The sequence below is a fragment of the Clostridia bacterium genome, assembly GCA_016887505.1.
In the GTDB taxonomy this organism is placed as follows: Bacteria; Bacillota; TC1; order TC1; family UBA5767; genus UBA5767.
The window spans coordinates 1789730-1847400 of sequence record CP069393.1 but is presented as its reverse complement, the minus strand read 5'-3'; the positions used below and the strand labels follow the sequence as shown (position 1 = coordinate 1847400).

50 protein-coding genes and 2 tRNA genes (2 of these 52 running past the window's edge) are annotated in these 57671 nt (G+C 42.2%); 48 read left to right on the top strand and 4 right to left on the bottom strand.

The genetic code is table 11. The features are described 5' to 3' along the window. The 4 genes from JR334_08765 to JR334_08750 all read left to right on the top strand — a co-directional run. Positions 1 to 382: the 3' portion of a QueT transporter family protein gene (locus tag JR334_08765; protein QRN85056.1), read on the top strand. Its footprint begins 71 nt before the window's first position; the window shows 382 of its 453 coding nt (coding positions 72-453); its start codon lies beyond the left edge, outside the window; it ends in the stop codon at positions 380 to 382. Between the two features lie 18 nt (positions 383 to 400). Next, a complete protein-coding gene (locus JR334_08760) occupies positions 401 to 1684 on the top strand; it encodes an adenylosuccinate synthase (protein ID QRN85055.1) in 1284 nt (427 codons plus the stop codon). Positions 1685 to 1761: 77 nt separating this feature from the next. After that, positions 1762 to 1838 (top strand) — tRNA-Lys (locus JR334_08755). 4 nt (positions 1839 to 1842) lie between these two features. After that, positions 1843 to 1918, top strand: a tRNA-Phe gene (locus JR334_08750). 112 nt (positions 1919 to 2030) lie between these two features. Here JR334_08750 and JR334_08745 read toward each other — a convergent pair. Beyond that, positions 2031 to 2432 (bottom strand): hypothetical protein, encoded by a 402-nt coding sequence (locus tag JR334_08745; GenBank protein ID QRN85054.1) that lies wholly within the window; start codon positions 2430 to 2432, stop codon positions 2031 to 2033. A 169-nt stretch (positions 2433 to 2601) separates the two neighbouring features. Further along, on the bottom strand, positions 2602 to 4107 hold the full coding sequence (locus tag JR334_08740; protein QRN85053.1) for a PilN domain-containing protein: 1506 nt from the start codon (positions 4105 to 4107) through the stop codon (positions 2602 to 2604). 325 nt (positions 4108 to 4432) lie between these two features. Here JR334_08740 and scfA point away from each other — a divergent pair, with 325 nt between their 5' ends. From scfA to JR334_08715, 5 genes are all read left to right on the top strand, one after another. Further along, positions 4433 to 4576 (top strand): six-cysteine ranthipeptide SCIFF, encoded by a 144-nt coding sequence (scfA, locus tag JR334_08735; protein QRN86900.1) that lies wholly within the window; start codon positions 4433 to 4435, stop codon positions 4574 to 4576. 71 nt (positions 4577 to 4647) lie between these two features. Beyond that, positions 4648 to 6075 (top strand): thioether cross-link-forming SCIFF peptide maturase, encoded by a 1428-nt coding sequence (gene scfB / locus JR334_08730; protein QRN85052.1) that lies wholly within the window; start codon positions 4648 to 4650, stop codon positions 6073 to 6075. Between the two features lie 19 nt (positions 6076 to 6094). Further along, on the top strand, positions 6095 to 7660 hold the full coding sequence (locus tag JR334_08725; GenBank protein ID QRN85051.1) for a M23 family metallopeptidase: 1566 nt from the start codon (positions 6095 to 6097) through the stop codon (positions 7658 to 7660). Positions 7661 to 7748: 88 nt separating this feature from the next. After that, positions 7749 to 8675 carry a thioredoxin-disulfide reductase gene (gene trxB, locus JR334_08720; protein QRN85050.1) on the top strand — a complete coding sequence of 309 codons (927 nt, stop codon included), beginning with the start codon at positions 7749 to 7751 and terminating at the stop codon, positions 8673 to 8675. Between the two features lies 1 nt (position 8676). Continuing rightward, a complete protein-coding gene (locus JR334_08715; protein ID QRN85049.1) occupies positions 8677 to 9453 on the top strand; it encodes an MBL fold metallo-hydrolase in 777 nt (258 codons plus the stop codon). Positions 9454 to 9749: 296 nt separating this feature from the next. Here JR334_08715 and JR334_08710 read toward each other — a convergent pair whose 3' ends face one another. Further along, positions 9750 to 10421, bottom strand: coding sequence for a hypothetical protein (locus tag JR334_08710; protein ID QRN85048.1), 672 nt, complete (start codon positions 10419 to 10421; stop codon positions 9750 to 9752). A 132-nt stretch (positions 10422 to 10553) separates the two neighbouring features. Here JR334_08710 and JR334_08705 point away from each other — a divergent pair, with 132 nt between their 5' ends. The 7 genes from JR334_08705 to JR334_08675 all read left to right on the top strand — a co-directional run bounded on the left by JR334_08705 (position 10554) and on the right by JR334_08675 (position 17953). After that, positions 10554 to 11018: a CtsR family transcriptional regulator gene (locus JR334_08705; protein QRN85047.1), complete on the top strand. Its 465-nt coding sequence runs from the start codon at positions 10554 to 10556 to the stop codon at positions 11016 to 11018. A 10-nt stretch (positions 11019 to 11028) separates the two neighbouring features. Beyond that, on the top strand, positions 11029 to 11553 hold the full coding sequence (locus tag JR334_08700) for a UvrB/UvrC motif-containing protein (protein ID QRN85046.1): 525 nt from the start codon (positions 11029 to 11031) through the stop codon (positions 11551 to 11553). Then, positions 11537 to 12580, top strand: coding sequence for an ATP--guanido phosphotransferase (locus JR334_08695; GenBank protein QRN85045.1), 1044 nt, complete (start codon positions 11537 to 11539; stop codon positions 12578 to 12580). The genes JR334_08700 and JR334_08695 overlap by 17 nt, the downstream gene beginning before the upstream one ends. Before the next feature lie 15 nt (positions 12581 to 12595). Beyond that, positions 12596 to 15025, top strand: a complete 2430-nt coding sequence (locus JR334_08690) for an ATP-dependent Clp protease ATP-binding subunit (GenBank protein QRN86899.1) — start codon at positions 12596 to 12598, stop codon at positions 15023 to 15025. 90 nt (positions 15026 to 15115) lie between these two features. Continuing rightward, a complete protein-coding gene (gene greA, locus JR334_08685) occupies positions 15116 to 15589 on the top strand; it encodes a transcription elongation factor GreA (GenBank protein ID QRN85044.1) in 474 nt (157 codons plus the stop codon). Between the two features lie 10 nt (positions 15590 to 15599). Then, on the top strand, positions 15600 to 17090 hold the full coding sequence (lysS, locus tag JR334_08680) for a lysine--tRNA ligase (GenBank protein QRN85043.1): 1491 nt from the start codon (positions 15600 to 15602) through the stop codon (positions 17088 to 17090). A 143-nt stretch (positions 17091 to 17233) separates the two neighbouring features. Then, positions 17234 to 17953 (top strand): glucose 1-dehydrogenase, encoded by a 720-nt coding sequence (locus tag JR334_08675; protein QRN85042.1) that lies wholly within the window; start codon positions 17234 to 17236, stop codon positions 17951 to 17953. Here the strand turns inward: JR334_08675 and JR334_08670 are convergent. Further along, positions 17928 to 18512, bottom strand: coding sequence for a 1-acyl-sn-glycerol-3-phosphate acyltransferase (locus tag JR334_08670; protein ID QRN85041.1), 585 nt, complete (start codon positions 18510 to 18512; stop codon positions 17928 to 17930). The two genes, JR334_08675 and JR334_08670, sit on opposite strands and share 26 nt — an antisense overlap. Positions 18513 to 18572: 60 nt before the next feature. Between JR334_08670 and JR334_08665 the strand changes: the two genes are divergently transcribed. From JR334_08665 to JR334_08510, 32 genes are all read left to right on the top strand, one after another. Beyond that, positions 18573 to 19529 carry an aminopeptidase gene (locus JR334_08665; protein QRN85040.1) on the top strand — a complete coding sequence of 319 codons (957 nt, stop codon included), beginning with the start codon at positions 18573 to 18575 and terminating at the stop codon, positions 19527 to 19529. Positions 19530 to 19544: 15 nt separating this feature from the next. Continuing rightward, the gene (locus tag JR334_08660; GenBank protein ID QRN85039.1) at positions 19545 to 21014 is read left to right on the top strand and encodes a leucyl aminopeptidase; all 1470 of its coding nucleotides are present in this window, start codon (positions 19545 to 19547) and stop codon (positions 21012 to 21014) included. A 69-nt stretch (positions 21015 to 21083) separates the two neighbouring features. Further along, positions 21084 to 22448: an MATE family efflux transporter gene (locus JR334_08655; protein ID QRN85038.1), complete on the top strand. Its 1365-nt coding sequence runs from the start codon at positions 21084 to 21086 to the stop codon at positions 22446 to 22448. Between the two features lie 21 nt (positions 22449 to 22469). After that, positions 22470 to 23735 (top strand): DUF1576 domain-containing protein, encoded by a 1266-nt coding sequence (locus JR334_08650; GenBank protein QRN85037.1) that lies wholly within the window; start codon positions 22470 to 22472, stop codon positions 23733 to 23735. 1 nt (position 23736) lies between these two features. Then, entirely contained in the window at positions 23737 to 24087 is a 351-nt protein-coding gene (locus tag JR334_08645; GenBank protein QRN85036.1) for a hypothetical protein, read from the top strand. Between the two features lie 244 nt (positions 24088 to 24331). Continuing rightward, on the top strand, positions 24332 to 25372 hold the full coding sequence (locus JR334_08640) for an N-acetyl-gamma-glutamyl-phosphate reductase (protein ID QRN85035.1): 1041 nt from the start codon (positions 24332 to 24334) through the stop codon (positions 25370 to 25372). A gap of 15 nt (positions 25373 to 25387) precedes the next feature. Next, positions 25388 to 26632, top strand: coding sequence for a bifunctional glutamate N-acetyltransferase/amino-acid acetyltransferase ArgJ (argJ, locus tag JR334_08635; GenBank protein QRN85034.1), 1245 nt, complete (start codon positions 25388 to 25390; stop codon positions 26630 to 26632). Positions 26633 to 26742: 110 nt separating this feature from the next. Continuing rightward, the gene (gene argB / locus JR334_08630; protein QRN85033.1) at positions 26743 to 27630 is read left to right on the top strand and encodes an acetylglutamate kinase; all 888 of its coding nucleotides are present in this window, start codon (positions 26743 to 26745) and stop codon (positions 27628 to 27630) included. A gap of 9 nt (positions 27631 to 27639) precedes the next feature. Next, a complete protein-coding gene (locus JR334_08625) occupies positions 27640 to 28830 on the top strand; it encodes an aspartate aminotransferase family protein (GenBank protein ID QRN85032.1) in 1191 nt (396 codons plus the stop codon). Between the two features lie 16 nt (positions 28831 to 28846). Beyond that, complete coding sequence (argF, locus tag JR334_08620) at positions 28847 to 29797, top strand: ornithine carbamoyltransferase (protein QRN85031.1); 951 nt, start codon at positions 28847 to 28849, stop codon at positions 29795 to 29797. A gap of 89 nt (positions 29798 to 29886) precedes the next feature. Further along, positions 29887 to 31098: an argininosuccinate synthase gene (locus JR334_08615; protein QRN85030.1), complete on the top strand. Its 1212-nt coding sequence runs from the start codon at positions 29887 to 29889 to the stop codon at positions 31096 to 31098. A gap of 73 nt (positions 31099 to 31171) precedes the next feature. After that, positions 31172 to 32557 carry an argininosuccinate lyase gene (gene argH / locus JR334_08610; GenBank protein QRN85029.1) on the top strand — a complete coding sequence of 462 codons (1386 nt, stop codon included), beginning with the start codon at positions 31172 to 31174 and terminating at the stop codon, positions 32555 to 32557. 306 nt (positions 32558 to 32863) lie between these two features. After that, on the top strand, positions 32864 to 34147 hold the full coding sequence (gene murA / locus JR334_08605) for a UDP-N-acetylglucosamine 1-carboxyvinyltransferase (protein QRN85028.1): 1284 nt from the start codon (positions 32864 to 32866) through the stop codon (positions 34145 to 34147). A gap of 11 nt (positions 34148 to 34158) precedes the next feature. Then, positions 34159 to 35187 carry a rod shape-determining protein MreB gene (gene mreB, locus JR334_08600; GenBank protein QRN85027.1) on the top strand — a complete coding sequence of 343 codons (1029 nt, stop codon included), beginning with the start codon at positions 34159 to 34161 and terminating at the stop codon, positions 35185 to 35187. A 129-nt stretch (positions 35188 to 35316) separates the two neighbouring features. Next, positions 35317 to 36282, top strand: coding sequence for an LCP family protein (locus JR334_08595; GenBank protein ID QRN85026.1), 966 nt, complete (start codon positions 35317 to 35319; stop codon positions 36280 to 36282). 181 nt (positions 36283 to 36463) lie between these two features. Next, positions 36464 to 37201 (top strand): WecB/TagA/CpsF family glycosyltransferase, encoded by a 738-nt coding sequence (locus JR334_08590; protein QRN85025.1) that lies wholly within the window; start codon positions 36464 to 36466, stop codon positions 37199 to 37201. Between the two features lie 237 nt (positions 37202 to 37438). Beyond that, on the top strand, positions 37439 to 39967 hold the full coding sequence (locus JR334_08585; GenBank protein ID QRN85024.1) for an S-layer homology domain-containing protein: 2529 nt from the start codon (positions 37439 to 37441) through the stop codon (positions 39965 to 39967). Between the two features lie 322 nt (positions 39968 to 40289). Beyond that, the gene (locus JR334_08580) at positions 40290 to 42839 is read left to right on the top strand and encodes an S-layer homology domain-containing protein (GenBank protein QRN85023.1); all 2550 of its coding nucleotides are present in this window, start codon (positions 40290 to 40292) and stop codon (positions 42837 to 42839) included. Positions 42840 to 43094: 255 nt separating this feature from the next. Further along, positions 43095 to 44069, top strand: a complete 975-nt coding sequence (locus tag JR334_08575; protein QRN85022.1) for a hypothetical protein — start codon at positions 43095 to 43097, stop codon at positions 44067 to 44069. 3 nt (positions 44070 to 44072) lie between these two features. Next, complete coding sequence (locus JR334_08570; protein ID QRN85021.1) at positions 44073 to 44483, top strand: GtrA family protein; 411 nt, start codon at positions 44073 to 44075, stop codon at positions 44481 to 44483. After that, the gene (locus tag JR334_08565) at positions 44476 to 45216 is read left to right on the top strand and encodes a glycosyltransferase family 2 protein (protein QRN85020.1); all 741 of its coding nucleotides are present in this window, start codon (positions 44476 to 44478) and stop codon (positions 45214 to 45216) included. The genes JR334_08570 and JR334_08565 overlap by 8 nt, the downstream gene beginning before the upstream one ends. Then, on the top strand, positions 45201 to 46604 hold the full coding sequence (locus JR334_08560; GenBank protein QRN85019.1) for a glycosyltransferase family 39 protein: 1404 nt from the start codon (positions 45201 to 45203) through the stop codon (positions 46602 to 46604). The genes JR334_08565 and JR334_08560 overlap by 16 nt, the downstream gene beginning before the upstream one ends. Further along, positions 46601 to 48106: a PDZ domain-containing protein gene (locus JR334_08555; GenBank protein QRN85018.1), complete on the top strand. Its 1506-nt coding sequence runs from the start codon at positions 46601 to 46603 to the stop codon at positions 48104 to 48106. The genes JR334_08560 and JR334_08555 overlap by 4 nt, the downstream gene beginning before the upstream one ends. 89 nt (positions 48107 to 48195) lie before the next feature. After that, positions 48196 to 50031: a single-stranded-DNA-specific exonuclease RecJ gene (recJ, locus tag JR334_08550; protein ID QRN85017.1), complete on the top strand. Its 1836-nt coding sequence runs from the start codon at positions 48196 to 48198 to the stop codon at positions 50029 to 50031. Between the two features lies 1 nt (position 50032). Beyond that, entirely contained in the window at positions 50033 to 50509 is a 477-nt protein-coding gene (locus JR334_08545) for an ATPase P (protein ID QRN85016.1), read from the top strand. Positions 50510 to 50517: 8 nt separating this feature from the next. Further along, on the top strand, positions 50518 to 51174 hold the full coding sequence (trmB, locus tag JR334_08540; protein ID QRN85015.1) for a tRNA (guanosine(46)-N7)-methyltransferase TrmB: 657 nt from the start codon (positions 50518 to 50520) through the stop codon (positions 51172 to 51174). A 74-nt stretch (positions 51175 to 51248) separates the two neighbouring features. Beyond that, positions 51249 to 51833, top strand: a complete 585-nt coding sequence (locus JR334_08535; protein ID QRN85014.1) for a sigma-70 family RNA polymerase sigma factor — start codon at positions 51249 to 51251, stop codon at positions 51831 to 51833. Next, a complete protein-coding gene (locus JR334_08530; protein QRN85013.1) occupies positions 51811 to 53058 on the top strand; it encodes a hypothetical protein in 1248 nt (415 codons plus the stop codon). Before JR334_08535 ends, JR334_08530 begins: the two co-directional genes overlap by 23 nt. Before the next feature lie 217 nt (positions 53059 to 53275). Then, the gene (locus JR334_08525) at positions 53276 to 53710 is read left to right on the top strand and encodes a DUF1934 domain-containing protein (GenBank protein ID QRN85012.1); all 435 of its coding nucleotides are present in this window, start codon (positions 53276 to 53278) and stop codon (positions 53708 to 53710) included. Positions 53711 to 53762: 52 nt separating this feature from the next. Further along, positions 53763 to 55427 (top strand): arginine--tRNA ligase, encoded by a 1665-nt coding sequence (locus JR334_08520; protein ID QRN85011.1) that lies wholly within the window; start codon positions 53763 to 53765, stop codon positions 55425 to 55427. Between the two features lie 9 nt (positions 55428 to 55436). Continuing rightward, on the top strand, positions 55437 to 57080 hold the full coding sequence (locus JR334_08515; protein QRN85010.1) for a CTP synthase: 1644 nt from the start codon (positions 55437 to 55439) through the stop codon (positions 57078 to 57080). Continuing rightward, positions 57073 to 57671, top strand: the 5' portion of a protein-coding gene (locus JR334_08510) for a peptidoglycan bridge formation glycyltransferase FemA/FemB family protein (protein ID QRN85009.1). Its footprint extends 511 nt past the window's final position; only the first 599 of its 1110 coding nucleotides appear in the window; its start codon is at positions 57073 to 57075; the stop codon falls past the right edge of the window. Before JR334_08515 ends, JR334_08510 begins: the two co-directional genes overlap by 8 nt.

Here is a 57671-nt window from a genome sequence, read left to right as displayed (position 1 = left end):
GGCTATATCTTTTGGGCCACTTCAGTTTAGGGTAGCGGAGAGCCTTGTTGTATTGCCGATTCTATATCCGGAAGCTATTCCGGGACTCTTTATAGGTGCTTTTGTTGCAAATTTAACTGGACCTATAGGGCTGATTGATGCAATTTTTGGCAGTATAGCGACATTGCTCGCGGCAGGATTGACTTATCGTTTGCGCAAGAGTATTTGGGCCTATTGGTCACCTGTGATTGTGAATGGAATTATTGTAGGATACTATCTACACAAGTTTTATGAGCTACCCTATTTGGCAACTGCGGCCAGCATAGCTGTTGGAGAAGCAGTAGTCGTATTTACATTGGGAAGATTGCTTGTGCGTAAATTGAGGGAAACCAAGATAGACTAACAAATTGGAGGGACAATTATGTCTTCAGTCGTACTAATCGGCGCTCAATGGGGCGACGAAGGAAAAGGCAAAATAACGGACTATTTAGCAGAAAAGGCAGATTTAGTTGTGCGTTACCAGGGTGGTAACAATGCAGGCCATACGGTTATTGCTGATGGCGTGGAATACAAGTTGCATTTGATTCCATCCGGTATCATCAGTGAAAACAAAATTTGCATTATTGGAAACGGAGTAGTAGTAGATCCAGTAGTTTTATTGGAAGAAATCAACTACTTAAAGGAAAAAGGCATTTCCGTGGATAATTTGCGTATTAGTTCTAGCGCACATGTCATTATGCCATATCACAAGCAGTTAGATGGTTTGCAGGAAGAACGTAGAAACGATAAAATTGGTACAACCAAAAGAGGCATAGGCCCTTGTTATATGGATAAAATTGCAAGATCTGGAATTCGCATTGGCGACTTAGTAACGCCTGAAGATTTTGCCGAAAAATTGAGAGGCGCTTTAGAAGAAAAAAATGAGCTTCTTGTTAAGGTATATGGTGCAGAGCCATACGATTTTGATGCACTTTATGAAGAATACACAGGGTACGCTAATTTGATTGCAAAATTTGTAATTGATTCAGCAACTCTTATACATGAGAACCTAGAACAAGGCAAAGATGTTTTGTTTGAAGGAGCACAGGGAACTTTGTTGGATATTGACCACGGGACGTATCCCTTTGTAACTAGTTCTAACCCAACGGCCGGCGGCGTTTGCCCAGGTGCTGGTGTGGGCCCAACTGTTATAGACAAAGTAATCGGTGTGACGAAGGCTTATTTAACCCGTGTTGGCGAAGGACCGTTCCCAACAGAGCTATTTGATACGGATGGGGAGGCACTAGGCAGAATTGGTCAGGAATTCGGTGTTACTACAGGAAGGCCTAGGCGCTGTGGCTGGTTTGACGCAGTAGTTATGAAATATGCAGTACGGATCAATGGTATCACTGATATTGCCTTAACTAAGATGGATGTATTAGACGGGATGGAAACGATTTCTATTTGTACGGGTTATGAATTAGATGGAAAAATCATCCACAATTATCCCACTCAACTTAAACAGTTTGCACGTTGCAAACCTGTCTACGAACAGGTTCCTGGCTGGATGCAAAAAACCAGCGATATTACTGAATTCGATCAACTCCCAGAAAATGCTAAAAAATATATAGCGCATATTGAGGAATTGGTGGGAGCAAAAGTGTCTATCGTGGCTGTGGGCCCTGGAAGAGACCAAACAATAAATCGTTACCCTATCTTTGAATAGATAGGGTAGCATTTCCTAAAGAAAGTTATTGACAAATAAGAGTTTATACTGCTAATATATAGAAGTTGTTGAAGCATGCTCCATTAGCTCAGTCGGCTAGAGCACCTGACTTTTAATCAGGGTGTCCCGCGTTCGAGTCGCGGATGGGGTACCAACACGCCTCGATAGCTCAGTTGGTAGAGCAGAGGACTGAAAATCCTCGTGTCCGTGGTTCAATTCCGCGTCGAGGCACCAAAAGAGAGTATATACTCTCTTTTTTTTTGTAATTATTTGGTTGCATATGCCAAAGGAAAAATTGGCGGGATTAAAGGTTCGAAAAGTAGCTCAGAACAATGTTGGTGATGCTCTAATCTGTTTGCTCATCGGCGTATGCCCAACTATAAAAAAGTAAGTTTAATTTGAGCTGGAGCGAAGAGTCTGCTTGAATGCCCATTTCAAAGTTTGTCAAGGTTAGGTTATTTGCCAAGCCTTCTATCGACTGTATAAAAAGAAGACAGTTATCATAAGTTCCCGTGACAAGTAGAGAGATGGTTACGGCATCTAGGGGAATATTGGTTATCGCAGAGGTGCTCGTGCTATTTTTATCAAAAAGGATTTCGTTTAGCAAGATATCATTTTTTTCTGCAAGCAAGTCAAGCAGAACAATGACTTCTTCTTGTGAAAGATGAGTGAAAAATGTATTTTCAATGCTAGCAATCTCTTTCTGTATTGAGGAAAGCTCATGAGGGTAAGTTTCAGCCTTCTTCATATAGAGTGTGAGTTCATTTTTTTGATGGGCTACTAGTTCAATTTGCTTTTTGAATTGCTTTTCTTGCTGCAGATATGGATAAAAGAGAGACCTGAAAGCAATACCAGCTATGCTTAAACAAAGTAGACCCAAAAGGAAGAACGGTAAAAGAGTCTTAGAAAGCTTTCTATTAGGATTCATTTTCACTGCCGCCTTTTTCTAAGGTACACTCCACTGTAAAAGTATAGGTTGGTACACCTTCAACGTTCAAACTAGATATGTGGGAGATAAAGATTTCCTCAAATTGGGAGGAGTCTTTTAACAAGGCTTCATACTTAGCGATACGTAAACGAGAATCAGCATGAGCCTGTATGAAAAGTGTATCTGGGTTTCCATCAATTTCTTCTAATATAATATCTTCAGGTGTCAGATTTGTGACGACCCGTATCTGTTCAGAATTCCAATTTTGTTCATCTTTAATTGAATCGATAGCCTTTAACAATTGATTAAGTTGTTGTTTCGTTGCAGTTATCTCTTGTTCATACCAGTGAATATTTCGAGTTCTTGCTTCGTTTTGTAATAATTTGAATTCTACTTGTTCAGCCATGAGGTCGTTTCTAGCTTTATTCAACTTGCTTTGTTGGTTCCAAAGCAACAAAGTGAAAGTAAGAATAAGTGCCAGAATTGCAGCACCCAACAGCACTTTTATCCTTTTTCGTTTTATTTTTGGTCCGATCCATGTTTTGAAGAAATTGGAACAAAGATGTTTTTTACGAAAACAAAATGGTGCTAGTAAAATACATCCAGCGGCAGTAAGATTTTGCACTATTTCTGCTGAATGCGGTTTCGCATATTGTATGGCACTAGTGGCACGAATCACAGCGACAGGTTTACCTAGCCGCTTTTCCAATATCTCTCGGGCTTTTATTGGGTTTTTAATCGTTCCAGATAAATAAAAAAGTTTAGGATGCATACTCTTGGGAATCGTAGAGGGATATTGGCCTAAATAAGTGTTATTCAGTATTTCCAGAAAGTTATAATTATCTAAGTTGGCTTTTGGGTAAAGGGCTTGATAAAAAATCAGATGGCCATTTTGGAATAAAGATAGGCTTATGGTGTCTCCTTGGTAATCAATGAGCCCGTAAGGAGATTTGATATCGTGTTGGACTAAGTTGAGCAGCTTAGCTGAACCCATGATACAATCCAGGGCGTCAGAATGCGGTATGAGGGCAATAGGCTGGAGCCCAGCGCCTGTAAAGCTATCGTATAGGCTTTTGGTCAAGGCTTGGTCTAATAGGTTGATACGCACCCATATTCCTTCTTCTCCACTGCTAAGAATGGTATAATCCCCCCCATAATGTTGGGATGCTTTGGGAGAAAGATTCATGACAAAGCGATCAACCAAGCCATCAAGATTCTTGATGGAGGAAGTTGGAAAAAGATGAGTGTAACACGTCAGACTTTTTTCTACTATACTGACGATAAGGTGTTTCTTTTTAAGACCTAGACTAGAAAAAATATCTTTTAGAAATGGGATTAAAACAGCAGGATCATAGACGTCTTGGGCCGAACGTGCATTTTGGGGTAGGGCAAGATGATAGATATGCTGAATTTGAGCGTGGGCTTTATGCTTCCTACCCACCAAGATTCGCATATCCTGGTTGTTAATTTCTAATACCGTGTACTGCCTGCCCATATATCCTCCAGTACAAAAATTGCACCATAGTAGTGTTTAAGTGGATTTCTAAGGCGGCTTTTCACCTCAGACTATTTATATAATTTCATTAATATCATTATACAATGAAAAGATAAACTTTTGAGTAGAAAAGAATGACGAGGGTTTGGCTACTAAACAATGTGAAAGAGGAAGAAGTGTTTCTAGCGTTTAAGGAAGCAAAATTCAAGATACAGCACAGTAGAAAGGCCTACAAAAACTGATCAGACAGCCCCAAAATAGATTTTGCTTTCCGTGTTTTAGAATTTGTGTTACAATTCAGTTAGTAATTTAGGAGGAAAAAATGATGAAAAAACATATTCAGACTATTGCCTCAGGCAAGTTGCAAGATACAAAAGAAACCGGTGGATGTGGTGAATGCCAATCTAGTTGTCAGTCTGCATGCAAAACTTCTTGCACCGTGGCCAACCAGCTTTGTCTGCACCAATAGCTATAGCAAAGTAGAAATAGTAGGAAACATCCTATCTTCGGATAGGATTTCTTTTTGTGAAAGGATAAGTAATGAAGCTATACATTGAAGGCATCCATATTATTGAAAAAATGGGGATTAACATTGTTTTGGACATTGAGAGCAATTCAACCCATGTGTTTGATACAGAAAGCCTAGAAGTACTTAAGAAAATTATTGAAAATGAGGGAGATATTTCTTCGCTAGTGTTAGATGCGGACCAAAATGAAATTTTAGCGGAACTACTTTCACTAAAAGAGCAGGGCATGCTGTTTACGGTTCCAATTGGTGAGATTCCTCCGATGAACTTCCAAGGAGTCAAGTCAATTTGCCTTAATGTGGCACATGATTGTAATTTGGCTTGCGCCTATTGTTTTGCATCACAAGGAGATTTTGGCGGAAAACCATGTTTGATGAGTTTGGAGACAGGCCGTAAGGCAGTGGACTTTCTGATTCAGAACAGTGGAACCAGAAAGCTTCTAGAAATGGATTTCTTTGGGGGAGAGCCTTTAATGGCTATGGATACGGTCAAAGAAGTGGTGCGCTACGGTCACGAACAGGCAGCAAAACATGGTAAATTCTTTAAATTCTCGTTAACCACGAATGGCGTGTTGCTGGATGAGGAAACAAGAAACTACATTGTAGACAATAAGATTTCATTGGTACTCAGTTTGGATGGACGCAAAGACGTTAACGACCGAGTGCGATATACTAAGAATCACAAGCCCAGCTATGACCTAATTGTTCCTAGCTATCTAGAACTTGCAAAGAAAACGACGGACTATGTGGTTCGAGGCACATACACCAAGCATAACTTGGATTTTACAGAAGATATCAAAAGCTTTGAAGCGTTGGGTTTTGAACATCTTAGCATTGAACCGGTGGTGTGTTCTGAAGATACTGATTTTACTTTAGAAGAAACGGATCTTCCGCGGATTCGAAAAGAGTATGAGCAGCTTGCTGCCTACTATTTGGAACGCTACAAGGCAGGACATCCTATAGACTTTTTTCACTTTAATGTAGACTTATCAGCGGGACCTTGCATATACAAAAGGATTAGTGCTTGTGGAGCTGGTTTTGATTATTTGGCGATTACCCCGGAGGGAGATATTTATCCCTGCCATCAGTTCGTAGGCCAAGAAGAGTTTAAAATGGGCAATTTGGACCAAGGAATCGTAGATTTGGAGTGTTCAAAAAACTTCCAAAAAACCAATATATTTACCAAAGAGGCTTGCCAGAATTGTTGGGCGAAATACTTTTGTAGTGGTGGTTGTCATGCCAATGCCCAAGAATTTAACAAAGATATAAATAAACCGTATAAATTGGGTTGTGAAATCCAAAAAATTCGATTGGAAATGGCCATTTTTGTTCAAGTTATGGTATCATTGTATGATAAAGGTCAAGAAAACAGTCGAATGCAAGATATTAATCGCAATGATTTGTTTATGAGGAACAAAATCAAAAACTTAATTGAAAACTAAAAACCCGGGAGGACACGATTTGGGACACATATCTAAGGAAGGAAAGCGTAAATCCGCTCAGGATAAATCACGCTACCGCTCACCGAGATCCCACAGCTGGGGCAAAAAAATTGGATTAGTTTTGGCAAAACTGGAATGTGCCAGCATCACCATAAGTGAAATGGTGGGACAAGCTATTCGAAACACAGTTGCCTTGCCAGGCAAATTTTTGATGCGCACGCTGGGTAGGTTCAATATAAGACCCAATAAGAGGGCAACGGCGATTGCTGTTTGCACGATGTCTGCAGCGTTTTTGGTGTATTTTGTCGCCAGCAGTTTCCCCAATGCCTATGCCGTAGAGTTAGATAGTGAAACAGTGGCTGTGGTTGCGGATTATGCTGATGTTGAAATAGCAGTCGATCAATACTTGGCTGCGAATAGTGAGCATTACCAGAACATACATTACACAGACAATATAGAGTATATGCCCGTTCGGGTAGATAAAAAGGAGATTTCCACAGAAGAGGAAGTCGCATCTTTGTGTGAAAAGCTAAATTTTGTAGCGGTAGGCTATAAAATGTATATAGATGGAGAGCAAGTTGCTGTATTGCAGGATGAGTCAGATGGCCAACGAGTCATTGATGAAATTGTTGCTAGCTATGAACCGGAAGTTTCTTTTGGGGAGTTGAAAATTACAGAAATCCGAGTAGCGGAATCTGTAGAGTATGAGAAGGCTGAAGTAGATATCAGCTCCTTTACAGATAAAGAAACATTTGAGAATTACTTATTGAACGGCGAAGAAGTTCAAAAGACATATACAGTAAAGAAAAACGATACCTTGTCACAGATTGCAGAACGTTTTTCACTAAGTACTACTGAGTTGCGTGCTGCCAATCCCAGTCATAATGAGAGTAATTCGTATCTCCAAATTGGAGAAGTACTTAACTTAAATGTAGTCGAAAAGCCATTGCATGTTGTAGCGGAAGGCACTTTAGTAAAAGAAGAAAGTATTCCTTACAAAACGACATACGTAAATGATTCTACCTTATGGAAAGGTCAGTATAAGACCATCCAACAAGGTGAGGCAGGCTCAAAGCAAGTTGAGTATGCGGTTACCTTTGAGAACGGTCGAGAATTGGAACGTGTTGAAGTAGCGGAAGTCGTTATCAATGACCCGACGAATAAGGAAGTGGCTTCAGGAACGAAGTATATTATGGCATCTAGAGGAGACGGTGGAAGCGGAGATCTTGCTTGGCCTCTCAGAGGACGCATTTCTTCTCCCTTCGGATGGCGCTCTAGTGGATTCCATAGTGGTTTAGATATTGCAGCGAGCTCTGGTACTCCAGTGTATGCTGCGGAAAGTGGTGTTGTAACCTTCTGCTCTTGGGGTGGTGGTTACGGTAACTTAATCAAAGTGGACCATAGCAATGGCGTGGAAACTAGGTATGCACATCTATCTGCTTTCAAGGTTTCGTATGGGCAAGAAGTGGAACGTGGTGACCTAATTGGTTTGGTTGGAAGTACTGGAAACAGCACGGGACCGCATTGTCATTTCGAGGTTCGAATAAATGGTGTGGCAAAAAATCCCATCAATTATCTGAGTTAATATAAAGGTCGCCAAAAGGCGACCTTTTTTTTTGGCACATCATACCCTGTGGTGGTATAATGTGCATGTTTAGCAAGGAAGGAGAACCATGGAGATGAAATGTGATTTAGCAATTATCGGAGCGGGCCCAGCGGGACTAACCGCAGCCATTTATGGAGCAAGAGCAGGACTTAATGTCAAGTTAATAGAGATGGGTGCCCCGGGAGGTCAGTTGGTTAATACGGACTGGATTGAGAACTATCCTGGATTTCCGGAAGGACTATCTGGACCGGAACTTATGGCTAAGTTCACTATGCAGGCAACAAATTTTAATGAAGTAGAATATATTTCTGCCAGTGTTTCCGGGATTAGTAGAGGAAAAAACAGTTTACTTCTTGCTACGTCTAGTGAAGAAATCGAGGCTAGTGCGGTAATTATTGCTACGGGTGCTATGCCTAGGAAACTAGGAGTAGAAGGTGAAAACGAGTTTGTCGGTGCAGGTGTTTCTTATTGCGGTACTTGCGATGGAGCATTTTTCCGAGACCGTGAAATAGCCGTAATAGGTGGTGGGGATACAGCTTTGGAAGAAGCCGTATTCTTGACCAAATTTGCGAGTAAGGTAACCTTAATCCATAGAAGAGATGCCTTCCGGGGTGCCAAGATTCTTCAGGACCGGGTAAAAGCCAATGATAAAATTGAGATCCTATACAGTGAGACCGTAGAGCGTATACTAGGCAATTCAAAGGTAGAAGAAGTAGAATTGAAAAATGTAAAAAGTGGTGAGGTGCACCGTCTAAAGGTGGATGGGGTATTTGTCTTTGTGGGTACGTCACCCAATACAGACTTTCTTAAGGATAGTGATGTGACTTTAGACGAAAGAGGACAAGTTAAAGCAAACAGCATGCTTGAAACCACGATGGACGGTGTCTTTGTTGCTGGAGATGCTCGTCAAACAACCTTACGTCAAGTTTCGACTGCCGTTGGCGATGCGGCTCTCGCTACCATTAACGCTTCGAAGTATATCGAGGGATTATAGGATGCTGCGTTATGTTACGCTGATAAGTGGTAGCACTGGAAATGTTTCATATATTGAGAACGAGAAGGATGCCGTACTCTTAGATGGAGGGATATCATTCAAGCAATTGAAACTTCTGTCGGAGGGGATGGGTATATCCTTACATAAGGTTCGGGGCATACTGCTGACCCATGAACACGGGGACCATAGTAAGGGTGTCGGCGTTATTAACCGTAAGCTTAAAATACCAATCTTTACCACCTTTGGTACATGGAATAAGGTGCGCGACCGAGTTGGAAAAGTACCGGAAGAATTTGTTCGGCTGCACCGTGCTGGGGATGATTTTGATTTAGCATCGTTACATATCGAAACCTTCGCCTTATCGCACGACGCCTTGGAACCCTGCGGCTATATGGTGGGAGATGGCGAAAAGAAGGTAGCGTTTGTAACAGATACAGGTATAGTAGAAGAACCGCTACGTTCTCGTTTAAAGCAGTGTGCTGGATTGGTACTAGAAGCCAATCATGATGTAAATATGTTAAAGACGGGCCCATATCCCTATTCGTTAAAGAAACGTATATTGGGCGATCAAGGCCACCTGTCCAACCTAGATTGCAAGGACTTACTATTGGAAGTTTTGGGTGAGGATACTCGTGCTGTTACTTTGGCACATTTGAGTGCGGAAAACAATAGGCCGTCAATCGCAAGGTCATGCATCGAGCAGGCTTTAATCCACCGAAAAGATGTGTCTTTGTGCATCGCACATCGATACAGGTCAACGGATTGGATAGAGCTATAGTTATCCACAAAATAAGTGGATAACTCGGTGGAAATAGTGTATAACCACGATTTTTATGTGTATATATAGTATAAGAGCCCCTTTTATCTAGTACTCGTTGTCTTAAATAGAGTGTAAATGTGATATTTTGGGATGAGTTCAGTACTTAACTGGACTCATTTTTTTCTGTTTTTCAATAGCCTTAAATGGCGAACTGAAGATATAAAAAAAGCCTTCCATCTATCCCCATGGGTTAGATGGAAGGCTTTACAGCGAAACTAATGATTTTTACAATAGGACTTGGAATTTGTGAAACACTAATACCGTCCTTTACTCAGATATTCTTCCAATGATTTAAAATTAAGTTGCTCTTGTTTTAGAAGAATTTGGTTGTTTTCTAACATACGACTCAAATCGTTGATTTGCTGGTCTTTTTTATCTAACTGGTCGCGCAGATAAAGTAGAGCTTCCTTCATTTCGCGATAGGTTACATCATTAAATCCCGAATCGTTGGTTGGCGCTTTGGGCGGAACCCTTACAGAAAAGTCGGAAAAATCGGAATAAGGTTTTGACTTTTCCTCAGGTGTGGTAGCCGTTTCTTCAAGGGGTGAAGCTTCGTCAGAAGAAGTGGTTTCAATAGAAGGAGGAGTCTCCTCTTTCTGCTGAGCCTCAACAACTGGTTTAATTTCAGCTTCAGGTTTAATAACTTGTTCGATGTGCGGTTCAGGAGCTTTCTTCTTTACCGTTACATCGGGGTGCTGTTCTCCAAAGATCTCTTCTGCAGCGGGTTGGCTGCTTTTACTATCTTTAATCCCCTTCGCGTCTTTCATATATTTATTTAGAAGATCAACACCAATTTCGTTGATGGTTAGAACACCAGATTTGGCTTTTAAGGTCTTCCGCAGATCAGGGTATTTGGTGATGTAGGAATAGATGGTAAAATTGGTTGTCTCGAACAGCTTGGCAACATCATCAATTTTATATTCCATAGGTGTTTCTCCTTTTTTGCATATTATAACATATCCTGTCTAGGAATATCTGTTTGAATTGTGAAATTCTTGACTTTCATCTCTCTTCCGTTATCATAGAATTATAAAGTCAAATAAGGTCAGAGGTAGATTATGGGTAGCAAGGCTGAAGCGATAGAACAATATCTATTAAAAATCATAGCACTAAGCGAAAACCAAACAGTGGAGCTTAGAAGGGCAGAATTGTCTTCATACTTTTGTTGCGTACCTTCGCAGATAAACTATGTATTGAAAACACGTTTTACTACTTCACAAGGCTATGTGGTGGAGAGCCGCCGCGGAGGCGGGGGATACTTAAGAATTGTCAAAGTGCCTCTTGAGCAGGAAGATGATTTAATCAAAATGTTAGCCGATGGAAACAAGCAGAATCTAAGTGAACAGGAAGCGAAAGGCTTAATTGCTCGGCTCGTTGAAGATGAATTTTACAGCAAAACAGAGGGAAGACTGATGTTGGGTGTTTTAACTGGCGCAACGTTGGATAGAGCGAAAGAACAAAAAGATGCGTTACGCATGGACTTGATGCGGGCCATGGTGCTTGCAAAACTGAGAGAGAAGTAGGTGTATCGTCATGCTGTGTAGCAGATGTAAGAAAAGAGAAGCAACCGTACACATTGTACGAATGAGTGATAATAAGAAGTCGCAAATGGATTTGTGTCCAGTATGTGCTGAGCAATACTATAAGAGGATGAAAGACAAGATGGTGTTTAGCCAAGATGGTAGCACTTTATTAAAAGCAATTTTGGCGAATCCGCAAGATTTTGGCATCATGTTTAACGGTGGTGTTGATGATAAACGGTGCCCGGTTTGTGGAACGTCTGGAAAAATGATTCGTAAAACAGGACTAGCAGGCTGTCCAGAATGTTACCATGTGTTTGAAGCAGAATTACAGCCAATTATCGATAAGGTGCAGAAGGCCAACGAACACTGTGGTTACGTTCCCAAGGGAATGCTGGCGACCCTAGAGAAGAAAAAAACATTGCAAGATTTGCAACAAGAAATTTCAGAGTTGATTGAAAAGGAACAATATGAAGAGGCGGCCGTTGTAAGAGACAAGATACGTGCCTTGGAGGATAACCATGTTGACCCAGTATAGTGATACGAAAACGATGCAACTAGAGGAATCGGTAGTATCCAGCAGGGTAAGACTTGCGCGCAATATTTCGGGGTACCCTTTCCCAGGACGCATGAATCAAGAACAGAAAAGTAAGTTGTTAGAAGAAATAAAAACCCAAATTGGAGAAGCAGAATTTATAAAAGCAGCAGGGAAACTTGCTTGGATAGACTTAAATGCTGTAGATAAGCGAACTAAATCTTTGCTTTTGGAAAAACACCTTATTAGCCCACATTTATTTGCTTTGCCGAAGAACCGGGCAGTTATGACCGGCTTGGATGAACGCATATCGGTGATGGTAAACGAAGAAGACCATCTGAGAATTCAGGGCTTTTCAAGTGGATATGATTTAGAGGGGGCTTATGTTATTGCCAAGAATGTAGACCAAGCCTTTGAAAATGTTGTGGAGTATGCATTCGATACGAAGAAGGGTTATTTAACGAGTTGCCCAACCAACTTGGGTACCGGGCTTAGAGCTTCTGTGATGCTTTTTTTGCCTGCCCTAGCTCTAGATAAACAGTTGGCGGAGGAAAGTGAGCGCCTATCGTGCAAAGGGTATACTTTGCGAGGATTTTATGGTGAGGGAACCAAGAGCCAAGGCGCTGTTTTTCAGTTAAGCAATCAAGTAACCTTGGGCATTGGTGAGGAAGAAATACTGACCCAACTGGAGAATACAGTAACAAAGTTGATAGAAACAGATTGGCAGCTTATGGAGGATTGGAGTCCGAATGAACGCTTTGCGAGGGAAAACCATATTTGGAAATCGTATGGCTTGGCTCGTTATGCCAAGGGATTGAATCTGGTAGAAGCAGTCGAAATTGCTAGCGATTTACGCTTGGCCCGGAGAATGGGTCTTGACCTGCCCTTAAATAGAAAGATCAACGATTTCAATAAAATAGTCTATCAAATTCAAACGGCCCATATCAGCTCGGATTCTGAGGAGGACCGTAAGGAGCGCCTTATGAGAAGAGCGCTACTAGTTCGCAAGGCTTTATTAGTGGACGATTAGAATCAAGGGAGATGAATAGAAATGGAAAGATATACTGAAGCGACTAAACGCGTTTTACTGAATGCTAGAAGAGAGGCGCAGGCGCTAGGGCATAATTATATAGGAACGGAGCACCTCTTGCTGGGTTTGTTGCACGAGGAAAAAGGATTTGGCAGTGACGCTTTACGTAGTGCTGGCATTGAACTCGTCTCACTGCGTGAGGAAGTTGTGCGCTTAACTGGAAAAGCAGAACCCATTAAGGGGGAAATAGGCTATACTCCACGGAGCAAAATGATTGTTCAAAGAGCCAACGTGCTTAGAAGTATGTTAGGGGAAAAGTTTATTTATCCATACCATATATTGGGAGCAATTCTAGAAGAAGGCGAAGGGCTAGCAGCCCAAATCTTATCAAATCATGATTTCTATATGGAAGATTTGCAAAAAGTTTTTCAGGAGTCTACTGAGAACCAACAAGAAACCGAACATGAAAAGGGTGAAGCAGCCAAGGAAGTGAAAGCCTTGGAGAAATATACTAGAGATTTGACCTTAATGGCCAAGGAGAACCAGCTTGATCCAGTTATTGGACGTGATAAGGAGTTGGACAGAATTATTCAGATTCTGTCAAGGCGTACCAAGAACAATCCAGTAGTTGTCGGAGAGCCTGGTGTGGGCAAAACAGCGTTGGCTGAAGGAATGGCCTTACGGATTGCCGAAAAGAAGGTCCCGGAGTTATTGCTCGATAAACGCATTTTGATGCTTGATCTGCCGGGCATGATTGCAGGTTCAAAATTTAGAGGAGAGTTCGAAGAACGTTTTGAGGCAATCTTAAAGGAAGTTCGAGAAGCTGGGAATATTATCTTATTCATCGATGAATTGCATACTTTGATTGGAGCTGGTGCAGCCGAAGGAGCAGTCGATGCGGCCAATATTTTGAAGCCAGTTTTAGCGCGTGGCGAGATGCAATGCATCGGTGCGACCACCCTGGATGAATACCGAAAATATATTGAAAAGGATGGCGCACTAGAACGGCGTTTTCAGCCTGTACGTATAGAAGAGCCTTCGGTAAAAGAAAGCATATTGATCTTACAAGGGCTGAAGGACCGCTATGAGGCCCACCATAAGATTCGCATATCTGATGGGGCCATTCGAGCAGCAGCTGAATTGTCACATCGGTACCTAACGGACCGCTTTTTACCGGATAAGGCGATTGATGTGCTTGATGAATCTGCTGCTAGGGTTAAGCTGACCAAGTACCAAGTTCCGGATGAGTTGCCTGTTTTGGAAGAGGAATTGGAAGATCTGGCAGAAAAGAAATCCAAGGCGATTACAGAGCAGGACTTTGAGGAAGCTGCTAGACTGCGGGATACTCAGAAAGAAGTCCAAACGAAAGTAGAAGCCCTAAGAAAAGACTATAGTCAAAATAAAGCCCAGACCGATATCATATTGAATGAAGAAGAAATTGCCATTACCATTGCTGGTTGGACCGGAATTCCCTTATCTAAGATAGGGGAGTCGGAGATGGAAAAACTTGCTAATTTAGAGGACAACCTGCATAAACGGGTAATTGGACAAGATACAGGTGTAACAGCAGTGGCCAAGGCAGTTCGCAGAGCTCGTGCTGGTTTGAAAAATACCAATCGTCCAGTGGGATCTTTTATATTTTTAGGTCCGACCGGTGTTGGGAAAACGGAACTAGCAAAGGCGCTGGCGGCAGAATTATTTGGCGAGGAGGATGCTTTGATTCGCTTTGATATGTCAGAGTATATGGAGAAGCATACCGTGAGCAAGTTAATTGGTGCACCTCCAGGATATGTGGGATATGATGAAGCGGGACAACTAACCGAAGCAGTGCGCCGTAAGCCCTATAGTGTAATTTTATTTGATGAAATCGAAAAAGCGCATCCGGATGTATTTAATCTATTTTTGCAGGTATTGGAGGATGGTCGTTTGACCGATTCTACTGGTCGGAAAGTAGATTTTAGAAATACTGTATTGATTATGACTTCGAATGTTGGCGCAGCCACCTTGCGTAGGGAGAAAACAGTTGGTTTTGTGACAGACTCCAACCAAAAGCAGAAGAGCAACAAGGAAAAACTGCTTGCTGAATTAAAGAAAGCCTTCAAACCGGAGTTTTTGAATCGTATTGATGAAATTGTTGTCTTCGATTACCTAAATAAAGAAGATTCACGAAAAATACTCGGTTTAATGTTGTTGGATATCCAGAAACGCTTGGACGAAAAGAAAATTAATATTCGTCTTTCGCCGGAAATGGAGGAACACTTGGTTGAAAAAGGATTCGACCAAGAATATGGAGCTAGACCATTGCGCCGTTTGCTTCAAAGCGAAATTGAGGACATTCTGGCGGATGGTATCCTAGATAATAAAATTTCTTCAGGTGACAAATTAGTCATTAATTACTTGGATGGTAAGGTGAAGATTCAACAGGAAAAGGTTTCTATGAGTTGACAAAATAGGTAGATAGTATATAATTTCTTTGATATTGGGGCAGTGTTGTCATAACAGTGTTCAAATCCGCAGAAATTGAGGTACAAGGATATGGATAACAAACAGGTGTTGCTTACGGCGGAAGGTTTAAAAAAGTATGAAGAAGAACTGGCATACTATGAGAACGTAAAACGTCATGACGTGGCCGAAAGAATCAAGGTAGCCATCAGTTTTGGAGACATTAGCGAAAACTCGGAATACGAGGATGCTAAGAATGAGCAGGCGTTCATTGAGGGTAAGATTCAAGAACTTAAAAAGAAGCTATCCAATGTGAAAATCATTGAGGAAAATGTAGGCGAAGACAAGGTAAGCATAGGAACCAAAGTGCTATTGGAAGACCTTGAACTAAACGAACAAGTGGAGTACACCATAGTAGGTTCCATGGAAGCGGACCCAAGTATGAACAAAATATCCAATGAATCACCGGTGGGTAAAGCTGTACTGGGCAATAAGAGTGGTATGATTGTCAAAGTTCCTACACCTGAAGGCGACTTGGAATACAAAATAATAGGTGTGATGCATTAAAGGAGCAGACATGGAAGTTGAAGAAAAGTTAGAAGAAAGCAATATAGAAGAATTAAATGAACTGATGCAGGTTCGTCGTGAAAAATTGGCGCAGTTATACGAAGAAGGAATAGATCCATTTGGACAAAAGTTCGAAATCAGCCATAAATCACAAGAAGTTATGGATGACTTTGATGCACTAGAAGGTAAGACGGTATCCTTGGCTGGACGCATTATGGCCAAGCGGGGACATGGAAAGGCTTCTTTTGCCAATATCCAAGACCTTGCCGGAAGAATTCAAATTTATGTGAGATTAGACCGAGTGGGCGAAAACAACTATGCCCTGTTTAATAAGCTAGATATCGGTGATATTATTGGCTTAACTGGTGAAGTGTTTAAGACACAAAGAGGAGAAATCTCTGTAAAGGCAGACTCCGTGACCTTGCTAAGCAAATCGTTGCGCCCACTGCCTGAGAAGTTCCATGGATTAAAAGATGTGGAATTACGTTATCGTCAACGGTATGTTGATTTAATTATGAATCCTGAAGTGAAAGATGCTTTTATCGTGCGAAGTCGTGTGATAAAGGCCATTCGTGACTTTTTGGATGGACGTGATTTCCTTGAAGTGGAAACCCCCATTTTGCACCCAATCCCTGGTGGCGCAGCGGCTAAACCGTTCGTAACCCACCACAATGCCTTGGATATGCGGCTATATAACCGAATCTCTTTGGAACTACATTTAAAACGGTTGCTGGTTGGCGGGCTAGAACGTGTATATGAAATGGGACGTGTTTTCCGTAATGAAGGTATTTCAACCCGTCATAATCCAGAGTTTACGCTCTTGGAGCTGTACCAGGCTTATGCAAATGTAGAGGACATGATGGAAATCACAGAAAGCATGGTTGAATATGCTTGTGAAACTGTCTTGGGTACTAAACGTGTTCAATATGGGGAAAACCAACTTGACTTTACCGCACCGTGGAATCGTATGACCATGATTGAAGCTGTCAAAAAATATACAGGTGTTGATTTTGAAAGCGTCGAAGGTGATGAGGCTGCAAGAAAAATTGCTGATTCACTGGATATCCATGTGGAAAAGGATGCTTCTTGGGGCATTGTGCTCAATGAGGTTTTTGAAGAAAAGGTTGAGAGTGAATTGATTCAGCCGACAATCATTTATGATTATCCACTGGAAATTTCACCTTTGGCTAAAAAAATACCTGGTCGCGAACACATGGTATACCGGTTTGAAGCTTTTGTGGCAGCAAGAGAATTGGCCAATGCTTTTACGGAGCTTAATGATCCTTTGGATCAGAGGGAACGTTTCTTGCAACAAGTTGAGGCGAAAGCAAAGGGTGATGAAGAAGCTCATCCCATGGATGAAGACTATATTCAAGCCTTGGAATACGGAATGCCACCTGCCGGGGGCATGGGAATTGGGATTGACCGTTTGATTATGTTGCTTACGGACGCAGCTTCCATTCGGGACGTACTTCTGTATCCGACTATGAGAGAAAAATAAAACTACAATTAGCCAAATAAGCATTAATTTGAGGAACCAGAAATCGACGCTCGATGCTGGTTCCTTTTTTCAACAAACCTATACGATTGTTGTTTTTTTGTGTAGACTATACGTATGAAAAACGGAGTGGAGAAAGTTTGTTTATGAAAAAGAAGGTGGCATTGGTAACAGGTGGCAGTAGAGGGATTGGACGTGCCATAGTAGAGCGTTTGGCGCAAGAAGGAATGATGGTAGCCTTCACCTATCGTGATGATATTATGGCTGCTTCGGAGCTTTTAGAACAATATCCTCTTTGGGCAATGAAGACGGACGCGAATGATGAAGGGTCGCCTAGGGATACAGTGTCTGCCATCCTTGAGCGATTTGGACAGATTGATGTACTGGTTAACAATTGTGGAATTTCTGTGCAAGGACCGTTTGATGCAGTGGATTTCCAATGCTATGAGCAGTTGATACAGGTTAATTTGATGAGCGCTATGCGCTACACCTACCTCGTAATTCCACAAATGATTCAATCTAAAAGTGGAAGTATCGTTAATATATCATCTATTTGGGGAGAAAAAGGAGCATCTTGCGAGAGTGTTTATAGCGCGAGCAAGGCCGGGTTGGAAAGTTTTTCCAAATCCTTAGCCAAGGAGTTGGGGCCGAGCAGCATTCGTGTTAATGCGATTTCTCCTGGGGTTATTGATACGGATATGAATGCCGTATATGATTCAGAAGAACGCAACATATTGAAAGAGGCGATCCCCCTGGGCCGTTTCGGTAGACCAGAGGAAATCGCCAACGTGGTATGGTTTCTATGTTCGGATGAATCATCTTTTATTACAGGAGAAAATATTAGGGTCGACGGAGGGCAGGACTGAGCTCCATAAGCATTGATTCTATGGAACCCATGGTCTGACCTACTAAATCGTCAGTTTCTTTAATATTGATGGGTTTTCCAAATTGAATGCGCAGTTTCGAGAAAAAACCTCGCGAGCCAGTGATGGCCACTGGAATGACTGGACGCCCCGTTTTCTTTGCAATTAGTTCTATGCCACGCTTTGCTGGCAATAGCGGTGCGTTGGATTGGTTCCGGGTACCTTCAGGAAAGATGCCCATAGAAAGACCATCATTTAAAACTTTAATAGCGGTTCGTATGGCACTAGTTGCATTTCCTTTTCTATCTATGGGAAAAACACCAAAGGCTCCTAATATTTGTCCAAGGGGAAAAAAGAATAGTTCTTTTTTACCCATGATGGCAATCGACTTATTTCTGGCTGCCGCACCCATTACGAAAGGATCAAGCATACTAATGTGGTTGGAAGCGAAGATGACAGCCCCTTGATCAGGGATGTTTTCAAGACCACGAATTTCCATGCGACGAAAGATTTTCATATAGTAATAAAGTATATGGATTGCAATTTTATAGTGTAGTGTCATAATATCCTCCTGTGAAACTATCCATATTATAACGAAGATGAACGATTTAGACTAGAGGTGATGATCATGAATGAAGAAAAGAGCAGTAAAGTGGTTTTTATGGAATGTATGAATCTTAAGCCTGACGAGACTGTGGTCATAGTGGTAGACCAAGGTACGCGTGAAATAGGTCAGTCTTTCCATGATTATGCTAAGAATATTGCCACGGAAAGTATTTTGGTGGAAATGGATGAAAGAGAAAATAATGGACAAGAGCCACCCAAAGCCATTGCTAACCTGATGTGCACTGCGGATGTACTGATTCTTGCAACTAGTAAATCCCTGTCACATACTGTAGCCAGATTTGAGGCCAACAAGTGCGGGGCGCGCGTAGCCAGTATGCCGGGTATTACCAAGGATATGGTTGAGCGTACTTTAACGAAGTCCTATACAAAAATTCATGAATTGGGAGCGGCGTTTAAGGAAATTTTGGATTCGGGTAGTGAAGTGCAACTAGTAAGCCCTGCAGGAACTGACCTTACCTTTTCCATTCTTGGTCGAAAAGCAGCCAATGATGATGGGATGATTAGGACGGCAGGATCCTTTGGGAACCTACCCGCTGGTGAAGCGTACATAGCACCAGTAGAAGGAAGTGCGGAAGGGACTTTGGTCCTTGATGCTTCTATGTCGGGAATAGGGCTCCTTGAAAAACCATTACAAATTGAGATTAAAGACGGCTTGGCTGTACAGGCTAAGGGAGATGGGGCAAGATGGCTTGAGAATATCTTTTCTTCCTATGGTGAGGGAGCTAGAAATGTGGCCGAGCTAGGAATAGGAACCAACCCCTATGCCACCATCACAGGTGCAGTGCTCGAGGACGAAAAAGTTTTGGGCACAGTGCATATCGCGTTAGGCGATAATTCTACCTTTGGGGGCACCGTTCAAGCAGACTCTCATTTGGATGGCATCATAACGAATCCCACATTGATTATTGACGGCCTTGTTGTCATTAAAGACGGCGAGCCTGTATTTGAATAAAGAAAGAGGTGCGATATGGAATTTAGAATCTTAACAAAAGATGAAGCCAGAAGACCTGGCGAAATCCGGATCATCCCTTTGGTTCGAGATGCCTATGCAGGTATCAGTTCTGAGGAAATTGCTTTGCTGGAAAATTTGGGCAAAAAGGGAGTATTTAGCGCCAAACCACAAGAAAGTTATTTTAGCTACATCAAGGAAAATTCTGTATACCAGGCCGTTGTCTTTGTGGGTGTTAAAGAAAATGACAAAGAGTCTTTTGAAAAAGCGATTGGCCTAGGGGTGAAAGAAGCAGCACGCAATAAGGCTACTACAGCAGAAATTATTTTGCGGGGTGCATTTTGTGAAATCCCCTATCTGCGCCTGGCTACCAAAGCCTGCGTACTAGCAGACTACCGTTTTGACAAGTTCAAAAGTGAAGAAGATAAGAAGCCGTCCTTGGTAACCGTGAAAATGGTATTAGAGGCACTTCCAGAAGAAGCTGCTCAAAATGTACAAGAAGCAATGGTGATTGCGGAAGCAGTGAATTTGGCAAGAGATCTAGTGAACGAACCTGCCAATCGCCAAAGTGCAGATGACTTGGCAACGTTTGCGCATGGGCTGGGACAGGAGTATGAATCCTTGTCTGTAGAAGTATTCCATGAGAAAAAAATCGAGTCTCTAAATATGCAAGCTTTCTTAGCTGTTGCGGGAGCATCCGCTAATCCGCCACGTTTCATTGTGATGCGCTATCAAGGTAACCCGGAGTCAGATAAGATGCAACTGGGTATCGCTGGGAAGGGCATCATGTACGACACGGGTGGCTTGTCATTGAAACCTTCAGACCACATGAAGACTATGAAAACAGATATGGGTGGTGCAGCTGCCACCATAGCAATGATGGAAGCCTTGGCACGAAATCATGTCAAAGTTAATGTGGTTGCCGTCGTTGCTGCTTGTGAAAATGCCATTGGTGCAGGCAATTATCGCCCGGGAGATATCATCGACAGTATGTCCGGGAAAACCATATTTATTGCCAATACGGATGCAGAAGGACGCTTGACCTTGGCCGATGCAGTAACCTATTTAAGCCAAGTTGAGAAACCTGAGCGCATTATTGATATTGCAACCTTGACGGGTGCTGCTGAAGTGGCTTTGGGGCAAACTGTGACGGCTGTGGTATCTACAGATGATGATTTCTATGCCCTTGCTGAAACTGCATCGGAGGAAGCTGGAGAAAAAATCTGGAGATTACCGGCTTTTGAGGAATTTAAAGAGTTTAATGAATCTGAAGAAGCAGATATAAGCAACTCTGGGGGGCGCTATGCTGGCGCGATTACGGCAGGCCTGTTTGTTGGCGCGTTTGTGAATGAGGAACCGTGGATTCATTTGGATATTGCGGGACCTTCTTACACTGAAAAACCGAGTAGCATACAACAAAAAGGCGCAACAGGTAGTGGAACAGCACTTCTATATGAGATTGCTAAAAAATTGGCTGAACAAGTATAAGGACAACAGTAGGATGACAAAAGAAGGCGTATCAATGATTCGGCCGTCTTCTGACGGAGGTAGAATAACATGAGTGAATTAAGAACCGACCGATTGGGTACGGAACGTGTAGGAAAATTATTGCGGGAATTATCCATTCCCGCAATTCTAGGTATGATCATCAATGCTACCTATAATGTGGTGGATGGCATATTTATTGGTAGAGGTGTAGGCAGCGATGCCCTTGCTGGAATTACAGTTGCTTTTCCAATTAATATGATTAGTTTTGCCATTATCATAATGTTAGCAACTGGAGGCTCGGCCATGTTCTCCATCTATCTTGGAAGCCGGGATAAGGAGAATGCCAGTTACAGCATCGGAAATAGTTACACCTTGACTGGTCTGATGGTAGGCGGATTTATTTTGCTTGCGATGCTTTTCAAAGGCCAAATTCTTAAGGCTTTCGGTGGTAGCGGAGAAGTACTGGTCTATGCGGAGCAGTATATGACTTGGGTTTTACCCTTTCACATAGTACTGGCCTACCAGGTGCTTTGGGAAAACTTAACCCGTGCTGAAGGAAAAGCTCGAATTGCAATGAGTTCTATTATGATGACCAGTGTCCTCAATATTATTATGGATTATCTATTTATTATGAGATTTGGCTGGGGCGTGCCTGGAGCGGCTATTGCTACAGGTTTAGCGCAGGTTTTAGGTACCATTTATCTAGGTAACTACGTATTTAGGCATGGCCAGCATCTGGTGGTTGCTAAAAAGTATTTGAAGCTCAAGAAAAATATTGTGAAACCTATTTTGGGTATTGGCGTATCGGCTTTTGCTAGACAAACAACCTTTAGTTTGCAGGCTTTGATTCTCAACAATGTGGTTGTTTCCTATGGTGGCGATTTAGGTTTGGCTATATTAGGTGTACTTTCCCGGGCTTTTACCTTTTTGGTGTTGCCTGTATTCGGCGTAATTCAAGGAATGAGACCTATTTTGAGTTACAACTTTGGGGCTAAACAAATGAAACGAGCTCGTGAAACAGTCAAACTGTCTATTTGGTGGGCCACAGGTTTTCTTCTATTTGGTGCGCTATGTTCTCAGCTTTTTTCCCAGCAAATATTTGCTGTTTTTACAGAGGACCCAGATTTGATTCGTGAAGGAGCTAGAGCTTTACGCATGACGACAATGGTATTCCCAATCATATCTGTACAGATGGTGGGTAGCGCTTCCTTCCAGTCACTTGGTCGGCCGATACTTGCGCTAATTTTTTCAATAATTCGTCAAATTTTGCTATTTATCCCCTTGGTGTTAATATTGCCTTCATTTATCGGATTCGACGGTATCTGGTGGACATATCCTATTGCTGACGTATTGGCGATGTTGGCAACTGGTGTGGTTTTAATACATGAAATGAACAAATTAAAGGAGACTGAAAAACAAGCTGTGCATAATTAATTGAACAGAAAGGAAGTGCCGATGAGAAACAGTCGTTTGATCATGGAGAGGGACCGGATTAAGATTTTGAGATTGATGGCATTTTTGCCATTGCTTTTGATGATTGTCGGTTTAGGGCAGACCTCTGTAGGAGGACTGCTAGAAGGACTTAAAAAAATTGTTTTTACCTCGGATTTGTTATTAACAGATTATATTGTAGTAGGGGGGATTGGTGCAACCCTAGTCAACGCTGGGCTAGTATCTACTTTCAATCTATGGATTATCTCTAGACAGAACATACAAATCAATGGTTCTCTATTGGCTACCTTTTTTACTGTTATGGGCTTTTGTTTTATGGGTATCAATTTATTCAATATTTTACCTCTTTATTTGGGTGCCTATATATATACTCGCTACCAAGAGATACCCTTTAAAAATGTAATTCTTATGTCTATGTTGGGCACAGGAATTTCACCTGTAGTTAGCCAATTAGCGTTTAATTCGGGGCTCACGTTTACCCAGGGATTGTCAATTGGCATAATGGCTGGGATTTTGATTGGTTTCATCATGCCACCATTATCTGCATATCTTTTACGAGTACATGCTGGTTACAATATTTACAACATTGGTTTTACGGCAGGTTTAGTTGGAACCATATTGGTGGGTTTTATGAATGCGTATGGCATTGAAATGGTTCCTGCAAGTTTGGCTTCCAATGGATATTCTGGAGAACTGATGCTGATTTGTTTGGTTGTGTGCCTAGGACTACTCTATTTGGGGTTAAGCTATAATGACTGGAAAATTGATGGTATTAGAAATTTGACGAAACGGTCGGGACGTCTGGTTACCGATTTTACACAACTAGATGGTTATGGTCCTACTTTTATCAATATGAGTATTATGGGTGTCCTTTCAATGCTTGTGGTTTTGATTATGGATGGTACTTTCAATGGACCTGTTATGGCGGGAGTATTCACGGTAATCGGTTTTTCTGCTTTTGGAAAGCATCCTATGAACGCCTTGCCCATCATGTTGGGCGTATACTTGGCGGCGGCAACGAGCATTTGGGAGATTTCTTCCACAGCTATTGTCATATCTGCTTTGTTCGGAACTACCTTGGCTCCCATTGCAGGCAGCTATGGGATGCTAGCAGGCGTAGTCGCAGGTTTTATTCATCTTTTGGTGGTTATGAATATTGGTGCTTTACATGGGGGAATCAACTTATTTAACAATGGCTTTTCCGGAGGTTTAGTTGCAGCGGTGCTGATTCCAATATTTGATGCATTCAAGAAAGGGGAGTCTTTGTAAAATGAAACACGATATCAAAAAGGTATCAAAGATTGCCGACGAGGTACTGACTTTTTGCCTGTTGCACAAAAGTGACAAGACCTGCATGAGCGTAACTCATGAAGAGGACGGCTTTATAGTGGAAATTGAGGCGTTTAACATCGACGTTACTGACGAACAAGTGAGTCGTATTGAAGAATACTTAAACGTGCATCGGCAAGATGAAGTGGCAGAATACTATTGGCAGTTGGCAGGTGAGATTGATGATGAAAATGAGTTGTCATTGGTTGGCATGATGACAGATGACTACTCCTTGGAGTTTACCGAGCATAGTTTAAAATTGACTTTGGTACGCAAGTGCCAAAAGTGTTAACGAAAGGCATGGCTATTCGACGCGAATATAGTTGAATAACCATGTCTTTCCATTTATAGGGTAACGTTGCTTTAAAAATAAAAAGACTCGCAAGAAAGCGTAGAACTAGTGATTAAGGGCTAAGAAGTATTGAAATGGAAGGCTCTAATTGTCGAGATATAGAAATCAAAAAAAGTATAAAAAAGATATTGTATTATTATACATATGAATGTATAATTATAAATGTTCAGAATGGAGGAACAGTATGATTAAGGTAGGAATTATTGGAGCCACTGGTTATACCGGTGTTGAATTAGTTAGAATATTGAGTGCTCATCCAGAGGCAAAGATTGTGGGTATGTCATCACATAGTCATGCAGGTGAAGCGTTTCATCATATATATCCAGACAAAACCGGCATAATGGAAGACGTGCTAGAAACGGGAGACCCTAAGAAAATTTTTGATAAAGCAGATGTAGTTTTCCTTGCATTGCCACACGGCCATGCTGTCCCGGTTGCTCGTGAAGGGCTATTACAGGGGAAACCCGTTATTGATTTGGGAGCGGACTTTCGCTTTAGGGAAAAAGATGTATACGAGAAGTGGTATAAAGTAGAGCATACCGGAGAAGATATCTTGGGAAAGGCTCGCTATTGTTTGCCAGAGATTAATCGGAAAGACATACCCGGAACGAAGATCGTGGGTAACCCTGGTTGCTATCCCACTAGTGTGATCTTGGGTCTATCACCGATACTAAGACGTGGGTGGATTGATCCTAAGAGCGTCATCATTGATTCCAAGTCAGGTACCTCAGGTTCAGGGCGTAAATTGGCGCTTGGTTCACATTTCTGCGAGGTGAATGATTCAATTAAGGCTTATGGTATCGCAACGCACAGGCATACACCTGAAATTGAGGAACAGCTGAGCAAAGTAGCAGGGCAGGATGTAATGGTCAATTTCACACCACATTTGGTGACTATGACCAGAGGAATCTTGAGTACCATGGTGGCCAATTTGGCAGAAGATATCAGTCAGGAAAAATTGCAAGAAGCCTATCGTGAAAGCTATCAGTCGGAACCTTTTGTACAAGTGCTACGCGAGGGAACCTTTCCCAATACTAAATGGGTATATGGCTCTAACCAATGCCACATCCAGATTCAGAAGGATGACAGGACAGGAAGAGTAATTGTAGTTTCGGCAATAGACAACTTGGTTAAAGGTGCATCAGGACAAGCTGTCCAAAACATGAACCTATTATTTGGTTTAGAAGAGACCATGGGGCTAACGATGGCGCCCATGTTCCCCTAGAAAAGAGGGTGTAAAATGAAAGATAATGTAGAGAATATAGAATGTAATAGTATTCCTTCCGGCAGCGTAACCAGCCCGATTGGCTTTAAAGCATCTGGCGTACATTGCGGATTAAAAAAGGTAAAAACAGATATGGCCATAGTTTATTCAGATTGTCCATGTAGCCTGGCTGCGGTTTTTACCAAGAACGTTGTGGCTGCAGCACCAGTACTGTATGGCCGGGAAATGCTTACGTCAGGTAGGGCCCAAGCTGTGGTGGTGAATGCAGGCAATGCCAATGCTTGTACTGGTGAAGAAGGATATAAAAATGCCGTTAAAACGGCAGAACTGGCAGGACGCGAGCTAGGGATCGATTCCAAATTGGTGATGGTTTCGTCTACTGGGGTAATAGGCTATCAGCTTCCTATGGAAAAAATTGAAGTGGGAATCAAGAAAGCGGTTGCCGGTCTAAGCGATGAGGGCGGTAGTGATGCTGCACAAGCTATCATGACTACTGATACCATGAAAAAAGAGATTGCCCTGCAATTGACGATAGATGGAAAACAAGTAACTCTTGGTGGGATGAGCAAAGGCTCGGGTATGATTCATCCCAATATGGCAACTATGCTGGGCTTTGTGACGACAGATGCTAATATTGAAGCAGGATGTTTGCAAAAAATGTTGAAAGAAGTAGCCGATAAGACATTCAACATGATAACTGTAGACGGGGATACGTCTACCAATGATAGTTTATTCTGCCTAGCCAATGGCATGGCAGATAATCAGATTATTCGATCAGAATCAGACCCAGCGTATGCGGATTTTTATCAAGCGCTCTATCAGGTATGCCGTTATCTTGCTGTGTCCATAGCAAAGGATGGGGAAGGAGCTACCAAATTGGTGACAGTTGAGGTTAGTGGTGCTGCAACCGAGACAGATGCAAGAACGATTGCCAAAAGCATTTGTGGATCCAACTTAGTCAAAACCGCAGTCTTTGGGGAAGATGCCAACTGGGGTCGGGTGCTGTGTGCAGCTGGATATAGTGGCGTTCAGTTTGACCCATATGGTGTAGATATTTCAATGGCTTCTGTTGCTGGAGAAATTATGGTGGCGAAAAATGGAGCTGGTATCGATTTTTCTGAGCAAGAGGCATCTTCTATTTTGAAGGAGAAAGAGATAATTTTTAATGTTTCTTTGCGAGAAGGAAAGGCGCAGGCAACTGCTTGGTGTTGTGATTTTTCGTATGATTATGTTCGCATCAATGCTGACTACAGAAGTTAAGGCAAATAAACTGGAAGTGTTTTGGGAAACGCTTGAAAAAAGTGGTAGACTATCTACTTGAGTTTTTCGAGATACATACGCTGATAAGTATGAGGCGGAATGGAGAAGAAATGTATAAAGCCAAAGAAAAGGCCGCCATCTTGGTGGAAGCCTTACCCTATATTAAGAAATTCCACGGAAAGACTGTGGTTATTAAATACGGCGGTAACGCCATGATTAATAAGGAACTCAAAGATGCTGTAATGCAGGATATCGTATTGATGAAATATGTGGGGATGAATCCTGTGGTGATACATGGTGGCGGTCCTGAAATCAACACGATGCTTAAGAGGGTTAACAAAGTAAGTAAATTCATCAATGGCCTACGGGTAACAGATGAAGAAGTGATGGAAATCGTGGAAATGGTTCTTGTCGGCAAGGTAAATAAGGAAATTGTTTCAGGAATCCAACAAAACGGCGGCAGGGCCATGGGGCTTTCTGGTAAAGATGGTGGCTTGATTACGGCCAAAAAGAAAAAATATTATGAAAAAGATATGGATGGAAACCAAAGCGAAATTGATCTTGGCTTTGTAGGCGAAGTGGAATCGATTAAGGCTTCTGTCATCCGTGAGATTATTGCACAGGGCTACGTTCCGGTCATTGCGCCCATTGGCATCAGCAAAGAAAATGAGACCTACAATATTAATGCAGATTACGTAGCTGGTAAAGTTGCGGAGGCACTATCTGCAGATAAGTTTGTTCTTTTAACGGATACAGAAGGTATTTATGACGATCGTGGAGATGAAAAGAAATTTTATTCTTCACTCAATGTGAACGAAGTAGACTCTTTGATAGAAGAAGGCGTTATCAATGGCGGGATGATTCCCAAAGTGGAATGTTGTGTTGAAGCGATTGAAAATGGAGTAGGAAGAGTACATATTATTGATGGACGTATACCACATTCCATTTTGTTGGAAATCTTTACCACCTCTGGTATTGGAACCATGATCGTGAAATAGGGGGAGAAAATGAGCAACCAAAGTATTAAACAAATGGGTGAACAATATGTGATGAATACCTACGGCCGATTTCCTGCAGCAATGGTACGGGGCCAGGGTTCTAAGTTGTATGATGCTGATGGAAAAGAGTATATAGATTTTTTAGGGGGGATCGCTGTAACCCTGTTGGGACATGCCAACCCGGTACTTACGAAAGCCATAACAAAACAGGCCGAGACGCTGCTACACTGCTCAAACTATTATTGGATAGAACCGCAAAATCAGTTGGCTGCTCTTCTATGTCAGAATAGTTGTCTGGACAAAGTGTTTTTTTGTAATTCTGGAGCCGAGGCCAATGAAGGTGCCATCAAGCTGGCTCGTAAGTATTCAGCTCAAAAATATGGCGAAGGACGGCATAAGATTCTTACAATGGAAAAATCGTTTCATGGTCGGACCATAGCGACACTTACTGCTACCGGTCAAGACCATTTTCATAAAGATTTTCTACCCTTGATTGAAGGATTCGACTACGTTCCCTTAAATGATGTAGCTGCATTTAAAAAGAAGGTGGATGATAGCGTATGTGCCGTCATTTTTGAACCGATTCAAGGAGAAGGCGGTGTATTTCCGCTAGATAAGCAGGTGGCTTGTGAAATAGCCGATTACTGTAAGAAAAAGGATATTTTACTTATTGCTGACGAGGTGCAAACAGGGCTTGGAAGAACAGGCAGCTTGTTTGGCCACCAGAATCTGGGTATTGAAGTAGATATTATGACCTTGGCCAAAGCGTTAGGTGGTGGAGTTCCCATTGGGGCTTTTCTAGCAAAGGATGAGGTAGCGAAGTCCATGTCTCCTGGAGATCATGGATCGACATTCGGAGGAAACCCACTAGCTAGTGCAGCTGGACTGGCGGTCATGCAAACCATCCTAGAAGACGGATTTATGGAACAGATGAATGCAACAGCAGACTATTTTAGAGACCAATTGAACAAGCTGGTGGATGAATATTCCTTTATTAAGGGTGTGCGTGGAAAAGGATTGATGCTGGCGATTGAACTGGGACAGGATGCCAAACCTGTCATGCAGGCTTGCTTTCAGGAAGGCTTGCTATTGGCAACGGCAGGCACGACAGCACTACGGTTTTTGCCGGCACTGAATATAACGAAGCAAGAGATTGACGAGGGTATGCAGAAACTAGCTGATGTGCTCTCCCGAATATAAGAGTAGGAGGAAGATAATGAGTATAACTGATTTTGCAAGTGCCTTGAATGGCCGTGACTTTCTAGCGCTATATGACTACACTCCAGAGGAACTAGGGTATCTGCTGGATTTAGGTGACTGGCTAAAGAAGATGCATAAAGAAGGAAAACCCCATAAGCTATTAGAAGGAAAAACCCTAGGAATGATTTTTCAGAAAAGTTCAACACGTACTCGTGTTTCTTTTGAAGCCGGTATGGTGCAACTGGGTGGATACCCGATGTTTTTATCGGCCAATGATTTACAGATGGGCCGTGGAGAACCGATTAAAGATACGGCACGTGTGCTTTCTAGATTTATCGATGGCATTATGATTCGTACCTACAAACATTCTGATGTGGAAGAGTTGGCCCAGTTCGCTGATATACCAGTAATCAATGGTCTAACGGACAGCCTGCACCCTTGCCAAGTAATGGCAGATCTAATGACCATTCGCGAGCATAAGGGTATGAATTTGAAGGGTGTGAAGATGACCTATATCGGCGATGGCAATAATATGGCCCATTCCTTGATGGTAGGTGGAGCTAAGATGGGCATGGATGTAGTTATAGCCTCCCCATCTGGTTATAGCCCGGAAGAAACTTTTGTAAACCAGGCTAAGGAAGTGGCCGAAAAAACCGGAGGTAGTGTTTTGATTACCCCGGATATTGAACTGGCATCCAAAGATGCGGATGTAATGTATGCAGACGTATGGGCTTCCATGGGACAAGAGGAAGAAGCAAAAGAGCGAATGGCGGCACTTTCTAGTTACCAAATCAATGATGAATTATTGAAAAAGGCAGCTAAAGATGTTATCGTGATGCATTGCTTGCCTGCTCACCGTGGCGAAGAAGTGACTGATTCAGTTCTAGAGGGTCCTCATTCGGTGATTTTTGATGAAGCAGAAAATCGCATGCATGCTCAGAAAGCAGTTCTAGCAGCGCTAATGTAGAAAACTCTTGCCATCTGCTAAGAAGTCTGTAGACTATAGGTAGCGGAAGCAAGTTGAGAAATATTCAAAGAAAAAAGAAGGAGAAAGTAATGAAAAAAGTTGTACTTGCCTATTCTGGTGGATTGGATACATCCATCATTATCTCTTGGCTCAAAGAAAACTATGGTTATGAAGTGATTGCCGTTGCTGGTGATGTAGGACAGGGAAAAGAGCTGTCAGGATTGAAAGAAAAAGCCATCGCAACGGGAGCAAGCAAAATTTATATTGAAGATTTGCGTGAAGAATATGTTGAAGACTTTATCTGGCCCACGCTACGAGCTGGAGCAGTATATGAGCATAAATACCTTTTGGGCACGGCTACTGCTAGACCCGTCATCGCAAAACGTTTGGTGGAGATTGCTGAGCAAGAAGGCGCTGAGGCGATTTGCCATGGCTGCACCGGAAAAGGCAATGACCAAGTGCGTTTTGAGTTGACTATCAAGGCTCTTAACCCAGACCTAAAGATTATTGCGCCATGGCGTATTTGGGATATTAAGTCTAGAGATGAAGCCATCGAGTATGCTAAGGAAAGAAATATTCCTGTTCCAGTAACCAAGGAAAACAATTACTCTATGGATAGAAATATCTGGCATTTATCTCACGAAGGAATGGATTTGGAAGATCCTTGGAATGAACCGAAGGATGACCTATACCATATCTGTACTACCCCAGAGAAAGCACCAGACAAACCTACCTACATTACCATCGATTTTGAAAAGGGTAATCCGGTTGCTATTGATGGTGAGAAGATGTCAGGTTTGGACCTACTTACTAAGCTAAATGAGCTGGGTGCTGCCAATGGTGTTGGCATAGACGATATCGTAGAAAATCGTTTGGTGGGCATGAAATCTCGTGGCGTTTATGAGAATCCAGGTGGCCGCATTCTTTATACAGCACACCAAGAGTTAGAATACATTTGCTTAGACCGTGACACGATGCACTACAAGGAATTGGTGTCTGCGCGCTATGCGGAGTTGGTTTACTTTGGAAAATGGTATTCTAATTTAAGAATAGCATTGCAATCTTTTGTAGATGAGACACAAAAACGTGTAACGGGAACGGTTCGCATCAAGCTTTACAAGGGCAACTGCACCGTAGCAGGAACCAAGTCACCGTTTTCTCTCTACAGTGAAGAGCTTGCTACCTTCAATGAAGATGAGGTATACAATCAGAAGGATTCTGAAGGGTTTATCAACCTCTTCGGTCTGCCTCTTAAGGTACAAGCTATTCTAGATAAGAAAAACAAGGAATTCCAAAAGTAGTAGAATAGTATAATTGAGAATATGAGTATAACAAAAAGCCCCTTAGGGGCTTTTTGTGCCAAGGAGGTATGATATGTCTAAACTATGGGGAGGCCGTTTTCAGAAGGAGACGGACCGGTTGGTGGAAGATTTCCATTCTTCTATTTCCTTTGATGCAAGACTTTACGCCCAGGACATTCGGGGATCCATCGCGCATGCACATATGCTAGGTGAAACGGGAGTGATTGAACAAGAAGAGGCAAAAGTGCTGGTTGCCGGTTTGAAAGAGCTGATGCATGAGATTGAGGAAGGCAAGATAGAATTTGAGATTGGGGCAGAGGATATTCACATGAATGTGGAGACTTTGCTGACAGAGAAGGTTGGTAATGTAGGCAAGAAGCTGCATACTGGCCGTAGCCGGAACGATCAAGTGGCCTTGGATGGTAAGTTGTTCATTAAAGAGGAGCTTAAGAGTATTTTGCACCTTCTGTTAGATTTGGAGAAAACCATCCTGAATATTGCAGAAGAAAATTTGGAAACCGTCATGCCTGGATACACCCATCTGCAGAAGGCTCAGCCGATTACCCTGGCCCATCATCTGATGGCATATTTTGAGATGTTTAGACGCGACTATGGACGTTTTTCTGACACCTTGAAGCGGGCCGATGTGATGCCACTCGGTTCGGGTGCTCTGGCAGGTACAACTTTTCCGCTAAACCGAGATATGGTACGGGAAGAGCTAGATTTTGCAGAAATCACCCTAAACTCGTTGGATGGAGTATCAGATCGGGACTATCTGCTTGAGTTTGAATCTGCATCCAGTATTTTGATGATGCATTTCTCTAGACTTTGTGAGGAAATCATTCTATGGGCTAGCGATGAGTTTTCCTTTGTCGTGCTAGACGATGCCTACTCTACCGGATCATCCATTATGCCTCAAAAAAAGAATCCGGATGTGGCGGAGTTAATTCGAGGTAAAACGGGTAGAGTGTATGGTAACTTGATGGGTTCTCTCTCCATGCTAAAATCACTACCGTTAGCCTACAACAAGGATATGCAAGAAGATAAGGAAGCACTTTTTGACACTGTGGATACAGTCAAAAAATCTCTTTTAACGCTTACACCGATGTTGGGGACCATGAAAGTTAAGAAGGACAATATGGCTCAAGGAGCCAAAGGCGGTTTCACCAATGCTACGGATGTAGCCGATTACCTTGCTAAAAAGAATGTACCGTTCCGTGAGGCGCATGGCATTGTGGGTCAGTTGGTTTACAAATGCATTGAGGAAGGTAGAGTCTTAGAAGACTTGAGTATCGAAGAATACCGTAATTATTCACCTGCCTTTGAGGAAGATATCTATGAAGTGATAGACATCTATGAGTGCGTAGAGAAACGAGTGCTTACTGGAGGCCCAGCGCCTACGACTGTAGCAAATCATATAGATATTGGACGCACTTGGCTGAATAAAAAAAGAGCATAGAGAAAAGGATTGTGGCCGATGCCGAAAGGCACCGGCCTTTTTGTGGCTTGACTGGTATTGTGCTAATATCTGGTAAAGAATAGGTTATTTTGTTACAGATACGAATGTGTGGATTAAATATTTGTCAAGTTAATAAAATCGTGGTAACATAGCTTGCATATTAAGGCTAGAAAAGTAGGGCTTTATAGGATTTTAACGTAGATGATAAAGCGTTTTTGTTATATACTAATTAAGTATTAGTTTTATCTAGATATTCACCGGTATAGCCGGCTAGCATATAGTTTTAGGAAGAGTGTGGAGGGTGCTTTGGAGAGAATTATAATTCAAGGTGGAAAAAGACTCAACGGTAAGATCAGTATCGAGGGAGCAAAGAATGCTGTGCTTCCAATTATAGCAGCAACCATATTGGCAAAAGGTAGTTCGCAGATTCACGAAGTGCCTTATTTGGCGGACGTGAATACAATATGTAGCATGCTGACATCGATTGGTGCTGTGGTTGAGAGACGAAATAAACAGTTGAATATTAATACCAATTTGGTAAATACTACGGAAGCGACTAGTGAGAACGCAGGCGAAATGAGGGCCAGTTTTCTCTTGATGGGGCCGCTTCTTGCGCGTTATGGTAAAGCCAAAATGCTACTTCCAGGTGGTTGTGCCATTGGTTCTAGACCAGTTGACCTTCATTTGAAGGGATTTGCGGCTTTGGGTGCAGAAATCGTGATGGAACACGGTTCTATTTCGGCTTATGCAGATAAGCTAGTGGGTGCAAGAATCTATCTTGACTTCCCTAGTGTTGGAGCTACAGAAAACCTAATGATGGCGGGTGCTTTGGCCCAAGGACAAACTATTCTTGAGAACGTGGCGGAAGAACCGGAGATTGTTGATCTGGCCAACTTCCTGAACAACATGGGAGCTAGGGTATCTGGTGCTGGCACCAACATTATTAAGATTACAGGTGTATCCGAATTGAAGGGTTGTAACCATGTTGTCATCCCAGACAGAATAGAAGCTGGAACCTACATGGCAGCGGCTGCAGCGGCTGGTGGCGAAGTGCTGATTGAAAACGTCATTATTGACCACCTCAAGCCAGTAGTAGCCAAACTACGTGAAGCCGGTGTAATCGTTGAAGAAGAGGCAGATGGCGTAAGGATTAAATCGGATGGTCTTTTGAAGGCTGTGGATATTAAGACGATGCCTTATCCGGGTTTTCCAACGGATATGCAGGCGCAAATGATGGCTCTTCTAATGAGAGCAGAGGGCACCAGTGTTATTTCTGAGACGGTGTTTGAGAATCGCTTTATGCACGTAGACGAACTGAAAAAGATGGGAGCCAATATTACGACTGAAGGCCATACGGCTGTGGTTCAACCGGCAGAGAGAATTACCGGCGCAGTAGTGAAGGCTACAGATTTACGAGCTGGTGCGGCTTTAGTTATTGCAGGGTTGATGGCCGAAGGTGTTACAGAAATCAAGGAAATCAAGCATATAAAAAGAGGTTATGACGGCCTTGTTGAAAAACTTAGCAGCGTGGGAGCGGATATCCGTATTGTAGAAAAGGACGATGAGTCCGGTGCGGAACGCATTGCCTAGGGGGGTAAAACATGCTCTTTAATTTTGGACAAAACATTGGAATCGACTTGGGAACGGCAACGGTGCTAGTATATATCAAAGACAAAGGTATTGTCTTGCAAGAACCATCGGTAGTAGCGTTAGACAAAAGAACCAATGAAATTGTGGCAATCGGTAAAGAGGCTAGAAGAATGTTAGGCCGTACACCGGAGAATATCGTGACCATACGTCCGCTTCGTGAAGGTGTGATTGCAGACTTTGATATGACGGAGCGTATGCTTCGCCATTTTCTACAAAAGGCTTGTGGGCGTAGACGTTTTTTTAAGCATAAAGTGATGGTCTGTATTCCATCTGGAGTGACTGGTGTAGAAGAACGTGCAGTCAAGGATGCAGCCTTACAGGCTGGTGCTAGGGAAGCCTATCTAATAGAAGAACCGTTAGCTGCGGCCATTGGAGCTGGTATTGATATTACCAAACCGGAAGGCAATATGGTGGTAGACATCGGTGGTGGAACCACAGATATTGCGGTGCTTTCCATGGGTGGAACCGTTTATTCTACCTCCTTGCGAATAGGAGGAGATCGCTTTGATGAGGCGATTGTTCGTTATACGCGAAGAGAGCATAATCTTTTAATTGGTGAAAGTACGGCAGAAGCCTTGAAGATTGCAGTAGGCTCAGCCTACATGCCTAGCGATGAGGAAGTTACCGTAGCAGAAGTACGTGGCCGGGACTTGGTGACGGGATTACCCAAGATTATTGAAGTGGATTCTCAAATGATATATAGGGCGCTGGAGGATTCAGTGCAATCTATCATTACAGCAGTCAAAGAGGTCTTTGAAAAAACACCACCGGAATTGGTGGCAGATATTCTAGATAAGAGTATTATTATGACTGGTGGAGGCTCATTGTTGAGGGGCTTAGACGTACGTTTAACCCAAGAAATGAATGTTCCGTTTTTCGTAGCGGAAGATACCATAAGTTGTGTAGCCATCGGAACGGGTAAAGCACTTGATATGGTAGATACTTTCGGAGCAGATGCCAAAGCAAGAAGAGTATATTAGAAGAAAAATAGTTTAATTGCATTATATAAAAAAATATTATTTGCAGGAGATGGGAACTATTCCCATCTCCTGTCGTCGAAATGGGGAAGTGCTTGCACTGGTACCATCAGTATCCCTGAAAGGATTATTATGAAAAGAAGTAAAGGAAAAAGAGTATATGGCATTGCCGCCATGATTGTGGCGGTGACTATTTTAATTGTAGGGATTTCAGGCTACCAAATAGCCAAGGAAATTGGATTGATCGGACGCAATGAGCCGGGCGTTGAAGAACCTGGTGAAGAACCAGGGGTTTCCCCGGATCAACCAGATTATCTGTTTAAGGATAATAAGCTTACCTTGTTGGTGCTAGGTGTGGATTATCGGGCGGCAGCGCCTGGGTCTAGATCGGATACGATGATGTTGGCTTTTCTTGATATGAATGAGCCTTCAGTGAAATTGCTTTCCATTCCCCGAGACACACGAGTAAACATACCTGGTTACGGATATGAAAAGTTTACCCATTCCCACGCTTACGGAGGCGCGGATCTGGTGATGGAGACCATTAATGGTTTTTTGGGAACAGACGTGGAGTATTATGTCGAAGTGGACTTTGAAGGATTTAAAGATGTGGTGGATGCCCTAGGTGGTATTGAATTGGAAGTTCCATCACGTATGTATTACCCAGGTGAGGGAATTGACCTATATCCAGGTGTACAAACTTTAGATGGAGATAAGGCTCTGCAGTTTGTGCGTTACCGCTCCGATGGGGGAGACCTTGTACGGATTGCTAGACAGCAACAGTTTCTAAAGGAATTGGCCAAAAAAGCCCTGAACACCAAGAACCTGTGGACGGCGACCAAGTTAGTTGGTGCGGCCAATGACATGACGGTGACTGACCTTAGTGCAACCCAGCTTCTCTACATTGCAACCTCGATGATGGATTTGGATGTGGATAGCATAGAGGTGGCAACCATTCCTGGAGAATCTAAGAAAATCGATGGGCTCTGGTACATCATAGCAGATGAAGAAAAAGCACTTGATTTGGTGGAGAATTTCCAGGGTACGGATGTTCAAGATGAAGATCCTGAGGAAGTGGATGAAACGATTGCTGAGTAACGAGACGATGGAAGTGTAAAGCTGCGAGTAATCGCGGCTTTTTTACCAAAATAACGATTTAGGAATATCAAAATGTACAAAAGAGCAGTTTGGCTAGTTCATTCCATCTAAATTAGAGGATTTAATACTCATATATAGAAGCAATGCTAGAGTTGGTGAAGTAAGGGGAGACAAACGAAATATGAGCAAGATCGAAATATTGGGGGTAGGCATCGACAATCTTTCAATGGATGAGACCGTGTCTCGCATAGGACAAGCGATTGCTAGTAAGGAACGTATGCAAGTAAATACCCTAAATGCAGAAATATTATACCAGGCCTTGCATGATTCGAGGTTAATGGAGACCATCAATGGTTGTGATTTGGTGACCCCGGATGGCACCGGGATAGTATGGGCTTCTGAACAATTGGGCACACCTTGCAAGGAGCGGGTAACTGGTATTGACCTTTTAAATAATCTGTTAAAGCAGTCTCCTAAAAAAGGGTATAAGATTTATTTCTATGGTTCTAAACCTGAAATTCTTGAAAGGGCGATTAAAAATATTCGCGAAACGTATCCAGGGATCAATATTGTGGGCTCAACGCATGGTTATATCAAAGAGGACGAACAAGGAAAACTACTACAAGATATTCAAAAGAAAGAACCGGATCTCCTGTTTGTCGCTCTTGGTGCTCCTAGGCAGGAATACTGGATTGAGTCTTCTCTAAAAGAGCTGCCTTCGCTGGTGGCTGTGGGAGTGGGTGGTTCTTTAGATGTGATTTCTGGGGAATTAAAAAGAGCACCTGAATTTTTTCAAAAGCTTAGGTTGGAGTGGCTATATAGAGCCTTGATTCAACCGTCTAGATTTAAACGGCTTATGGTTTTGCCGCGATTCATGTTGGCGGTGAAGAGACAAAAAAGGGCTATCAAGAAATCCTGATGTCAAGGAAAACGGAATAATTGGTAGAAAATTGAATTATTTTAAAAAATCTTCAACTTTTTTGCAAGAAAACAGAAGAGATACACGTAGTTCACTATGAAGATTATCGAAAGGAGTTATTCAAACAATCTATTTCGCTAAATATATTGTTTTGAATGGCCTTTTTAGATATAATATCAAATGGAATAGTTCTGCCATTCGGCAGGCTAAAAAAAATCCAAGGAGGAAACAAATCAAATGAAAAAATCTAACAAGATTCTTTCCGTTGTTATTGCTCTGATCTTTTTGTTCGCAGCAGTAACTCCCGCTTTTGCACTTTCTGATAAAGCTGATGATGCAGCTAACAGATTGTTGGGATTGGGAATTATCGATGGTTACGAAGATGGTAGCCTCGGTACAGACCAAACCATTACAAGAGCAGAAATGTGTGTAATTTTAGCTGAGCTTTCAGGCATGGGTAGTGCAGCAGACATCCTAATGGATGTACCTTCTACTTTCCCAGATGTTAAAACTAGCGTATGGTACACTGGTTACATCAACCTAGCTCAAACTCAAAACTGGATCTCTGGTTATCCTGATGGAACATTCAAACCGAATGCTCAAGTAACTTACGGCGAAGCAATCACAATGATTCTTAACGTATTAGGTTATGGTAAAGGCGAACTTCCAGGCGCATGGCCTTTGAACTACATCGTTAAAGCTTCTGCTCTTGACATTACGGACGATGTAACCTTCACTAGCAAAGCACCTGCATTGAGAGGCGACATTTTCGTATTCGCTAGTGCCGCTTTGGATTTGAACACAGTATCATGGAACTCTGATGATAGTGAATTCAATGAAGATGATGATACTCTTCTTGATGGACTTGGCTTTGAAGTAATTGAAGATGTAATTATCGACGATGCTTTCGTAGCTCTTGGTAGCAACCTTGACATTGAAGACAGAGAAATCTCTACTAACGACAGCGATATTGACACTGTAGCTGTAGGCTTCAATGTAAGAGATTACATTGGTGTAATGTGTGACTTCTATGTAGACGATGACACCATCGTAGCTGTTGATGATATGGCAGATGTAGAAATGTTGGATATTGACTCATTTGATGATATCGATGAATTGGTATTTGATGATGACAATGATGAATACGACGCAGAAGGCGCTGTACTGATCATAAATGATGTAATTGTTGATAATGATCTTGATTCCGTTCCTTCAATGTTAGCTGATGGCTATGACAATGTTAGAATCGCATTTGGCGATGATGACAATGTTACTCTTATCGACGTTGTTGATTATGACGCTATGGCAAGCATGTTGATTGACGAAGTTGACTTCGATGATGAATTTGCTGAACTGATGGAAAAAGATGGCGCAGATGATGGCTCCTTACTCGTTAATACTGACGATGACAGAGTAATCGTTTACGGTGTTGACTCATTGGAAGACATTGAAGAGTGGGACGTTGCTTACTGGAACGAAGTTGACAACAACAGTGATAGCGACATCGACCAAGACATCGCAATCTATGTTGTAAGAGACATGGTTGAAGGTGAAATGACTCGCTTTAGTTCTGACGATGTAAGAGTTAACGGAACTACCTATGACTTAGGTGCTTATGTTTGGTTCTACTCAGAAGACAACGGTGCTGAATTCAGTGATGGTACTTCTGAAGACGTTCTTACCCTGTTTGAAGACTTCTCAGATGAAGATGTAGCTCTTATGCTTGATGGATATGGTGATGTATATGCTATTTCCGGAGACATTGATGGCTCAAGTACTGCTTCTGACGTTGGTGTAGCAACTGGCGAAATCGAAGCTGCATTTGGCGGATTTGAAGATGAGTACAGAATCGAGTTATTCCTTGCAACTGGCGAAACCGCTACTTACTACTTCGAAGATGACGAAGTTGATGTTGATGGCGCTGAGGTTGCAGATGCATACACTAATGTAGACATTATAAAAGGTGACATCGTAGAATTCTCATTGAATGATGATGGTGAAATCGATAGCGTTGATTTGTTCTCTCAAGGATCTATTGAAGCTAGTGATATTGATGATGACTACTCAAGAATCGATGGAGACAAAGTAGTTTCAGGAACCTTGTTCTTTGACATTTCAGAGTCAGATTCAGATGATTGGATGATGACTGACTGGAGCGATGTAAAAGACGCTGACTTCAATTCTGGAACGATTGGTTACACTGTTGTAGATGATGGCGACATTGACTACGTAGTACTTACTGACGCTGTAACTGTATCTGACGGTATCTATGCTGGATTCCTTGATTCTTGGAAATCTGGTAGCGACTACTACGTTGAGTTGATTACTGAAAGCGGCGTTGCTTCCTATGTATACAACGAAGATGAGTTGGTAAGCTCTAGCCTAGAAAATGCCATTTTCGAATATGACATGTCTGGTGATGATGTTGATAGCTTGACCATTGTTACTGAGTATATTTATGGTCAATTGCCTTCAGGCGCTGTAAACTCTGATAATACGCTTGATATCGGCGAGTGGGATGCACGTAACATTGACAACGTAAACTTCGACTTCCTATTGGATGATGGAGATATCGACGCCTTGATCATTGACTTGACTGACGGCGGCGAAGTTATCAGTGCTGATGACTTGAACACTTCAGACTACGTTATCGTAGTTCTTGATAGTAACGACAAAGTTGTAGTATTGGCTGTTGTTGATCAAGATATCTTAGATGATTTGATGGATGTTTCAGGTTTAGATTTCTACGCTCCTATTGAGTGGTAGAAAATAATAGAGGGAAAAGCCTAGATTATTGGCTCCTTTAGAAAAGGTGAAGCCCAGGGAACGTTAATTCGTTCCTTGGGCTTTCTTTTATTTGGCGATTTAATTGGTACCACTATATCTGGATCTGTTCACAAAATCGAATGTGTGTCCTAGGATGTGGATGGATGCATGAAGGTTGTGAACCTAAAAGGTAAATCTTGATTAAAAGGAGAGGATATTTTAGTAGACAATGTATTGTTTAATATGGTATTTTTAGATGTAGTATTAAATAGTTTGGTTAGCCAAGTAGCCAACTAAAAAATCCAAGGAGGAAACAAATTTAATGAAAAAATCTAACAAGATTCTTTCCGTTGTTATTGCTCTGATCTTTTTGTTCGCAGCAGTAACTCCCGCTTTTGCACTTTCTGATAAAGCTGATGATGCAGCTAACAGATTGTTGGGATTGGGAATTATCGATGGTTACGAAGATGGTAGCCTCGGTACAGACCAAACCATTACAAGAGCAGAAATGTGTGTAATTTTAGCTGAGCTTTCAGGTATGGGCAGTGCAGCAGACATCCTAAAGGATGTACCTTCTACCTTCTCAGATGTTAAAACTAGCGTATGGTACACTGGTTACATCAACCTAGCGCAAACTCAAAACTGGATATCTGGATATCCAGATGGAAGCTTTAGACCGAATGCTGACGTAACCTATGGTGAAGCAATCACAATGATTCTTAACGTATTAGGCTATGGCAAAGGCGACCTTCCAGGCGCATGGCCTTTGAACTACATCGTTAAAGCTTCAGCTCTTGACATTACGGACGATGTAACCTTCACTAGCGGCGCAGCTGCTTTGAGAGGTGACATTTTCGTATTCGCTAGTGCCGCTTTGGATTTGAACACAGTATCATGGAACTCTGATGATAGTGAATTCAATGAGGATGATGATACTCTTCTTGATGGACTTGGCTTTGAAGTAATTGAAGATGTAATTATCGACGATGCTTTCGTAGTTCTTGGTAGCAGCCTTGACATTGAAGACAGAGAAATCTCTACTAACGACAGCGATATTGACACTGTAGCTGTAGGTTTCAATGTAAGAGATTATATTGGTGTAATGTGTGACTTCTATGTTGATGACGACACTATCGTAGCTGTTGATGATATGGCAGACGTAGAAATGTTGAACATTGACTCATTTGACGCTTTGGATGAATTGGTATTTGATGACGATGACGATGAATATGACGCAGAAGGCGCTGTACTTATCGTAAACGATGAAATCATAAGCTACAGCCTTGATTACGTGCCGGGACCATTAGCAGATGGCTTTGACAACGTTAGAATCGCATTTGGTGATGATGACAATGTTACTCTTATCGACGTTACTGATTATGACTATATGGCAAGCATGTTGATTGACGAAGTTGACTTCGATGATGAATTTGCTGAACTGATGGAAAAAGACGGCGCAGATGATGGCTCCTTACTCGTTAATACTGACGATGACAGAGTAGTTGTTTACGGTGTTGACTCATTAGAAGACATTGAAGAGTGGGATGTTGTTTACTGGAACGAAGTTGACAACAACAGTGATAGCGACATCGACCAAGACATCGCAATCTATGTTGTAAGAGACATGGTTGAAGGTGAAATGACTCGCTTCAGTTCTGACGATGTAAAAGTTAACGGAACTACCTATGACTTAGGTGCTAATGTTTGGTTCTACTCAGAAGACAACGGTGCTGAATTCAGTGATGGTACTTCTGAAGACGTTCTTACCCTGTTTGAAGACTTCTCAGATGAAGATGTAGCTCTTATGCTTGATGGATTTGGTAATGTATATGCTATTTCCGGAGATATTGATGGCTCAAGCAGTGCTTCTGATGTTGGTGTAGCAACTGGCGAAATCGAAGCAGCATTTGGCGGATTTGAAGACGAATACAGAATCGAACTCTTCCTTGCAACTGGCGAAATCGCTACTTATTACATTGAAGACGGTGATGTTGAAATTAATTTTGAAGGTTCATTAGATGGCATAGTATCTGACATATACGATAACTCTGTTTCAAAAGGTGACATTGTAGAATTCTCATTGAATGATGATGGAGAAATCGACAGCATCGATATGTTCTCTCAAGGACTTATTTCCGCTAGTGATATTGATGATGATTATTCAAGAATTGATGAAGACAAAGTAGTTTCTGGAACCTTATTCTTTGACATTTCAGAGTCAGATTCAGATGATTGGATGATGACTGACTGGAGCGATGTAGCAGATGCTGACTTCGGTACTGGATCGATTGGTTACACTGTTGTAGATGATGGCGACATTGACTACGTAGTACTGACTGACGCTCTAACTGTAACAGACGGTATCTATGCTGGATTCCTTGATTCTTGGAAATCTGGTAGCGACTACTACGTTGAGTTGATTACTGAAAGCGGCGTTGCTTCCTATGTATACAACGAAGACGTGTTGGTAAGCTCTAGCCTAGAAAATGCCATTTTCGAATATGACATGTCTGGTGATGATGTTGATAGCTTGACCATAGTTACTGAGTATGTTTATGGCCAATTGCCTTCAGGCGCTGTAAACTCTGACAACACCATTGATATCGGCGAGTGGGATGCACGTAACGTGAACAACGAAAACTACGACTTCCTATTGGACGATGGAGATATTGATGCCTTGATCATTGACTTGACTGACGGTGGTGAAGTGATCAGTGCTGATGACTTGAACACTTCAGACTACGTTATTGTAGTTCTTGATGATGACTATAAAATTGTAGTATTGGCTGTTGTTGACCAAGATATCTTAGATGACTTGATGGATGTTTCAGGTTTATATTTCTACGCACCTGCCACTCCTATGCTGCCGTAACTGTTACTATCTTATAGGTGGTAAAAAATAAGGTAGCCTAGATTGTTAGGCGAATAAAATGAAGATTGGCCCAAGGAACGTTAATTCGTTCCTTGGGCTTTCTTTTATTTGTTTACATATAATATAATATGACTCAAAGGCGAGAACCAAAATATGCGGTTTTCTTTACTCATTAGCTCCTCATAATATGGCACTTTATGTCACATCCAGTTCAAAGCATGATATAATAATGTTATATATTTAGGAGGTATCCATATGGACGAAGGTCAAGGAAATAAAAGCATTTTGGTGGTGGGAGATTCGATGGCGGACCATTATGTGTATGGCAAAATGGAGCGTGTAAGCAAAGAAGCGCCCATACCCATTGTGGAATACCAGTATGAAGAATACCACCTAGGTGGAGCAGCAAATATAGCTGCAAATGTCGCTAGCTTGAAGAATGAAGTGATGCTTTGTAGTATTGTGGGTACAGACGACCAAGGAATGAAGCTTCAAGGTATTATGCAGGAAAAAGGCATTAACTTAGACCTACTCGTCAAAGATGAAAAAAGACCAACTAGCACAAAAACAAGAATTGTGGCTGGCAATCAGGTTCAAGTATTCCGTATGGATAGAGAATGCCTAGATAGCATGAACTCTGAGGTGGAACAGGAAATTTTATTGCAAATAGAAGCAAGACTTAAGAAGGTAGATCTGGTCATTCTAGCAGATTATGGTAAGGGATTTCTAAGTAGCAAGATGGCTTCCTATTTAGTTCGACTCTGCAAGAGAAAAGATAAAAAGGTACTTTGTAGTTTGCGAGCAAGCAACCCCCAGCCTTACTATGGAGCCTATCTCATTAAGCCAGACATGAATGATTTAGGCAAATGGGCAGGCATGCAGATTGTAAGCCTGAAAGATGCTGAGATCGCCATGCAAAAAATGAAATCACTTCTAAAAGTGGAAAATGTGTTAGTGGACCGCTCTGAATTTGGCCTGTTGCTTTTAGATGCCAACTACCGCATGCATAGATACGAAAACATGTGCGATAACCTGGTAGATATTACAGGAGCTGGAGCGACAATCATGGCGGTATTGGGTGCGTTTTTAGTTGGAGGTTCCGATCTAGAGAAGAGCTGTAAGATGGCTTGTCTAGGAGCAGCAATCAAAAAAGGTAAATTAGGCACGACAGCCATTGGCTTAGAAGAATTGGAAGAATTAGAAGACTATCTAAAGCATAAGAAAGAGTGACATATGAAAAAATGGATTCATTATAGCAGCTATTTGGTTATTGGTGGACTCACCACCTTGTTGAACTTGATTGTTTATAAGGCGCTTTTGGTTTTGGGTGTAGATTACCGAATTGCGGTCAGCATTGCGGTAGCACTGTCTATTTTATTTGCTTTCGCATTCAATCGTAAATATGTATTTGCTAGTAGGGGCAATTTTAAAAAAGAAATGTTCCTATTTTTTTTAGCCAGAGCATTTGCCTTCTTGGTAAATTACATCGGTCTAGTTTTGCTTGTGGAAAAAGCACAGGTCGATGAGTTTTGGGGTCAAGTGTTGATGAATGTAATCGTCATCATAGTGAACTATATACTGAGCCGATTTCTCGTGTTTGAGAAGATGGTTTTTTCGGATGGAAAGGACGACAATCATGAGTGAAGAAATATATATGAGTATCATCCTTCCGGCCTATAACGAAGAAAATCGTTTGGGGCCGACATTGACCCAAATAATAGCCTATCTGGATGGCAAGGACTGGCAGGCAGAAATCATCGTAGTCGATGATGGCAGTACGGATAAAACTGTAGATTTGGTTAAGGGATGGGTAAAAAAGGATGCAAGAATTAGACTCGTGCGCAACCCGGAAAATAAGGGAAAAGGATTTTCAGTTCGAAACGGGATGCTACACGCTAAGGGACGTTACCGGTTGTTTTCCGATAGCGACCTGTCCACACCCATTGAAGAATTAGACAAGCTCCTCGACAACAGTATTAAGGGAGCAGACGTAAGCATCGGCTCAAGAAGCATCGAAGGCTCAGATGTTCAAGTAGCCCAGGCCTTTTACCGGGTTTTTATGGGCAGAACCTTCAATCTATTGGTGAGGCTTCTTTTTCATACTAAAATGCGCGATACCCAGTGTGGATTTAAGTTGTTCTCAAAAGAAGCAGTTGAAGATATTTTTCCAAAAGCGGTAATAAACCGTTTTGGCTTTGATGTAGAAGTATTGTTTTTGGCGGAACAATTGGGCTATACAGTGCAGGAAGTACCCATTGTTTGGATCAATTCTGAAGAAACAAAAGTGAGTGCGATACGTGATTCAATCGATATGTTCATCGATTTATTTCGGATTCGAATGAGACTTAGAAAGTCGGTGCCATGGAAAAATCGATAAAGCATGAATATATTATCTTAGGTTTCATATTAATTATTGCAAGTGCTTTGCGCTTGGCATGGATTTTCTACTGCGATACCGTTCCCGTATTTGATTTCTTGAAATATCACTTGGGAGCAGTATCTCTTGCAAGTGGGCAGGGATATAAGCTGTTTGGTCATTATACTGCTTTTGAACCAGTTGGCTTTTCCTTCTATTTGAGTCTCATCTACCGAGTATTTGGCGAAAACTTGTTGGCTCCCAAGATACTGAATGTTTTCCTTAGTGTAGACAGTGTATTTTTGGTATATTTATTAGGGAAGCGATATTTTCGTGCAGAAACAGGCTTGCTTGCGGCAATTTTGTTGGCACTTTCGCCGAGACAAATCGTCTACACAAGTGTGATTTCAACAGAAATTCTGTTTACCTATTTTCTTTTACTAACCCTCCTACTTTTTTCTAAAGAAACTAGAAAGATGAGTAAACCCCTGCTACTAGGTCTTTGCGGGGCAGTACTTGCCTATATTAAGCCATTTATGATGCTGTTCTTTATGTTGGGATTTCCAATGCTTCTTATTCAACGTAGGCATGAAGATAAAAAAGAAACGCAGATTGAAGCCAACTACCAAAAGCAGATTGAAGGTATAAAACATAAGACCATTGGAGTATATGAAAATCCAGGCAGAGAACGAAAACAGTCCGGATTTTGGGAGGCCTTGTTTGGCTCATTGGGTTGGAGTGTGATGATTGCTTTGGTAATGTTGCTGGCAATCTTGCCGTGGAGCATACGAAACTACCAGGTATTCAATAAAGTGATTCCCATTTCCAGTAACGGTGGTATTACCTTGTATTTGAATAACAATGATTATGCGGAAGGACACTGGCAGGATCCCTTCAAAATTCCCGGTAGCCCGATTGCCGGTATGAAGAATGAGGAAACAGGTTTTTGGGATGAAATCAAGGTGGACGAACTGGCAGGGGCAGAAGGAAAACGTTGGATTCTCAACAATCCCCAAAAATTTGCCAAGCTAGGTTTGCAAAAAACCTACCATGTTTACAAAAATGCTGCAGATGTGCAATTTGCCGTGGACTACACCTCTAGTGGAGGACCCCTTGAAAACCGTGGTTGGGTCTATCAGGTAAGTGATATAGCCCACAAATTATTATTAGGGGGACTAGTTTTCTATATGTTGATGGCCCTGGCAAATCTGTTCTGGCGACGAGATGCCCTGAAAGGACAAGCCAGTATTTGGCTTATTTGGCTGACCTTTTCTGCCACCTTCTTTGTATTTGAAGGACAACCCCGCTATCTGTTTCCGATGGTACCGCTGTTTTGCCTACTCATTGCATGGAGCATGACCTGGCTTGCGAGCGGCATTCGATTGATTGTAAGAAAGGATAAAAAATGAAAAGCACGAACAAAAAAATGATTACGCTAGTTTTAAGTGTTTTTATGCTCTTTGGTAGTACCCTGCCAGCTTTGGCGGCAGAGATTGACCAAGAAACAGAAGAGGCAATTCGAACTATTGTAGAAAATGAGTATTATTTGAATTTAGATGGAGTAGATCTAGAAAAAGCTGACTTGGAAGATATTCTTTTGTCTTTGGATAAGTATAGCGAGTATTTAACCAGAGAAGAATATGAAAACTTTGATAGAATTGTCGAAGGAACCTTTGGTGGTTTAGGGGTTTCCTTAGCCACGACAGAGACAGGGAACATTGTAAATGGTGTCTTGTCAGGAACTCCAGCAGAAGTTGCCGGCATTCAAGTAGGCGATATGTTTGTTTCTGTGGACGGACAAGACGTACAGTCATTGGCTTTAAATGAACTGGTTCCTCTCCTTCGGGGTAATCCTGGTAGCAATGTAGTGATTGAGATGAAGCGTGAGGGCGAAGATGAAACGATAATTTTTGTCATGGAACGAGCAATTATTGACATGAGTGGCAAGATCGCTGAGCTGTCTGAAGATGGCGTGGCCTATATTAAAGTGAATACCTTTGGTGTGGATGTAGGTGCTTGGTTTATGAGAATGCTAGGAGAGATGCGTGAATCCAATCCGGGTCTGGAAGGAATTGTTTTGGATCTTAGGGATAATACTGGTGGACGGTTAACCTCTGGTTTATCCATGGCCTCAACAATTTTGGATAAGGAATCCACACTGACCAAGATATATAAACAAGATGAACTAATCCACCAATACCGCAGCACCAGTCCTGGTGTAGGCGTTCCCGTAGTTGTTCTTGGCGATGCTGGGACGGCTTCTGCATCTGAACTTGTTATCGCGGCCCTAGTAGATAATGAGCAAGCAAAATTTGTAGGAGAACCAACCTATGGTAAGGGCGTGATGCAAACCATCTTTACGTTACCCAATAATGATGTTTTGAAAATGACGACGGCCGAGTTTAAGGGCCCCTTAGATACTCCGATTCATGGTGTTGGGCTTAGTCCAGACTATTTGGTAGAAGATATTCCAGATGATGAGAATATGGATGAACCACTAATTTTTGCGCTAGAATTAATTGAAAAAGAAATAGACAGTTTTGTACCGGGAGAAATGACCTTTGTTTTAAATGAACCAAAAGTGTTGTTGGGCATGAATGCCAAAACACTTTCTGCTGAAAACACATTAAATCAAGGAGCCTTTGTTGTTCCCCTTAGAGATACCTGTGGATTACTTAAATTGGCAGTGCGGTATGAAAATGAGAAGGTAGTCGTTACGGGGCAAACGGAGGAGATGATTTTTTCTCCTGGTGAAAGAGAAGTTTGGGTTAATGGTGTAAAAGAAGAACTAGGCCAACCCCTACTGATGAAGGATGGCAGGACCTATCTGCCGGCCCGTTTTTTAGGTGAACAGCTGGGCTACCAAGTGGATTACAATGCAGAGACACAAAAAGTAACCCTTAGCAAATAAAACTAAACCACGAGCGCCAGCCGCTTGTGGTTTTTTCACATGCATTGGTTGTGATATAATGAGCTTTACAACATGAATGAGAGGATATCATGAACGAAACGAGTAAAGCAGTAGTGCGCCAGGTGTGCACGCATTGTGGCAGAACCTTTATCGAAGGAACTGTTTGTGAATGTATAGCCCTAAAAGAACAGGAAGAAAAGAAAAAGCAGTTATTAAAAGAAAAAACAAGGAGGAGCAAATCGTTTCAATACCACTGCGTGACTCAAAACCGCAAAGTGGATGAAAATGGATTGCATCCTAAATTGCTGACCCTTCTTGGTAATAGAGGCATTGTAGATATTGAGAAATTTATAACCTGCCCCATAAGTGCCTTGCGCACGGAAAAACTTCTAAATCAAAACCAAGCAGTAGAACGTTTGGAACGAGCAATCAAAGAGGGGGAGCAAATCACAGTGTATGGTGATTACGATGTCGATGGAGTTACGTCAGCGGCAATCGGCTTGAATATACTTAGGGACTTGGGTGCTAAAGTAGATTATTATATCAACAACCGATTTGAAGAAGGTTTTGGTATTGGCAAAAAAGGTGTAGAAGCTATTGCTAGACGTGGAGGAAGCTTAATTCTAACAGCAGACAATGGCATTGCGGGCTATGAAGCGGTGGAATATGCAAAAACCTTGGGTCTAGAGGTACTAGTCACAGACCACCATGAACCCAATGACCGATTGCCAGACTGCATCGTTGTCGATCCCAAACAGCCTGGCTGTCCCTATCCCAATAAGGATATTGTAGGGGTAGGTGTTCTATTTAAAGTTTTGGATGATTTAGCAAGAAGGCTGGGTAAAGGTAGAAGAGCTTTGCATGAGTTAGACTTGGTAGCAATGGGTACAGTGGCTGACGTTGCTCCACTTTTGGGTGAAAACCGCATACTGGTAAAAAATGGTTTAAAATTAATGGATCCTGCAGCACTAGTTGGAAAACGAAAGCTGCGTCCTGGTATCGAAGCACTTCGGGCCGTGGCGGGTCTTGACAAAGCGCCTGTAAACGCCTATCATCTAGGATATTTGTTTGGTCCTATGATTAATGCGGAAGGTCGTTTGAATGGCGTGCCCGAGAAGTCGGTGGAACTGCTGACGACGAACAATTTGGGAAGAGCAGTAAGTTTGGCCCGGGAACTGTCGACTCTAAATGATAAGAGAAAAAAGACAGTAGAGGAACTTTACGATATTGCTTTAGAACAGATTGATTTGACCAAGAAAATTTTGATTGTGGCGGATGCCAGATTCCATGAAGGCGTGGTGGGTTTATTAGCTGGACGCTTGAAAAAGGAATTTTATCTACCGGCAATAGTACTGGGCGTGGATCAAGCTGGGTGCTTTAAAGGTTCAGGTAGATCAATACCAGGTTTTAACCTTAAGAAGAAATTAGACAAGCTAAGTGGTTTGCTCGAAGCATATGGTGGGCATGAACTAGCGTGTGGTTTAACAGTAACGGAAGATAACTACCAGACGGTAAAAAATATGCTGGAGACCCAGGCGGCCATTTGTTTCCCGGGAGAGGTAGTGGAGCATATAGATATTGATGTGGAACTTGGAAAAGAGGATATTTGTGAGACCTTAGTTCAGGACCTTGAAAAGTTAGAACCGTTCGGTCAAGGATTCCCACGTCCAAAATTTTGGGTTCATTCTTTTAAACCAGATAGTCTGGGTTATAGCCGCGATGGGAAGCATACCAGAATGAAGGCGAAAATTGGCAGTAAAACCATGGATTTTTGGGCCTTTGGGCAGCGTATTGAGGGTGACGAAACTTGTTTTGATATATTGGGTTCACCAAGTTTTAATGTTTTTCGTGGCAAGCGCTCAATCCAATTTCGTATAGAAGAATGTGGTTCACCGCTCGCTGTTGAAGTAATAAAGGGGAAATAGCATGCTGACAAGAAATATACCTGGAGACAAGGTTTATGGCTTTGATTATTTGGTCTTAGATTTTAACGGTACCATTGCTGAAGATGGCTTACCTTGTGAAGGCGTAAAAGAGTGCATTGAGCAATTGAGTGGGTATTTGAACATCACGGTCCTTACGGCTGATACCTTTGGCTCTGTCGAGGCAGCCTTAGATGGATGGCCAGTCGCGGTCAAGATTATTGATAGTACTGACCAAATAGAGGCTAAGAGAAATTTTGTTGAAACCCTGCAACAAGCGGGTGCACAAGTTATTGCACTCGGCAATGGGCTAAACGATAAGAAGATGTTGGCTGAGGCCGATCTAGCGCTAGCAGTACTTGGATCCGAGGGGCTATGCACGCAGATATTGGATGGCGCAGACCTATTGGTTCGCAGTGCTACAGAAGGCTTGGAGCTATTATTAAATGAGAAGGCGTTGTCCGCAACGTTGAAGAGTTAAGAGGAATTATGAGAATTAGAAGAAGAAAGAATGCGGCAGAAATCCTCTGCCAAAAATATGCAGATTTTGTTGTTGAAGAACCGAATAAACTAAAGGGAAAGTGGAAAGAAAAGTTAGGCTACGATAAACTTTATGCGGAATTTGGCTCAGGTAAGGGTAGATTTGTGACGAACAAAGCCTTGAACCAACCAGAAGTCTTATACGTAGGCGTAGAACGAGAGCCGGAGGTGCTGATTAAGACCGCTGAGAAAGCAGCCACAAAGTTGCCGAAAAACTTACGACTCATCAATACAGACGTAGAATTTATTACAGATGCCTTTGCCAAAGGTGAAGTGGATAGACTGTTTTTAAATTTTTCTGATCCCTGGCCTAAAAGACGTCATGCCAAACGCCGTCTAACCTTCTGCCATTTTTTAGACCGTTACAAGCAGATACTTGCACCTGGTGCAGAAATCCATTTTAAGACGGACAACCGAGGGCTTTTCGAATTTTCCCTAAATGAGTTTTCCGCTTGTGGCTGGACTATGAAGAATATCCGTTTGGACTACCAACCAGAGGAAGATAGCGACGATATTATGACCGAATATGAGCTGAAATTTCGTGAAATGGGTCAACCAATTTATCGCTTGGAAGCCTTTTATCCGAATTATGAAGAAAAAGTATAGAAAACCGAGTAATTTTGCAAGTTTTTCGAACCCTTCAACGTATTATACTTTGAAGGACGGGAGGATGTGAGAAAATGGAATCCCTGTCCGATGAAAAGTTGGTCCAAATGGTACTAGATGGAGACAGAGAAGTCTTTTCAGTACTCATATCTCGTTATGAAAGACAGATATACGGATTGGCTTATCGCTTAACAAATAATAAGCATGAAGCTCAGGATTTAGGACAAGAAGCATTTATAAAAATCTATCAATCATTGGGCAAGTATGATCCAGGAAGACCATTTTTTTCTTGGATGTATAAGGTGGCTGCCAACCAGTGCTACTCGATACTTCGAAAGAAGCGTGAAGCGGAGACGCCGCTTGAGTCGGTGATTGAATTTGTATCAGATGACCATGAGGAGGAGAATTCTCCTGAACAGTTCATCTTAAAAAAAGAAAATCAAGACACGGTGCGAAGAGCACTGGTGTCTTTACCTGAAAAATATCGTATGGCTCTAATCCTACGGTTTATGGAAGATATGAGCTATCAGGAAATTGCTGATACCATGGAAATTTCCTTATCAGCAGTGGAATCAAGAATCCACAGAGGAAAAAAATTATTGCTGAAAAGCTATCAAGAGGAAAGAGGTGAGTTGGATGGACAAGGAAAAATTGAATAAACCGATAAACCTGTCTGATACGACTCGTGATACTTCTTTTGAGGCGCTACTTCGTTCTTCGCTAAAGGATATAGATGTTCCAAAGGAATTCACGGGTAACATCATGCAGCGCATAGAACAAGAAAATATTCAAATTGAAAGAAAAGCCAAGGTAACACCCTTGTTTGCAAAATCCAGTATTTGGTTACGTGGTATTGTTGCTGTGGCAGCTGCTGGGCTCGTCTTCTTGGGCGTGCAGAATATGCAAGTAAACCCAGCGGAAGACCCAGAAATGGCCGAAGTTCCCCCAGCAATCGATATTTCAGAAGAGCCAGCGGTTGACTCGCAGGTTGTGGCTGAAAACGATCCAGGTACTACAGAGGTAGAGGAACCGGCTATGGAAGAACCGGAAGCAAACGCTACAGAACCAGCAATAGAAGAACCGATCATTGAAGAGCCGTCCTCTGAGGATCCGGCAATTCAAGAACCTGTTGCCACTAAACCAGTGGGGCGGGATGTAGAACCGGTCGATTTAACGGAAGAAATACGTTTGGATGCTGTTGTTAGCATCGCATCTGCTAAGGGACGCCTGCCTTCGGGCGCGCTAGACCTACTGCCGATATATGAAGGAGAGCGTCGTGCTCTCGCACCGAGTATCACAGAAGATGGTGACCTATTGTACTTTATTGAGTCGGAAGATGGGTTGTATGACTTGGTAAGCCAAGTGGTCGGACAGAAGGAATACACGGTGGTCGCTCAGTCGTTAGCATCAGACGAAATGAATGTTAAACAAGCTGTGGGACAATCGATTTCCAAAGCAGACATCAGCATTATCGATGATGCTGTATACTATAAGGATGTTCAGATTTTGCCTAGTATGATGGATGCAGAACTGGAATATGGTCTTGCCCCCAATGATATATTTGTAGTAGTCAACGCAAAGAGTGATGTTGGCGCGATCGAAGGTTTGTGGGTAACAGACATCTACAACGCAAATATGGGAAAACTTTCTGTTCTAGGCGGTGGAAGAATTTTAGCTTGGGCGCCAGATAGTAGCTCGCTTTTGTTTACAGATAGAGACGGAAGTATTTATCTAGGAGATATTAACGATGCTAAAACATATCTTGTAGCTGAAAATGGAGATGTCGGAAATACTCTTGCCAACTACAGCGCAGATGCTAAAAGCTTTGTGATATCCTGTCGGGTAGGTGGCTCAGACGGTATCTACTTTGTACAAGTGCCATAGAATACATACGCACATCAGTGTGCCGGAAATTCCGGCACACTTCTTTTTATTTATATATAAGCAAGGGACAGTCAATAGGAATCTCGAGGAGTGATGGCTTAATCTGGGATTTGTGGTGGCCAGGAAGCGTAGGGACCAGATTTTAGTATCTTTCTTCTTGACAAAATCAGGCCTTTGTTTCAATATTATACAGTGTTTAATTGGTACGGAGGTGACCATGGAACAGATAAAAATCAAAGTCCATAGTAAGGTGGAACAGTCTGGAGAAGAGGAAGTATACGATTCCTTTGCGGACGCTACATTGCAAGAACGTGGTAACCTTCTGACTATTAATTATGAAGAGCTGATTGGTAAGGGGCAGAGAGTATACAATAAACTCATATTGCACAAAAACCCAGCTAGAGCTGTTCTAAAAAGGAGCGGAGCTGTTAAAGCCGTTTTTGTATTTGATGAAGCAATTAGGACAGACTGTTTGTACCATACGGATGAAATGAGTCTTGCGTTAGATATTCAAACGGATCGAGTTTGTCTAGAAGAACAGAATGGTCGTCTCGTTCGTTTGATGCTAGATTACCAGCTCCATAGTGGTACGACACACATCAGCAACCATACTTTGAGAATTGATTTAGAGTATCCGAAAACAACGTTATAAACTGTGAATGATAATGATATAATATATTGTATTGAGAAAATGAGGTGAAACGATGAATATCCTTAGTAGCGTGGAACAAAAAATTAAAGAACGAATTCAAGAGGCAGCATTTGCCGCAAAGAGGGAAGGCAAGATATCTTTTGAGACGCTTCCTTCTTTTGTTTTAGAGAAACCACGGGATAAATCTCACGGTGACTACGCAGTCAATCTTGCGATGGCTTTAACGAAACAAGCTAAAATGAATCCTAGAGCGATTGCGGAAGCTTTGATAGAGTATTTTGAGCGAAAAGATACTTATGTAGCAGATATGACTATTGCTGGCCCAGGTTTCATAAATATGTCCTTGGACCCAGCATGGCACGATCAAGTTATTCCGGAGGTTCTCGCAGCAGGTGCAAAATATGGCCGTAGTTCCTACGGTAATAATAAAAGAGTACAGGTAGAATTTGTGAGCGCCAATCCTACAGGCATTCCCCACATGGGAAATGCAAGGGGCGCTGCCTTGGGTGACACCATAGCTACCTTGTTGGATGCAGCAGGCTATGCAGTAGAGCGTGAATACTATGTTAATGATGCAGGAAACCAGATTATAAAATTTGGAGAATCTTTGCAAGCTCGTTACTTGCAGGCCCTGGGTCAGGACGTAGATTTTCCAGAAGACGGATATCACGGTGAGGATATAACAGAGACAGTAGCCGGCTATGTTGAATTGCATGGAAATGAGCTATTATCCTTAGACGAAGAGGAGAGAAAAGAAATCCTGGTTAAATATGCGCTTAGTGAAAAACTAAGGGTCATTCGGGAAGACTTAGAACGATTTGGTGTGAAATATGACAATTGGTTTTTTGAAAGTACCCTTTACGAGAGTGGAGCAGTACAAAAGACCCTAGACCGGTTGCGCGAACGTGGTCTCATTTATGAAAAAGATGGAGCCAGTTGGTTGGCCGCTACGAAATATGGTGAAGAGAAAGATGAAGTTATGGTTCGTCAAAATGGAACCCCGACATACTTTGCCGCAGATATTGCATACCATTTAAATAAATATGAGCGTGGCTTTGAAACCTTGATTAATGTTTGGGGGGCAGACCATCACGGACACGTAGGTCGTATGAAGAATGTTATAAATGCGCTTGGCAAGGATCCAGATAGTTTGGAAGTGGTTCTGATGCAGTTGGTACGTTTGTTCTCAGGTGGAGAAATCGTTCGTATGTCTAAACGGACAGGACGCTTTATTTCTTTGGGAGAACTAATGAACGAAGTCGGGGTCGACGCATCTCGTTATTTCTTTGTGATGCGTAGTGCGGACAGTCATTTGGACTTTGATATGGATTTAGCAAAATCTGAAAATAGTGAAAACCCGGTATTTTACGTGCAATATGCCCATGCGCGTATCGCAAGCATCCTGCGTCAGCAGGAAGGCGAAAATAAGGTCGCGGACTTAAGTTTGCTGACCCATGAAGCCGAGATTCAGCTGATTGAAAAAATAGCAGAATTACCGAGCATGATTATCCACGCTGCAGAGACTCGCGAACCGCATCGTCTGTGTGGCTATGCTCATGAATTGGCAAGCCTATTCCATAGCTTTTACGGAAAATGCAGGGTGCTCAATATTGAGCCGGAGTTGTCTTGTGCTAGGCTGGAATTGATGCGGGCTACCAAAATTACTCTTAGCAATGTACTTGGAATGATCGGTGTTTCAGCACCGGAAAGAATGTAGGAGGAAAAAATGTCAAAATACATCTTCGTTACAGGCGGTGTGGTCTCTTCTCTGGGAAAAGGGATTACGGCAGCTTCTTTGGGCCGGTTGTTAAGAAACCGGGGACTTACAGTGGCCATTCAAAAGTTTGATCCCTACTTGAACTTTGACCCAGGAACCATGAGCCCATACCAACATGGAGAGGTATTCGTGACGGAAGATGGCGCGGAGACAGATTTGGATCTTGGCCATTATGAACGATTTACCGATGTAAATCTTACGAAAAGTAGCAATGTAACGACTGGCAAGGTCTATTGGTCGGTGATTAGCAAGGAAAGAAGAGGCGATTACTTGGGCGGCACCGTGCAAGTAATTCCTCATATAACCAATGAGATTAAGGAACGTGTACAAAGAGTGGAACAGGAATCCAATCCAGATGTGATTATTACAGAAATTGGAGGAACTGTTGGGGATATTGAATCGCAACCCTTTTTGGAGGCCATTCGCCAACTTAAGATCGATTTAGGAAGTGACCGCGTCCTCTATATCCATGTGACCTTGGTGCCCTATTTGTCGGCGGCTGGTGAGGCCAAAACGAAGCCAACACAGCATAGTGTTAAGGAGCTTAGATCTATTGGCATACAACCAGACATGGTACTTTGCCGCACGACCCATCCCCTGTCTCAAGAAATGATAGACAAGATTGGTTTGTTTTGCAATATTGAAACAGAATCGGTTATCCAAGTGGTGGATGCGGATACCATATATGAAGTGCCACTGCTACTTCAAAAACAAAAACTAGATGAAAAAGTAGTTCGAAAATTGGGCCTAGGGGGCAAGCCAGAAGCAGACATGAAGAAATGGTCTGAGTTGGTGGAAAGAATTAAAAACCCGGGTGATCATGTGTGTATTGGTTTAGTAGGAAAGTATGTGGAATTGAAAGATGCCTATCTTTCAGTTGTAGAATCACTAGGCCATGCCGGCATATTCCATAACCGCAAAGTAGATATCCGTTGGATTAATGCTGTGGATATGGAAACAGAAGGCTATGAGAAGCAGCTTGAAAATTTAGATGGTATTTTGGTTCCAGGAGGCTTTGGTGACCGTGGTACAGAAGGTAAAATCAATGCCATACGTTATGCACGAGAACAGGGAATACCGTTTTTTGGAATTTGCCTAGGCATGCAAATGTCTGTAGTTGAATTTGCTCGTTCCGTTTGTGGTATGGATGGGGCTCATTCTACCGAGTTTGATGCTAAGACGAAATATCCTGTTATTGCCCTGCTAGAGGAACAAAAAGGGATAGAGGATAAAGGCGGTACGATGCGTTTGGGAAGTTATCCCTGCCAACTAAGCAAGGGTACATTGGCCTACCAGGCTTATGGAGAAGAGTTAGTAGATGAACGCCATAGGCATCGTTATGAATTTAATACTCAATTTTTAGATGAATTGACGGAGAAGGGCTTAGTCGTATCCGGTAAAAGTCCCGACGGAACCTTGATTGAAATTGTAGAGTACAAAGAAAGTCCTTGGTTTCTAGCTTGTCAGTTCCACCCTGAGTTCAAATCCAGACCAACAAATCCACATCCTCTTTTTAGAGACTTTGTGGGTGCATCGATTCAATACAGAAATGAAAATGAGGGAAAAACACGAGGTGAAAGAATCAATGCTTGAAAAGGAAAAGAGGCAACCAGATCAAGTCTTTTCGTGTACTCTAATTCAAACTGGTGATAGTGCACAAAGAGAACGCTATAACAGGTTTGTCGAAAGTTCAGAAAAAGGCAATTTTTCCCAGCTCTATGAATGGGGAGAAATTAAAGAAAAAACTGGTTGGCAGGCGATTCGTCTGCTGGTAGATAAGGCAGGTGTGGATCTTGGTGCGATTTCCATACTAAAACGAAAGATTCCAAAAACAAACAAAAGCATTTTCTATGCTCCACGAGGACCGGTCACAGCGATAAACGACTATGCGGTGATGGAGTTTTTGCTTGAACAAGTAGCAGAGCAGGCCAAAAAGCATAATGCGATCTTTTTAAAAATAGATCCTGATGTTCCCAAGGAAGAAACGTCGTACGTTGATTTTTTCCAAGCACATGGATTTGTCTCAGCAGATAAGGGCGACGGCTTTGAAGGAACGCAACCAAAGTTTGTATTTCGACTAGATATTCGCCCGACTATTGAGGAACTGTTTGCCAACCTGCATTCGAAGACGCGGTACAATATCCGTTATGCTCGTAGAAAAGGTGTTACAGTACGCCATATGAA

Excerpts from the sequence above, each read along its gene's own strand:
- JR334_08760 (QRN85055.1), top strand. The coding sequence starts at position 401 with ATGTCTTCAGTCGTACTAATCGGCGCTCAATGGGGCGACGAAGGAAAA.
- JR334_08745 (QRN85054.1), bottom strand. The coding sequence starts at position 2,432 with ATGAAGAAGGCTGAAACTTACCCTCATGAGCTTTCCTCAATACAGAAA.
- JR334_08740 (QRN85053.1), bottom strand. The coding sequence starts at position 4,107 with ATGGGCAGGCAGTACACGGTATTAGAAATTAACAACCAGGATATGCGA.
- scfA (QRN86900.1), top strand. The coding sequence starts at position 4,433 with ATGAAAAAACATATTCAGACTATTGCCTCAGGCAAGTTGCAAGATACA.
- scfB (QRN85052.1), top strand. The coding sequence starts at position 4,648 with ATGAAGCTATACATTGAAGGCATCCATATTATTGAAAAAATGGGGATT.
- trxB (QRN85050.1), top strand. The coding sequence starts at position 7,749 with ATGGAGATGAAATGTGATTTAGCAATTATCGGAGCGGGCCCAGCGGGA.
- JR334_08715 (QRN85049.1), top strand. The coding sequence starts at position 8,677 with ATGCTGCGTTATGTTACGCTGATAAGTGGTAGCACTGGAAATGTTTCA.
- JR334_08710 (QRN85048.1), bottom strand. The coding sequence starts at position 10,421 with ATGGAATATAAAATTGATGATGTTGCCAAGCTGTTCGAGACAACCAAT.
- JR334_08705 (QRN85047.1), top strand. The coding sequence starts at position 10,554 with ATGGGTAGCAAGGCTGAAGCGATAGAACAATATCTATTAAAAATCATA.
- JR334_08700 (QRN85046.1), top strand. The coding sequence starts at position 11,029 with ATGCTGTGTAGCAGATGTAAGAAAAGAGAAGCAACCGTACACATTGTA.
- JR334_08695 (QRN85045.1), top strand. The coding sequence starts at position 11,537 with ATGTTGACCCAGTATAGTGATACGAAAACGATGCAACTAGAGGAATCG.
- greA (QRN85044.1), top strand. The coding sequence starts at position 15,116 with ATGGATAACAAACAGGTGTTGCTTACGGCGGAAGGTTTAAAAAAGTAT.
- lysS (QRN85043.1), top strand. The coding sequence starts at position 15,600 with ATGGAAGTTGAAGAAAAGTTAGAAGAAAGCAATATAGAAGAATTAAAT.
- JR334_08675 (QRN85042.1), top strand. The coding sequence starts at position 17,234 with ATGAAAAAGAAGGTGGCATTGGTAACAGGTGGCAGTAGAGGGATTGGA.
- JR334_08670 (QRN85041.1), bottom strand. The coding sequence starts at position 18,512 with ATGACACTACACTATAAAATTGCAATCCATATACTTTATTACTATATG.
- JR334_08665 (QRN85040.1), top strand. The coding sequence starts at position 18,573 with ATGATCATGAATGAAGAAAAGAGCAGTAAAGTGGTTTTTATGGAATGT.
- JR334_08660 (QRN85039.1), top strand. The coding sequence starts at position 19,545 with ATGGAATTTAGAATCTTAACAAAAGATGAAGCCAGAAGACCTGGCGAA.
- JR334_08655 (QRN85038.1), top strand. The coding sequence starts at position 21,084 with ATGAGTGAATTAAGAACCGACCGATTGGGTACGGAACGTGTAGGAAAA.
- JR334_08650 (QRN85037.1), top strand. The coding sequence starts at position 22,470 with ATGAGAAACAGTCGTTTGATCATGGAGAGGGACCGGATTAAGATTTTG.
- JR334_08645 (QRN85036.1), top strand. The coding sequence starts at position 23,737 with ATGAAACACGATATCAAAAAGGTATCAAAGATTGCCGACGAGGTACTG.
- JR334_08640 (QRN85035.1), top strand. The coding sequence starts at position 24,332 with ATGATTAAGGTAGGAATTATTGGAGCCACTGGTTATACCGGTGTTGAA.
- argJ (QRN85034.1), top strand. The coding sequence starts at position 25,388 with ATGAAAGATAATGTAGAGAATATAGAATGTAATAGTATTCCTTCCGGC.
- argB (QRN85033.1), top strand. The coding sequence starts at position 26,743 with ATGTATAAAGCCAAAGAAAAGGCCGCCATCTTGGTGGAAGCCTTACCC.
- JR334_08625 (QRN85032.1), top strand. The coding sequence starts at position 27,640 with ATGAGCAACCAAAGTATTAAACAAATGGGTGAACAATATGTGATGAAT.
- argF (QRN85031.1), top strand. The coding sequence starts at position 28,847 with ATGAGTATAACTGATTTTGCAAGTGCCTTGAATGGCCGTGACTTTCTA.
- JR334_08615 (QRN85030.1), top strand. The coding sequence starts at position 29,887 with ATGAAAAAAGTTGTACTTGCCTATTCTGGTGGATTGGATACATCCATC.
- argH (QRN85029.1), top strand. The coding sequence starts at position 31,172 with ATGTCTAAACTATGGGGAGGCCGTTTTCAGAAGGAGACGGACCGGTTG.
- mreB (QRN85027.1), top strand. The coding sequence starts at position 34,159 with ATGCTCTTTAATTTTGGACAAAACATTGGAATCGACTTGGGAACGGCA.
- JR334_08595 (QRN85026.1), top strand. The coding sequence starts at position 35,317 with ATGAAAAGAAGTAAAGGAAAAAGAGTATATGGCATTGCCGCCATGATT.
- JR334_08590 (QRN85025.1), top strand. The coding sequence starts at position 36,464 with ATGAGCAAGATCGAAATATTGGGGGTAGGCATCGACAATCTTTCAATG.
- JR334_08585 (QRN85024.1), top strand. The coding sequence starts at position 37,439 with ATGAAAAAATCTAACAAGATTCTTTCCGTTGTTATTGCTCTGATCTTT.
- JR334_08580 (QRN85023.1), top strand. The coding sequence starts at position 40,290 with ATGAAAAAATCTAACAAGATTCTTTCCGTTGTTATTGCTCTGATCTTT.
- JR334_08575 (QRN85022.1), top strand. The coding sequence starts at position 43,095 with ATGGACGAAGGTCAAGGAAATAAAAGCATTTTGGTGGTGGGAGATTCG.
- JR334_08570 (QRN85021.1), top strand. The coding sequence starts at position 44,073 with ATGAAAAAATGGATTCATTATAGCAGCTATTTGGTTATTGGTGGACTC.
- JR334_08565 (QRN85020.1), top strand. The coding sequence starts at position 44,476 with ATGAGTGAAGAAATATATATGAGTATCATCCTTCCGGCCTATAACGAA.
- JR334_08560 (QRN85019.1), top strand. The coding sequence starts at position 45,201 with ATGGAAAAATCGATAAAGCATGAATATATTATCTTAGGTTTCATATTA.
- JR334_08555 (QRN85018.1), top strand. The coding sequence starts at position 46,601 with ATGAAAAGCACGAACAAAAAAATGATTACGCTAGTTTTAAGTGTTTTT.
- recJ (QRN85017.1), top strand. The coding sequence starts at position 48,196 with ATGAACGAAACGAGTAAAGCAGTAGTGCGCCAGGTGTGCACGCATTGT.
- JR334_08545 (QRN85016.1), top strand. The coding sequence starts at position 50,033 with ATGCTGACAAGAAATATACCTGGAGACAAGGTTTATGGCTTTGATTAT.
- trmB (QRN85015.1), top strand. The coding sequence starts at position 50,518 with ATGAGAATTAGAAGAAGAAAGAATGCGGCAGAAATCCTCTGCCAAAAA.
- JR334_08535 (QRN85014.1), top strand. The coding sequence starts at position 51,249 with ATGGAATCCCTGTCCGATGAAAAGTTGGTCCAAATGGTACTAGATGGA.
- JR334_08530 (QRN85013.1), top strand. The coding sequence starts at position 51,811 with ATGGACAAGGAAAAATTGAATAAACCGATAAACCTGTCTGATACGACT.
- JR334_08525 (QRN85012.1), top strand. The coding sequence starts at position 53,276 with ATGGAACAGATAAAAATCAAAGTCCATAGTAAGGTGGAACAGTCTGGA.
- JR334_08520 (QRN85011.1), top strand. The coding sequence starts at position 53,763 with ATGAATATCCTTAGTAGCGTGGAACAAAAAATTAAAGAACGAATTCAA.
- JR334_08515 (QRN85010.1), top strand. The coding sequence starts at position 55,437 with ATGTCAAAATACATCTTCGTTACAGGCGGTGTGGTCTCTTCTCTGGGA.